The sequence below is a fragment of the Pseudoalteromonas sp. MEBiC 03485 genome, from assembly GCF_004195145.1.
GTDB lineage: Bacteria > Pseudomonadota > Gammaproteobacteria > Enterobacterales > Alteromonadaceae > Pseudoalteromonas > Pseudoalteromonas apostichopi.
In genome coordinates, this window is the sequence record NZ_SGBT01000001.1 from 1,466,595 (window position 1) to 1,524,265 (window position 57,671).

The 57,671-nt window shown below is 41.4% G+C and carries 50 protein-coding genes (2 of these 50 cut by a window edge); 28 read left to right on the top strand and 22 right to left on the bottom strand.

The genetic code is table 11. The features are described 5' to 3' along the window. The 6 genes from EVU92_RS06795 to EVU92_RS06820 all read right to left on the bottom strand — a co-directional run. Positions 1-341 carry the beginning of a methyl-accepting chemotaxis protein gene (locus EVU92_RS06795; protein ID WP_130052241.1) on the bottom strand. Its footprint begins 877 nt before the window's first position, so the window shows 341 of its 1,218 coding nt (coding positions 1-341); it begins with the start codon at positions 339-341; the stop codon falls past the left edge of the window. 84 nt (positions 342-425) lie between these two features. Further along, positions 426-1,124, bottom strand: a complete 699-nt coding sequence (locus tag EVU92_RS06800; protein WP_130050566.1) for a glycerophosphodiester phosphodiesterase family protein — start codon at positions 1,122-1,124, stop codon at positions 426-428. Continuing rightward, entirely contained in the window at positions 1,121-1,987 is an 867-nt protein-coding gene (locus tag EVU92_RS06805) for a DMT family transporter (protein WP_130050567.1), read from the bottom strand. The genes EVU92_RS06800 and EVU92_RS06805 overlap by 4 nt, the downstream gene beginning before the upstream one ends. 87 nt (positions 1,988-2,074) lie before the next feature. After that, a complete protein-coding gene (locus EVU92_RS06810) occupies positions 2,075-3,601 on the bottom strand; it encodes a polyamine aminopropyltransferase (protein ID WP_205987923.1) in 1,527 nt (508 codons plus the stop codon). After that, on the bottom strand, positions 3,591-4,409 hold the full coding sequence (locus EVU92_RS06815) for a hypothetical protein (RefSeq protein WP_130050568.1): 819 nt from the start codon (positions 4,407-4,409) through the stop codon (positions 3,591-3,593). Before EVU92_RS06815 ends, EVU92_RS06810 begins: the two co-directional genes overlap by 11 nt. 20 nt (positions 4,410-4,429) lie before the next feature. Then, on the bottom strand, positions 4,430-5,278 hold the full coding sequence (locus EVU92_RS06820; protein ID WP_130050569.1) for a DUF350 domain-containing protein: 849 nt from the start codon (positions 5,276-5,278) through the stop codon (positions 4,430-4,432). A 181-nt stretch (positions 5,279-5,459) separates the two neighbouring features. Between EVU92_RS06820 and rnr the strand changes: the two genes are divergently transcribed. Then, positions 5,460-7,940 carry a ribonuclease R gene (gene rnr / locus EVU92_RS06825; RefSeq protein WP_130050570.1) on the top strand — a complete coding sequence of 827 codons (2,481 nt, stop codon included), beginning with the start codon at positions 5,460-5,462 and terminating at the stop codon, positions 7,938-7,940. Further along, positions 7,937-8,683: a 23S rRNA (guanosine(2251)-2'-O)-methyltransferase RlmB gene (rlmB, locus tag EVU92_RS06830; RefSeq protein WP_054561023.1), complete on the top strand. Its 747-nt coding sequence runs from the start codon at positions 7,937-7,939 to the stop codon at positions 8,681-8,683. Before rnr ends, rlmB begins: the two co-directional genes overlap by 4 nt. Before the next feature lie 64 nt (positions 8,684-8,747). Here the strand turns inward: rlmB and EVU92_RS06835 are convergent, their stop codons facing one another. Further along, complete coding sequence (locus tag EVU92_RS06835) at positions 8,748-9,674, bottom strand: manganese-dependent inorganic pyrophosphatase (protein ID WP_130050571.1); 927 nt, start codon at positions 9,672-9,674, stop codon at positions 8,748-8,750. Between the two features lie 151 nt (positions 9,675-9,825). Between EVU92_RS06835 and EVU92_RS06840 the strand changes: the two genes are divergently transcribed. The 5 genes from EVU92_RS06840 to EVU92_RS06860 all read left to right on the top strand — a co-directional run bounded on the left by EVU92_RS06840 (position 9,826) and on the right by EVU92_RS06860 (position 16,972). Beyond that, a complete protein-coding gene (locus EVU92_RS06840) occupies positions 9,826-10,317 on the top strand; it encodes a hypothetical protein (protein ID WP_205987924.1) in 492 nt (163 codons plus the stop codon). Positions 10,318-10,328: 11 nt separating this feature from the next. After that, positions 10,329-11,138 (top strand): bifunctional DNA-formamidopyrimidine glycosylase/DNA-(apurinic or apyrimidinic site) lyase, encoded by an 810-nt coding sequence (gene mutM / locus EVU92_RS06845; RefSeq protein WP_130050573.1) that lies wholly within the window; start codon positions 10,329-10,331, stop codon positions 11,136-11,138. Positions 11,139-11,212: 74 nt separating this feature from the next. Further along, a complete protein-coding gene (locus EVU92_RS06850; RefSeq protein WP_130050574.1) occupies positions 11,213-12,439 on the top strand; it encodes an efflux RND transporter periplasmic adaptor subunit in 1,227 nt (408 codons plus the stop codon). Positions 12,440-12,441: 2 nt separating this feature from the next. Next, complete coding sequence (locus tag EVU92_RS06855; protein WP_130050575.1) at positions 12,442-15,582, top strand: efflux RND transporter permease subunit; 3,141 nt, start codon at positions 12,442-12,444, stop codon at positions 15,580-15,582. Beyond that, positions 15,575-16,972: an efflux transporter outer membrane subunit gene (locus EVU92_RS06860; protein WP_130050576.1), complete on the top strand. Its 1,398-nt coding sequence runs from the start codon at positions 15,575-15,577 to the stop codon at positions 16,970-16,972. The genes EVU92_RS06855 and EVU92_RS06860 overlap by 8 nt, the downstream gene beginning before the upstream one ends. A 34-nt stretch (positions 16,973-17,006) precedes the next feature. Here the strand turns inward: EVU92_RS06860 and EVU92_RS06865 are convergent, their stop codons facing one another. Genes EVU92_RS06865 through EVU92_RS06880 form a run of 4 tightly spaced genes read right to left on the bottom strand, consistent with a single transcriptional unit; the run spans position 17,007 to position 20,565 of the window. Further along, the gene (locus tag EVU92_RS06865; protein ID WP_130050577.1) at positions 17,007-17,495 is read right to left on the bottom strand and encodes a DUF3299 domain-containing protein; all 489 of its coding nucleotides are present in this window, start codon (positions 17,493-17,495) and stop codon (positions 17,007-17,009) included. 8 nt (positions 17,496-17,503) lie between these two features. Next, a complete protein-coding gene (locus EVU92_RS06870) occupies positions 17,504-18,790 on the bottom strand; it encodes an ABC transporter permease (RefSeq protein ID WP_130050578.1) in 1,287 nt (428 codons plus the stop codon). Beyond that, positions 18,777-19,475: an ABC transporter ATP-binding protein gene (locus tag EVU92_RS06875; protein ID WP_130050579.1), complete on the bottom strand. Its 699-nt coding sequence runs from the start codon at positions 19,473-19,475 to the stop codon at positions 18,777-18,779. Before EVU92_RS06875 ends, EVU92_RS06870 begins: the two co-directional genes overlap by 14 nt. Positions 19,476-19,491: 16 nt before the next feature. After that, positions 19,492-20,565 (bottom strand): CDP-glycerol glycerophosphotransferase family protein, encoded by a 1,074-nt coding sequence (locus EVU92_RS06880; RefSeq protein ID WP_205987925.1) that lies wholly within the window; start codon positions 20,563-20,565, stop codon positions 19,492-19,494. 217 nt (positions 20,566-20,782) lie between these two features. Between EVU92_RS06880 and EVU92_RS06885 the strand changes: the two genes are divergently transcribed. From EVU92_RS06885 to EVU92_RS06925, 9 genes are all read left to right on the top strand, one after another. After that, complete coding sequence (locus EVU92_RS06885) at positions 20,783-21,889, top strand: phosphoribosylaminoimidazolesuccinocarboxamide synthase (RefSeq protein ID WP_130050580.1); 1,107 nt, start codon at positions 20,783-20,785, stop codon at positions 21,887-21,889. Positions 21,890-22,054: 165 nt separating this feature from the next. Further along, a complete protein-coding gene (locus tag EVU92_RS06890) occupies positions 22,055-22,705 on the top strand; it encodes a methylamine utilization protein (RefSeq protein ID WP_240701301.1) in 651 nt (216 codons plus the stop codon). After that, positions 22,695-25,010 carry an EAL domain-containing protein gene (locus EVU92_RS06895; RefSeq protein ID WP_130050581.1) on the top strand — a complete coding sequence of 772 codons (2,316 nt, stop codon included), beginning with the start codon at positions 22,695-22,697 and terminating at the stop codon, positions 25,008-25,010. The genes EVU92_RS06890 and EVU92_RS06895 overlap by 11 nt, the downstream gene beginning before the upstream one ends. After that, positions 24,997-25,830, top strand: a complete 834-nt coding sequence (locus EVU92_RS06900) for a DUF3034 family protein (RefSeq protein WP_130050582.1) — start codon at positions 24,997-24,999, stop codon at positions 25,828-25,830. Before EVU92_RS06895 ends, EVU92_RS06900 begins: the two co-directional genes overlap by 14 nt. 2 nt (positions 25,831-25,832) lie before the next feature. Then, on the top strand, positions 25,833-26,249 hold the full coding sequence (locus EVU92_RS06905; protein ID WP_130052245.1) for a group 1 truncated hemoglobin: 417 nt from the start codon (positions 25,833-25,835) through the stop codon (positions 26,247-26,249). An 84-nt stretch (positions 26,250-26,333) separates the two neighbouring features. After that, positions 26,334-27,401, top strand: coding sequence for a CDP-glycerol glycerophosphotransferase family protein (locus tag EVU92_RS06910; RefSeq protein WP_130050583.1), 1,068 nt, complete (start codon positions 26,334-26,336; stop codon positions 27,399-27,401). Continuing rightward, positions 27,398-27,805: an adenylyltransferase/cytidyltransferase family protein gene (locus EVU92_RS06915; RefSeq protein ID WP_130050584.1), complete on the top strand. Its 408-nt coding sequence runs from the start codon at positions 27,398-27,400 to the stop codon at positions 27,803-27,805. The genes EVU92_RS06910 and EVU92_RS06915 overlap by 4 nt, the downstream gene beginning before the upstream one ends. A gap of 144 nt (positions 27,806-27,949) precedes the next feature. Further along, on the top strand, positions 27,950-29,020 hold the full coding sequence (locus EVU92_RS06920; protein WP_240701302.1) for a capsular biosynthesis protein: 1,071 nt from the start codon (positions 27,950-27,952) through the stop codon (positions 29,018-29,020). Further along, positions 29,020-29,859 carry a sulfurtransferase gene (locus EVU92_RS06925; protein ID WP_130050586.1) on the top strand — a complete coding sequence of 280 codons (840 nt, stop codon included), beginning with the start codon at positions 29,020-29,022 and terminating at the stop codon, positions 29,857-29,859. The genes EVU92_RS06920 and EVU92_RS06925 overlap by 1 nt, the downstream gene beginning before the upstream one ends. Here the strand turns inward: EVU92_RS06925 and EVU92_RS06930 are convergent. The 3 genes from EVU92_RS06930 to EVU92_RS06940 form a co-directional block, all read right to left on the bottom strand. After that, a complete protein-coding gene (locus EVU92_RS06930; protein ID WP_130050587.1) occupies positions 29,834-31,369 on the bottom strand; it encodes a sulfotransferase in 1,536 nt (511 codons plus the stop codon). The two genes, EVU92_RS06925 and EVU92_RS06930, sit on opposite strands and share 26 nt — an antisense overlap. A 56-nt stretch (positions 31,370-31,425) precedes the next feature. Then, the gene (locus EVU92_RS06935; protein WP_130050588.1) at positions 31,426-33,858 is read right to left on the bottom strand and encodes a TonB-dependent receptor; all 2,433 of its coding nucleotides are present in this window, start codon (positions 33,856-33,858) and stop codon (positions 31,426-31,428) included. A 181-nt stretch (positions 33,859-34,039) separates the two neighbouring features. Beyond that, on the bottom strand, positions 34,040-34,396 hold the full coding sequence (locus EVU92_RS06940) for a DUF5522 domain-containing protein (RefSeq protein ID WP_130050589.1): 357 nt from the start codon (positions 34,394-34,396) through the stop codon (positions 34,040-34,042). A 42-nt stretch (positions 34,397-34,438) separates the two neighbouring features. Between EVU92_RS06940 and EVU92_RS06945 the strand changes: the two genes are divergently transcribed. After that, complete coding sequence (locus tag EVU92_RS06945) at positions 34,439-34,759, top strand: hypothetical protein (protein WP_130050590.1); 321 nt, start codon at positions 34,439-34,441, stop codon at positions 34,757-34,759. 46 nt (positions 34,760-34,805) lie between these two features. On the opposite strand, the gene EVU92_RS06950 is transcribed toward EVU92_RS06945, so the two are convergent. Further along, positions 34,806-35,774, bottom strand: a complete 969-nt coding sequence (locus tag EVU92_RS06950) for a class 1 fructose-bisphosphatase (RefSeq protein ID WP_130050591.1) — start codon at positions 35,772-35,774, stop codon at positions 34,806-34,808. Positions 35,775-36,219: 445 nt separating this feature from the next. Next, positions 36,220-37,539 (bottom strand): S41 family peptidase, encoded by a 1,320-nt coding sequence (locus EVU92_RS06955; protein WP_130050592.1) that lies wholly within the window; start codon positions 37,537-37,539, stop codon positions 36,220-36,222. A 410-nt stretch (positions 37,540-37,949) separates the two neighbouring features. Here EVU92_RS06955 and EVU92_RS06960 point away from each other — a divergent pair, with 410 nt between their 5' ends. After that, positions 37,950-40,379: a zinc-dependent metalloprotease gene (locus tag EVU92_RS06960; RefSeq protein ID WP_130050593.1), complete on the top strand. Its 2,430-nt coding sequence runs from the start codon at positions 37,950-37,952 to the stop codon at positions 40,377-40,379. Positions 40,380-40,484: 105 nt separating this feature from the next. Beyond that, positions 40,485-41,267 (top strand): YggN family protein, encoded by a 783-nt coding sequence (locus EVU92_RS06965; RefSeq protein ID WP_063702994.1) that lies wholly within the window; start codon positions 40,485-40,487, stop codon positions 41,265-41,267. A gap of 63 nt (positions 41,268-41,330) precedes the next feature. On the opposite strand, the gene EVU92_RS06970 is transcribed toward EVU92_RS06965, so the two are convergent. Both EVU92_RS06970 and rsuA read right to left on the bottom strand, forming a co-directional pair. Then, the gene (locus EVU92_RS06970) at positions 41,331-42,905 is read right to left on the bottom strand and encodes a methyl-accepting chemotaxis protein (RefSeq protein ID WP_130052246.1); all 1,575 of its coding nucleotides are present in this window, start codon (positions 42,903-42,905) and stop codon (positions 41,331-41,333) included. Positions 42,906-43,059: 154 nt separating this feature from the next. Continuing rightward, a complete protein-coding gene (gene rsuA / locus EVU92_RS06975; protein WP_130050594.1) occupies positions 43,060-43,758 on the bottom strand; it encodes a 16S rRNA pseudouridine(516) synthase RsuA in 699 nt (232 codons plus the stop codon). A gap of 58 nt (positions 43,759-43,816) precedes the next feature. Between rsuA and zapE the strand changes: the two genes are divergently transcribed. Then, positions 43,817-44,929: a cell division protein ZapE gene (zapE, locus tag EVU92_RS06980; RefSeq protein ID WP_130050595.1), complete on the top strand. Its 1,113-nt coding sequence runs from the start codon at positions 43,817-43,819 to the stop codon at positions 44,927-44,929. 60 nt (positions 44,930-44,989) lie between these two features. On the opposite strand, the gene EVU92_RS06985 is transcribed toward zapE, so the two are convergent. Next, positions 44,990-48,010, bottom strand: a complete 3,021-nt coding sequence (locus EVU92_RS06985; RefSeq protein WP_130050596.1) for a TonB-dependent receptor — start codon at positions 48,008-48,010, stop codon at positions 44,990-44,992. A gap of 330 nt (positions 48,011-48,340) precedes the next feature. Between EVU92_RS06985 and EVU92_RS06990 the strand changes: the two genes are divergently transcribed. Continuing rightward, the gene (locus EVU92_RS06990) at positions 48,341-50,470 is read left to right on the top strand and encodes a winged helix-turn-helix domain-containing protein (protein WP_130050597.1); all 2,130 of its coding nucleotides are present in this window, start codon (positions 48,341-48,343) and stop codon (positions 50,468-50,470) included. A gap of 1 nt (position 50,471) precedes the next feature. Here EVU92_RS06990 and EVU92_RS06995 read toward each other — a convergent pair whose 3' ends face one another. Both EVU92_RS06995 and EVU92_RS07000 read right to left on the bottom strand, forming a co-directional pair. Then, complete coding sequence (locus EVU92_RS06995) at positions 50,472-50,801, bottom strand: 5-carboxymethyl-2-hydroxymuconate Delta-isomerase (protein ID WP_130050598.1); 330 nt, start codon at positions 50,799-50,801, stop codon at positions 50,472-50,474. A gap of 10 nt (positions 50,802-50,811) precedes the next feature. Beyond that, complete coding sequence (locus EVU92_RS07000; RefSeq protein ID WP_130050599.1) at positions 50,812-51,399, bottom strand: outer membrane beta-barrel protein; 588 nt, start codon at positions 51,397-51,399, stop codon at positions 50,812-50,814. Between the two features lie 103 nt (positions 51,400-51,502). On the opposite strand from EVU92_RS07000, the gene EVU92_RS07005 reads away from it, so the two are divergent. The 6 genes from EVU92_RS07005 to EVU92_RS07030 all read left to right on the top strand — a co-directional run bounded on the left by EVU92_RS07005 (position 51,503) and on the right by EVU92_RS07030 (position 56,442). After that, positions 51,503-51,973 carry a CreA family protein gene (locus EVU92_RS07005; RefSeq protein ID WP_130050600.1) on the top strand — a complete coding sequence of 157 codons (471 nt, stop codon included), beginning with the start codon at positions 51,503-51,505 and terminating at the stop codon, positions 51,971-51,973. Between the two features lie 3 nt (positions 51,974-51,976). Continuing rightward, positions 51,977-52,759 carry a hypothetical protein gene (locus EVU92_RS07010; protein ID WP_130050601.1) on the top strand — a complete coding sequence of 261 codons (783 nt, stop codon included), beginning with the start codon at positions 51,977-51,979 and terminating at the stop codon, positions 52,757-52,759. Positions 52,760-52,765: 6 nt separating this feature from the next. Beyond that, positions 52,766-53,386: a LysE family transporter gene (locus EVU92_RS07015; protein WP_130050602.1), complete on the top strand. Its 621-nt coding sequence runs from the start codon at positions 52,766-52,768 to the stop codon at positions 53,384-53,386. Between the two features lie 7 nt (positions 53,387-53,393). Next, entirely contained in the window at positions 53,394-53,909 is a 516-nt protein-coding gene (locus tag EVU92_RS07020) for a gamma-glutamylcyclotransferase family protein (RefSeq protein WP_130050603.1), read from the top strand. Continuing rightward, positions 53,906-55,453: a serine hydrolase gene (locus tag EVU92_RS07025; RefSeq protein ID WP_130050604.1), complete on the top strand. Its 1,548-nt coding sequence runs from the start codon at positions 53,906-53,908 to the stop codon at positions 55,451-55,453. The genes EVU92_RS07020 and EVU92_RS07025 overlap by 4 nt, the downstream gene beginning before the upstream one ends. A gap of 68 nt (positions 55,454-55,521) precedes the next feature. Further along, positions 55,522-56,442 (top strand): histone deacetylase family protein, encoded by a 921-nt coding sequence (locus EVU92_RS07030; protein WP_130050605.1) that lies wholly within the window; start codon positions 55,522-55,524, stop codon positions 56,440-56,442. Here EVU92_RS07030 and EVU92_RS07035 read toward each other — a convergent pair. Further along, positions 56,439-56,732: a hypothetical protein gene (locus tag EVU92_RS07035; protein ID WP_130050606.1), complete on the bottom strand. Its 294-nt coding sequence runs from the start codon at positions 56,730-56,732 to the stop codon at positions 56,439-56,441. The two genes, EVU92_RS07030 and EVU92_RS07035, sit on opposite strands and share 4 nt — an antisense overlap. A gap of 78 nt (positions 56,733-56,810) precedes the next feature. Here EVU92_RS07035 and EVU92_RS07040 point away from each other — a divergent pair, with 78 nt between their 5' ends. Continuing rightward, positions 56,811-57,671, top strand: partial view of an EAL domain-containing protein gene (locus EVU92_RS07040; RefSeq protein ID WP_130050607.1) — the 5' portion only. 1,644 nt of this gene lie beyond the right edge of the window; 861 of the gene's 2,505 nt are visible here — the first part of the coding sequence; the start codon lies at positions 56,811-56,813; its stop codon lies beyond the right edge, outside the window.

Here is a 57,671-nt window from a genome sequence, read left to right on the forward strand (position 1 = left end):
CTTAAATCACGAAATTCATCGTAGGTAAAATGCGGTAGCTTGGCAGATAAATCAGCATCATGGCGATTGATTTGCTCAAGTGTATCGCGCATGGCCTGCACCGGTCGTACAATCAAAAAGCGCATGTAGAAAATAGTAAAAATAAAACTCGCAACGATAATGAGCGCCATCAACCAAAACAGCCCCATACTCGCTTGTTGTTCTGAAAGACTGCTGTATAACCAGATCAAAGTAATCGCTTGAAACGTAAACACAAAACCTAAATTACCGACAATCTTACGTGTAAGGGTGTAAAAGAATGTTTGTTCGATAAAATTGTAAATGCGCATATAGCTACTCATTAAGGTGGTGTGTTGATTCATTTTGGCGTAATTTTTTATTATTCAATGTCACATAATTCAACAGTATAGCTTAGTTTTGTTGAGTTACAGTGACTGTAGTGTCATTTGTGTATGACATGGAAAATTAGTAAAAATACCATCTACGCCATACTCTAGCATTAATTCGATATCTTCTACTTTATCGACCGTGTAAGCATAAACTTGAAGGCCGCGTTGTTTTGCATCAGCAACAAATTCATGGTTTATAAAGTTTTTATCTACATGAATGCTATAGGCATGGAGTTTTTGCGCAAACTCGCTGTAATTAATAGGAATAGAAGCGGTGAGTGCGCCAATCTTTACCCAAGGCAGTTTTTGCTTTAGCCACATCAGTTGGTGATGATCGAACGAAGAGACTAACAGGTTATCCCTAGAAATTTTCCCGGTACTGACATTTGACTCAATAAGCTCAACAAACTTGTCTAACGAAAAAGTATGTTTGAGCTCTAGATTAAGTAGGGTTTTATCACCAACCCAATCGATTGCTTGCTGTAAAGTCGGCACACATTCGCCATTTCCTGCATCGTATTGCTGAATTTGCTCTTTTGAGCAGGCGTTTACTTTACCGCGACCTGAGGTTGTGCGATCAAGCCAAGTGTCATGAATAATCATGTAATCATCAAGGCAGCTTTGCACATCAATTTCGATACCATCTACTGCCAAGTCTACAGCGGCGATAATGGCGCTCTGGGTATTTTCTGGGTAGGTACCACTGGCACCTCTGTGAGCGAAAACTTTCATCATTGCTTATACCTGCGAGTCACTGACCATGTTTCATAAAAAGCGGCACTAATCACCAGTGCGCCGCCAATAAGAGTGCTAATTGAAGGTTGCTCATGCAAAATCAAAAAAGCGAAAAACGTACCGTATAGAGGTTGCAAACACGATATCAAACCAGCGGTTGAAGCTGATAAGTTTTTTAAACTTGCTGCAAACAGTGAATGCGGTGCTGCTGTAAAAATAACCCCTACAGTAATTAATAACAGCCAATTAATTGTATCAACTTGTAATGGCGGCACTTCTACAAAGGCGCATAACATAATGCAGGCGATCCACGTTTGATAAAGCATGGTTTGTGGGCCACCATATTGACTAAAATAACGCTTGTGAACGATATTCCTAAAAGCAAAAAAGAACGCTGATAATATACCAATTGCAATTCCTAAGGTTACATCATTGCCTAAGCTGGCATCAGGAATAAGTAAATAAATACCCAGCATCACCACCAAGGCGCTAAAAATATCCTTGAGCTGCGGTTTGCTGCCATGAAAAAAAGGCTCTAAAAACACCGTGATAACAGGGTAAGTAAAAAAGGCAATCATACCGACAGCAATACCTGCCAATTGCATGCCTGCAAAGTAGGTGAGCCAATGAATTCCGACAGTTACACCAAGTAATAAGGCTATAAGATAATCACGACGAGAGTGAAGCTTGATGGCTTTCTTTTGCAATGCGAGTAAGACCAGTAGCGCACAGCCTGCAATTGCTGTTCGGTAAACGGTAATATCTAATGCACTCAGGCTAACCAGCTTGGCGAATAATGCAGTACCACCAAATAGGAGTACTGCAATGTGTAAGTACATTAGGCTTTGTTTGTGCGCCTGCATTACAAACCTTATTATTGTTGTTATTAACTCTCTTTTTAACGGTAATCCTTTACTTTGTAAACTCCCCAAATGGGCTAATCCATTCGTTTAGTTCCAATATTTCCAACCTTGTAAGTAATAGTGCAGCACATTTGGCTCATCAAGTGTCGATACTTTTTCATTGCTAGCGCTAATGTCTGGAGTAAAAATAAACAGTTGTGCGTCATTTTCAGGGCGGTAATAGCGGGTGTTAACAGGCAATACTTGGTGGTTGCTACACATTAAGTTGCAAGCCATAACAAAGCCCCATTCACCAAAAGAAGGCACATTCAAGTGATAAGGCAAGGTATGAGCAAAGCCTGCAGCACTGAGCGTGTTGTTGATAGACCAAAATGCCTGTTTCGCAAAAAATGGACTGGTAGCTTGGGTTACCACAATACCGTTATTTAGCATTCGTGTTTTTACCAGTTGATAAAACTGCTGGCTATAAAGCCGTGCTAAATTGATTGCTTTTGGATCCGGTAAATCAATAAAAATAATATCGAACAGCTGTTCGCTTTGCTCAATAAAGACATAGGCATCTTGATGAATAACAGTCACTTTAGGGTCACTGAGTGAGTGCTTGTTAAGTGTTGTGAGGTTGTGATTAGTTTGCGCAAGCCTAGCGACTGCTGGGTCTAAATCGACGAGGGTAATAGACTCTACTTGCGGGTATTTCAAAAGTTCTCTCGCTGCTAAGCCATCGCCACCGCCTAAAATGAGAATACGTTTGGCATTACCATGGCGCACCATAGCGGGATGAATAAGCGCTTCGTGATAGCGATACTCATCAATCGATGAAAACTGTAAGCCACCGTTTAAATAAAGCCGAATATCATTTTTATGACGAGTCAGTACAATTTGTTGGTAGGGCGTTTGTTCTGAGTGTACAACACGGTCATCGTAGATTTGGCTTTGCCAAAGATGGGTGAGCTGTTTACTGGCAAATAAACAAAGCACCAATATTGAGCTAACTAAAACAAGAGTGAGCCTCAGTACTTTTCGACGGTTTGGGCTGATATGGTCGATAAAGTACCACAGCAATAATAGCGCAATACTCATATTCATTAAGCCAAAGCTTAGGGCTGTTTTAAAAACCCCAAGCCAAGGTAAAAATAAAAAAGGAAACAGTAACGTCGCGAGTAGTGCACCAAAGTAGTCAATAGATAACACGTTGGCGAGGTTTGCTTTTAGCGCATAATGTTTTTCCATTAGGCGACTTAAAAGCGGAATTTCTAAGCCAATCAAAACCCCTATTAACGTGGTGAGTAAAATACTAATTGCTTGCAGTGGTAAGCCAAACGCATAACAGAAATACAGTAATGGCACACTCAAGCCGCCAAGTAGTGCAAGCAGTAGCTCAAAACCAATAAAATACACCAGCAATGGCTTATCAGGCACAAAACGCGAAAAATAAGAGCCAACTCCCATTGCCGCCATATAGACGCCAATTGTCAGAGAAAATTGGGTGATGCTATCACCCAAAAAGTAGGCACCGGTAGTTGCAATCAGTAGCTCATAGATAATAGAGCAAAGGCCAGCAACAAAAATACTAAACAGTAAAATGTGGCTTTCGCGAATTGATTTATTTACCACCTGGGCCGCCTCGTGAACGGAAACCTGCACTACCAATACTTTGTTCACGTAATTGTTTATCAACGCTTATTGTGAGGTGGTGATAGGAGTAAACTTGCCAATCTTGCTCTTTGTCACCTTTGCCATATGCCAAGAAAGAAAAGAAGAGCACGGGTGCTAAAAACAGTAAGACAATAGGCCAAACTGAGATACGTGATTCCATTGCTTTTATAGCTTCAGGATTTAACTTATTGATTGGCTTATAAGTGATATCAGTTCCTTCACGCTTTGCCTCTAAACGATGCAGCATTACAAACAGCGCTACACCACCAATAAAACCAGAAATCCATAACAGCGGTAGCATGAAATTGCTGTTACCTTTGATTGGGATAATACGAAATGTATAGCTGAAATGTTCGGCACGTTTATTTGGGCCGAAAGTACTGCTGACGTAGGCGCTATATTGTCCCTTTTTAGGGAAGTGAACATCGTGGTGAGTATAGTCACGGTACTCAGTCCATTTACCATCTGAATCGTGTCCGGTTTCAGCCCAAAGTTCATCAGAGTAACTAAATAAATAGTGACCATCAGGGTCAAAAATTTCGATATCAATGGCTTTCCATGAGTTTAAAGGCAGTCTGCCTTTTATTTCTAAGCGCATCATTTGGCCATCTTCTGGCACTGTAAATAGGTAGGCTTTGTCTTGTCCGTCGTAGTCTTTAAAGTTGCCATATTGGCCACTAATAAGTGGCGCTTGTAGATCTGCACGTATCACTAAGCAAACAACAAGTGTGATAGCGGCAATTATAAAAAGCTTATAGATGTTCATCCATTACTCCATAAATAAGCTTAAATAGCGATAGTGATGATAACAGCTACACAGATTGCAATGCTGCTTTCAATAACCGCAACAGCGGTGTTTTTGTCGTGCATTGCTTGGTCGAGCGAAATTTTGCTAAAGATAATTTTATCAACGAGGTAACGCACAATTGGTAAAATCAAGAAGCCAAATAATGCGTCAATAAAGAATAAGCTTAAGCTCTGTTGCCAAGTATGAAAGCCACCAATGAGCGCATGACACAAGATAATAGCTAACGCCAACATGGTGCCAGAAAAGCTAAGTGCAACGGCTTTGTTGCCTTTTTCGAGCTGTTCATGAAGATTAAAAGCAGTGAGGTGATCATAGCCTTTGGCAAAAATGATCAGCATTAGTTGCCCTAAAAAGTAAAACACAATGGCCGATAACCAGGTGCCTTCTCCGGTTAATGCGCCACCAATAATCAGTGCCGCGGCCATATAGTTTGCCGCTTGTACTAGGCCTACAGCCTCGTTTTGTTGGTTAATTAATTGCTCTTGGTTACAGAACAAACGCAGCAGTAATTTGTCATTTAAAATACGTGAGCAAGTCAGCAGCACCATACCTAATACGCTGTAGAGTGATACATTCATTAAATCACTTAGCAAACCTTGGCTAGGTCCAGCTAAAACAAAGCCATAAATAATGGTAATTGCCCCTAAGTAGCCGCCAATAGATAAACCTAAAGCACTGTTGGCATTATCGGTTAACTGGCTGGTGGTGTTATAAGGGGTCGCTAAATTATACGATAGCTTTGCAAGGGCGATGATTGCAATGAACAGACCTATGTAGGCGCTGTTATAGGCCATAGTTGATAGGTAGTGGGTTAAGTTAATATCCATATAATTTTGTTAGCTTGTTGTTATTTTCCGAAAATATTAACACAGAGTGTTTATTGCAAAGAATATCAAAGCGTCATTTTTGGTAGAATTAATCAATTTCTTAAAAGTTTCATAGCTTTTGCCTGTCTCATTGTTAGGTTATGGGTTAAAATAACAACATAACCAACTAACAAGATAGTGAATGTCAAAACAGGATCCCAATCTCAGTCGAGAACAAGAAAAGTACGAAAACCCCGTCCCTAGCCGTGAGTTTATACTTACTCACTTAGAATCTCGCGCCAAACCAGCAAACTTCACGCAACTTTGTGATGAATTACAAGTGAATGATACAGAGCGTCAAATTGCGTTTAAACGTCGTTTACGTGCTATGGAGCGCGATGGTCAACTGTATTTCAATAAGTTTAAATGCTACGCGTTGATAGATGAATCAGGCCTTGTTAAAGGCAAGGTCATTGGTCATCGTGACGGATTCGGCTTTTTAGAAGTTGAAGGTGAGAGTAAAGATTGGTTTATCGCAAAGCACCAAATGAATATGGTGTTGCACGGTGACATTGTGCTTGCTAAAGGCAATCGTAAAGGCTCAAGTGGTAAATGCGATGCACGTATCATTAAGGTACTGACCAATGAACGGGCCCCGATTGTTGGTCGCTATTTTGTTGAGCATGGTATTGCAGTTGTTGTGGCTGAAGACCCACGCATAACGCAAGATATTATGATACTACCTGGTAGTGAAAATGGCGCGCGCCACAACCAAATGGTGCAGGTGCAAATTACCCAAAACCCAAGCCGACATATGAATGCGGTAGGCAAAGTCACTGAGGTACTGGGTGAGCACTTAGCACCGGGTATGGAAATTGAAGTTGCACTACGCAATCACGATATTCCCCACGTTTGGCCAGAAGCGGTTGAAAAGCAAGTTGCTCATTTAGGTGAGTTTGTTGATGAACAAGCAAAGCAAGGTCGCGTTGATTTACGTGACTTACCGCTAGTTACAATCGACGGTGAAGATGCCCGTGACTTTGATGATGCCGTTTACTGTGAGCGCAAACCATCGGGTGGTTGGCGTTTATGGGTAGCTATTGCCGATGTGTCGCATTACGTAGGTATGAATACGCCTCTGAATAAAGAAGCGATTGAACGTGGTAACTCAGTTTATTTCCCTGAGCAAGTTATTCCGATGCTGCCAAAAGTGCTATCGAATGGCTTGTGCTCATTGAACCCAGAAGTTGACCGTTTATGTATGGTTGCTGAGATGACGGTGTCAGAAGCGGGTAAGTTGTCTGGGTATAAATTTTACGAAGCGGTGATGAATTCACACGCTCGTTTTACTTACACTAAAGTGAATGCGATTTTACAAGGCGATGAAAAGCTGCGTGAAGAGTACGCCCAAATGGTGCCACATTTAACTGACTTACAGCAAATGTACATGGCACTTAAAGCTGCTCGCCAAGACCGTGGTGCGATTGAGTTTGAAACCTTAGAAACGCGCTTTGTGTTTAATGCACATCGTAAGATCGAATCAATTGTGCCTGTGGTTCGTAATGATGCACACAAACTTATCGAAGAGTGCATGATTTTAGCGAACGTATCAGCAGCACGTTTATTAGAAAAGCACGAGGCGAGTGCGCTTTATCGTGTGCATGATGAGCCTGATGCTGAAAAGCTTGGCTTTTTCAGAAACTTTTTATCAGAGCTTGGCATCGAAAGTGCGATTTCTGATGAACCAACACCAAAAGAAATCACCCAAGTGTTGGCAAAACTAGGCGACCGCCCAGAAGCTGAGCTTATTCAAACCATGTTGCTACGCTCGATGAAGCAAGCGGTTTATCAGCCTGATAATATTGGCCACTTTGGTTTAGCTTTACCGGCCTATGCGCACTTTACATCGCCTATCCGTCGTTACCCTGATTTGGTAGTACACCGTGCAATCAAAGCAGTGCTTAAAGCACAAGGTCAGCAAACATCCGGTGAATATGCATACACTGATGACGAAGTTGATATTTTAGGTGAGCAGTGTTCAACCACTGAACGCCGTGCAGATGATGCAACTCGCGAAGTAGCTGATTGGCTCAAATGTGAATATATGCAAGACCATGTTGGTGACGAATTTGGTGGGGTGATCTCATCGGTGACTAACTTTGGTTTATTTGTGCGCTTAGACGACTTACAAATTGACGGTATGATCCATGTAACCAATTTAGGTAATGAATACTTCCACTACGATGGTGCTAAGCATTGCTTAATTGGTGAACAAACACACAGCGTTTTTCGATTAGGCGATAAAGTAACGGTTCAGGTTTCATCTGTAAGTCTTGATGAGCGACGCATAAATTTAGTGTTAGCCGGTGAAGCGCAACAAGACCGTTATGCGCGTCGTCGTAGTGCATCGTCAAAACCAAGTGTTCGTGCACAGCTTAAAGCAGGTAAAATTCCTGGTAAAAAAGCACAATCTAGCCGCCCTGAGGCAAAATCAGGCGACAAAGAGAACGAAAAACGTGGCAAGTCTTCTCCTTCTTCTAAAGGGCGAAAAAAGCCCAATAGTAAACAAGCTGATGCTGTAAAAGCTGGCAAGAAGAAGAGTAAGAAAAAAGCCACCAAAAAGGCAAAAAGACCGGGTAAGAATGCCCGCAAACAAAGTAGCCGAGGAGCAAACAATACGTGAGTAATGAATTAATTTTTGGTTTTCACTCAGTTGAAGCAATATTAGCAAAAGAGCCTGAGCGCTTTTTAGAAATATACGCTTTAAAAGGGCGTGAAGATAAACGTTTAAACCCGGTTATTGACCAAGCACGTAAATTCGGTATTTCTGTACAATTTATGCAGCGTAAAGCGCTTGATAACAAAGCAAATGGTGAGCAGCACCAAGGCATTATTGCCAATGTAAAAGCGGCGCGTATGTATAACGAAAAAGATCTTGATGAGATCATAGCCCGTGAAGAAACGCCTTTCTTATTGGTGCTTGATGGCATTACTGATCCGCATAATTTAGGTGCATGTTTACGTAGTGCTGATGCTGCTGGCGTACACGCGATCATCGTTCCTAAAGATAAATCTGCAAAACTCAACGGCACAGCGCGTAAAGTAGCGTGCGGTGCAGCCGAAACAGTGCCATTGGTACAAGTCACTAATCTTGCGCGTACGTTACGTGAAATTAAAGACGCAGGTGTCTGGGTTGTTGGCACTGCCGGTGAAACTGATACTGAGTTATTCGATGCAAATCTAACAGGGCCAATGGCTGTTGTTATGGGGGCAGAAGGTGATGGTATGCGCCGCCTTACTCGTGAGCATTGTGATCTATTAGTTAAAATCCCAATGGCTGGTTCGGTATCTAGTTTAAATGTGTCAGTTGCGACCGGTATTTGTTTATTTGAAGTGTTACGTCAGCGTAATGCAACGCAAATCTAACTACCGCGAAAATTTTAGACACAAAAAAAGCCGATGATACATCGGCTTTTTTGTATCTAATAGTTTAGATTTTTGCGAAAGCGCCTTGTAGTGGTGGTACTACTTGCTTCTTACGGCTTAATACGCCATCTAACCAAACGCGACCATCTTCTGATTTAGCATCATAGGCAGCTTCGATTACTGATACGTCATCAGACGAAATTAGCATTTCTGAGCCTTCTTTCATGATATCAGTTAACAGTAGTAATACTGAGTGTCGACCGCCTTCTTCTTTAAGCTTTGCGATGTCAGCTTCAAGGTCTGCTTTGATTTCATCAAATACAGCAAGGTCGATAACTTCTAGCTGGCCAATACCTACTAGCTTACCGTTCATGTTGAAGTCTTTAAAGTCACGCATAACTAAATCACGTGCTGGAGTGCCTTCAACAGCTGATTTAACCTTGAACATTTCCATGCCAAGCTCTTTGAAATCTTCGATGCCAGCGATTTCAGCAAGTGCTTCAACACACTTGATGTCTGCCGTTGTACATGTTGGTGATTTAAAGATCACAGTGTCGCTTAAGATAGCGCATAACATGATGCCAGCGATATCTTTTGGAATTTCTACGTTGTAGAAGTCATACATCATTTTGATGATAGTGTTTGAACAACCAACTGGGCGGATCCAACACTCAAGTGGTGTTGACGATGTTAAGTCGCCTAGTTTGTGGTGATCAACAACACCCACAACACGTGCTTCATCGATGTCATCAGGTGCTTGTGTTTTTTCTGTGTGGTCAACAATATAAACGTCTTCGCCTGCATAGCTAAGTTTTAGCTCAGGTGCTTCGAAACCGAATTTATCTAGAATAAATTGTGTTTCAGGCGATACTTCACCTAAACGCGTCGGGATCGCAGGTTCATTGATCTGGTTTTTTAAGTAAGCAAGCGCAATTGCACCGCAAATTGAATCTGAATCAGGGATCTTATGACCCACTACATACATTGACATTGACGGAACTCCTTTAAATTTGGCGGATATTTTAGCAAAGTATCGACAGATTGATACATAACAGACATGAAATTTTGTTGATCAATTACAACTGCCAATTAATGCCCTTTTTGGTTACACTTTAAGATATTGAAAACTGAGGAAGATACTGATGCGCTTGAGCCGAAAAGCATGGAATAATGTGGTGATTATTTCGATGCTATTGATGATTTTTTTCTTCAATGGCCTCCATAAAAAGCTCAATACACAGCCTGCTGAAGAAGGAGTTCAAGCATTACTCCCACAGCAAAGCTTTATTTTGGCAATGGCCTTTCCTGAATTAAAAATTGAGCGTATCGGCACCTCTTGGCGTAGCCAGTCACTACAAGAAATCACTTGGCAAGGCGATGAACAGCAGCTCGAGCAACTTGTTGAGCTGTGGCAGCATCAGCAACTAACTATTGCCAGTCTTCCTGTTAGTAAAATTTCACAGACGTCGGCTGATTATGTTGCTTCAGTGTGGTTAGCCGGGGAGCAGTTGCCTGCAGTGTACCAATTGTACAATATAGATCAGCAATACTATTTATTAGATAAGCGATTACAACGGGTATTTGAGCTTGAACAAGCTGATGCAGCTAAGTTATTTCCGTTATATCCGTTTTAAGAGAGTCACAGATGCCTGAATTACCAGAAGTTGAAGTTAGCCGTTTGGGAATAACGCCGCATGTGCTTAACCAAACAGTGACCAAAGTAAATATTCATAACGCCAGTATGCGTTGGCCAGTGCCTGATGATGTATATCAATTACAAGGACTTAAAGTTACTTCAGTGGAGCGCAGAGCAAAATATTTATTACTTGGTTGTGAGCTAGGTAGTGTAATTTTGCACTTAGGTATGTCGGGTAATTTACGTGTTGTGGGTGCTGATGAACCATTAAAAAAACACGATCATATTGAATTTATTTTAGCCTCCGGTAAAGCATTAAGGCTGAACGACGCGCGTCGATTTGGCGCTTGCTTATGGCAAGCGCCAGGTGAATGCCATACTTTGCTGACCAAGCTCGGACCAGAGCCGCTAACAGATGAGTTTACTGCAAAGCGTGTTTACGAGCAGTCTAGAAATAAAAAAGTACCTATTAAACAGTTTGTTATGGATAACGCTGTGGTGGTTGGCGTGGGTAATATCTATGCCAATGAGTCGTTATTTAAGGCTGGAATTCATCCTAAACGAGAAGCTGGCAAGGTGTCTTTAAAGCGTTATCAGCAATTAGTGCCTATTATTAAAGAAACACTTGCTGCAGCTATAACGCAAGGCGGCACAACGTTAAAAGATTTTGCCCAAAGTGATGGTAAGCCTGGTTATTTTGCCCAGCAATTGCTGGTTTATGGTCGTAAGGGTGAGCCATGTGTAAATTGTAAAGAACCATTAAAAGAAATTAGATTAGGGCAAAGAAGCACAGTGTATTGTTCTAATTGTCAAAAATAACAATGAACCCTTCATCTATGTAGTATTGCAACAGGTAGCAAGATAGAGACAGGCTTAAGGAATGAGAAGGTTGTATGCTATTAAACAAATACGTCATAGGATGTGTGTACTTGGCGGCACTGGTAGGTTGCTCTAAAGAACAACCTCAAGTTATCGTTGAAGAAGTGGTCACTGCTGAGGTTAAGCAGTTTGATGTGCCTCTGTATGGGAATTACGTGGCACGCACAGATGCTTCGCTTGATGTTGAAGTGCGAGCGAGGATTACTGGTTTTGTGCAAAGCGTTGAGTTTGTTGAAGGTAGCTGGGTAAACGAAGGTGATTTACTCTATACCATAGATGATAGGCCTTACCGGGCTAAGCTTAATCGCGTTAAAGCTGCACTACAAAAAGACCAAGCGGCGCTTGCTAAAGCAAAGCGAGATGTTACCCGTCTAAAACCCCTTTACGAGCAAGACGCAGCAAGCCAACTCGACTATGACAATGCAATTTCTATTCAAGAGCAAGCGCAAGCGTCATTATCAGCAACCCAAGCTGAACTTGAAGAAACTAAGCTCGATTTAGAATATACCCGTATTACGGCACCAATTAGCGGCATGGTTGGCAGCTCTGAAGCCGATCTCGGTGCTTTGGTCGGCAGTAATGGTATTTCACTCCTTACCACCATTCAGCAAATAGACCCTATTTTCGTTAATTTTAATATGTCGGCACTTGATTACTTGAATGCCAAGCGGCGCATGACCAGCATGATGGAGCAGCTACAAGCCGAGCAAAAGGGCAAGGCGCTAGAAGGCTTTGTACGTATTTCTTTGCCTGATGGCAGCGAGTATCGATATTGGGGCGATGTAAGTTTTACCGACCCTAAAATTAGCCCGAAAACGGGCACCTTTAAAGTAAGAGCAAAGCTGCCGAACCCTAATAGTGAACTATTACCTGGGCAATATACAAAAGCGCGTATCAAATTATCTGAGCTTACAGATGCGATTGTGGTTCCAGAGGAAGCCACACAAGTTGAGCAAGGTGGTATTTATGTGATGGTGGTACTTGATTCAGGTGAGATAGAGCGGCGCTTTATTGTTGTTGAGCATTATGGTGAACAGGGAATTGTTGCCAGTGGTGGCTTGAGTGCGGGTGAGCAAGTGGTGGTGAAAGGTTTGCATCGCATTCGCCATGGCCAGCAAGTTAAAGCTATTCCTTTAGAAGAGTTTGAAAAACGCCAAATAACGCCTAACACTGACAATATTCCACTGGCGCCAGATAAACCAAACAAACAAGATGATGAAAAAAATCAGCAGGGAGCTTAACTATGTTTTCGCACTTTTTTATCAAGCGCCCAGTGTTTGCTATCGTTATTTCGTTAGTTATTTTACTGACAGGTTTGGTCTCGCTTTTTACCCTACCGATTGATCAATACCCAGATATTGCTCCACCGTCGGTTAAAGTGTCTGCTTCATTCCCTGGCGCAACGGCAGAGACAGCATCTGAGTCGGTAGCCATTCCTCTTGAGCAAGAATTAAATGGCACACCGAATATGTTGTATATGGAGTCAAAGGCAACTAACTCTGGCAGCGTTGGAATTACACTCACCTTTGATGTTGGCACCGACCCAGATCTCGCCCTTGTTGATGTACAAAACACCGCAAGCCAAGCTGGCAGTAATTTACCGGTTGATGTGCAAACTGAAGGGGTGAATGTCTCTAATGAAAGTTCGGTTGAGCTATTGAAACTGGCACTGACCTCTGATGACCCTCGCTATGACGAAATCTATTTGAGTAACTACGCTAGCATCAATGTTGAGGCGGCTTTAAAGCGTGTTCCGGGGGTTGGAAAAGTGCGTAACACCGGCTCGCGTTCGTATGCTATGCGGGTCTGGTTAAAGCCTGATATTTTAGCGGGCTACGAGTTAACTGTGAACGATGTGACCGCAGCAATCAAAGCACAAAATAAAGAGGCCGCTGCAGGGGAGATTGGCGCTCAGCCAATGAGCGATGCAATTAAGCTTAACTTTCCGGTACGAGCACAAGGCCGGCTTAATAAGGTTGATGAATTTAATAATATTATGCTGCGAGTTAACAGTGATGGCTCGATGATCCGTTTGCGAGATGTCGCAAGGGTTGAGCTAGCTTCCTCTGCGTATACTTTAAATTCAAAACTAAATGAACAGCCAGCAACTATTTTGCAGGTTTATATGTTGCCCGGCTCCAATGCATTAGCTGTAACAGAGCGTGTTAAAGCCGAAATGGATCGCTTGAGCGCGGCTTTTCCTAAGGGCGTGAAGTGGCAATTATTTTATGATGCCTCTGAGTTTATCAAACTGTCGATTAATGAGGTGATCAATACTCTTATTCAAGCTTTGATCTTAGTGATCTTGGTGGTTTATTTATTTTTGCAAAACTGGCGAACTACCTTGATACCAGCTTTAGCTGTGCCTGTATCTATAATTGGTACTTTTATCGCCCTTGCTGCATTTGGTTTTACTATTAATAATGTCAGTTTATTGGCCATGGTCTTGGCGATAGGCATAGTCGTTGATGATGCTATTGTGGTGGTCGAAAGTGTTGAGCGGTTGATCAATGAGCAAAATATGGATGTTGTTGCTGCGACTAAGCAAGCGATGACAGAGCTTTCAGGGGCAATTGTTGCAACTTCCTTAGTACTTGCCGCGGTGTTTGTACCTGTGTCGTTTTTAGCAGGTATTACAGGCATCATGTATCGAGAGTTTGCGATTTCAATTACGGTTGCGGTGCTTATTTCAACCTTAGTTGCTTTAACCTTGAGCCCCGCTTTATGTGCGGTTTTCTTAAAACCTAGCTCCCCCTCAAACAATAAGATATTTGTTAAGTTTAATACCTGGCTTGAAAGTGTGGGTAAAAAATATACATGGCTTGTTAAGGTATGCTCAAAAAAAGCAAAACGTAGTTATATTGGTTTTTTTATTATGGTAGGAGGCTGCTATTTTGTGTTTAGCCAACTACCTAGCAGCTTTATGCCGCAAGAAGATCAAGGGCGCTTTTTTGTTGATATTACTTTGCCAGATGCGGCAACGGTTTCACGTACTAATGAGGTAATAAGTAAAGCAAACCAATTTGTTATGAACCATGCTGGGGTTGCTTATTCATTCACGTTAGCAGGGGAAAACCGCCGTGCTGGGAGTGCGCAATCACATGGTCAAATGGAAGTCATTTTACAGCCATGGCAAGTGCGTGCAGAACAAGGTTTTAGTGTTACAAGTGTGATGAATGATATTCGCAAACAACTGTATGCTATCCCTGATGCGGAGTTTAATGTGTTTCAACCCTCAGCAGTTGCAGGGCTTGGTTCCGGATCTGGTGTAGAGTTCGCATTACAAGAAAAAACGGGTGGCAACTTAACTAGTTTGGTTGAATCGCTAGAGGTACTGCTCGCTAACTTAAATAACCGTCCTGAAGTTGCTAAAGCAAGTAGCTCATTGCGCGGCTCAGTACCTCAGCTGTTTTTAGAGCTAGATAGAGAAAAAGCCATGGCATTAGAAGTGCCGATTGCGGATGTCTACAGTACCATGAAAGTACTCACAGGTTCTTCAACCATCAACGATTTTAACTTATTTGGCCGGGTTTATCGGGTTAAAGTCCAAGCCGAAGATGAATTCAGAGCACGCCCTGAAAACCTCAATGAATTTTATGTGCGTTCAAAGAATGGCGCTATGGTGCCATCAAATGTGCTTGCTAAACTTAATTTAACAACCGGTCCTTCTGCGATAAACCGTTTTAATATGTTTACTAGTGCGATGGTGAATGTATCGCCTGCTGAGGGTTATGCATCGGGTGATGTAATTAACGTGATCAAAGAAGAAATGGCAAAGCTACCACCTAACTTTGGTTATGAATGGACCGGTTTAACCTATCAAGAAATTCGCTCATCGGGTCAGCTTGGTATCGCGATAACTCTTGCTATCGTGTTTGTATTTTTATTTTTAGCAGCGCTCTATGAAAGTTGGAGCTTGCCGTTTGCTGTACTACTAATAAGCCCCATTGCCATGTTAGGGGCCTCTGTATTGACCTTAATGACGGGGCACGAAAATAACTTATTTTTTCAAGTTGCCTTTATTGCTTTGATAGGCCTTGCTGCTAAGAACTCTATATTGATTGTTGAAGTAGCAAACCAGCTTTATCAAGAAGGCATGAATGCCACTGATGCCGCGATAGAAGCGGCCCGTTCACGGTTTCGACCTATTTTAATGACCGCAGCCTCTTTTGTACTTGGTGTTTTGCCTTTAGTACTAGCATCTGGCCCCGGAGCAGTTGGTCGGCAGTCGGTATCTATGCCTATTTTAGGAGGTATGTTATTAGCAAGCTCTATCGGCATCGTTTTAGTGCCACTGTTTTTTATTACCGCAGCACGCTTTGTAAAAAAACAGCAAACACCACCGGCCTATAAAGCATTAGTAAAGGAGCAAGTTGATGCATAAACTGTTGCCATTGCTTTGTTTCGCTTGCATTCAAGGTTGTGCTGTAGGGCCTGATTTTGAAGTACCTGAACATAGTGAAGTTGTTAATTTTATGGGGATAACAGCTACGCCTCAGTCGGAGGCTTTAGCAGGCTGGAAGCAAATTTATAGCGACCCTCATTTGCAAAAGCTGATTAGCCAAGCGCTGATCAATAATCAAGATATGTTAATTGCACAATCGAAAATTATTGAAGCGCGTGCTCGGTATCGGATTGCTGATGCAGCCTTATGGCCTGATGTGAATGTAGGTCTCACCTCAGAGCGAGAAGAAGAGCTTAATAGCAGTCCAGAAAACACGTTTGATTTAAAAGGTTACTTAAGCTGGGAGCTAGATTTATTTGGCAGCAACCGACGCGCAAGCGAAGCCGCACTGGCAAATTATTATAGCCAAGAACAAGCTAGAACTGCGTTGCAGTTAGCCTTGATTGCTGATGTAGCGCAGCAGTTTTTTGCCCTCAAAGAAGTTGAAGAGCAATTAAAGATCAGCCTGAGTACAATTAAACTTCGCGAGAAAGAGCTTGAAATTGCGCGTATTCGCAAAAAGGGCGGCATTATTTCTGGGCTAGAGCAGCGCCAAGCTGAAGTTGAACTTGAATCAGCGAAGGTTAAAATCCCACCTTTGCAGCATAATGAAAGGCGCATTACTAATCAGTTGAAGTTCCTAATTGGTGATGCCAATGCCGATGTGCAAGGTGGCAATGAGTTATCTGTGCAAACCCTTCCTAAGCAACTACCAACAGGGTTACCTAGCGAGCTTCTAAAACGCAGGCCAGATGTGCAGCAAGCAATGTATCAATGGCAAGCGGCAATGGCTGAGATTGGTGTCGCAAAAGCAGCGTTATTTCCAAAACTTAATTTGTATGCTGAACTTGGCAGTGAAAGTACTGATTTTAGTGATTTGCTCGCCAGTAATTCGCAGGTTTGGCTGTTAGGTTCAGAGTTGTTAATGCCAATATTCAATATGGGACGCAATCAGGCAAATTTAACGGTAGCGGAACAGCGGGCATACCAGGCCAGTATTAAATATCAAAAAACAGTGCTGGTGGCACTGCAAGAAGTGAGCAATCAGCTATCTAATTATCAGTCGGCAGAGCAAAGCTATGATGCGCAACGGAGTTTGGTGCTCAGTAGTCAAGATTACTATCGATTAGCACGTCTTAGGTATAGCAATGGTGTTGCCAGTTCCCTTGATTTAATGGATGCGCAGCGTCAGTTATTTTCGGCAGAAATCGCCTTATCACAAGCGAAAAATGATCGCTTACAAAGCTTAGCAACCCTCTATAAAGCTCTTGGTGGCGGATGGTATGAATTGAGCGATCAGGAATTAGAAAAAGAAAAGGTGGTTGATTAATTTAAAGAGCATGCTAGAGCATGCTCTTTAAAGTTTATAACTCAAATGGTGCTACACCCACCGCTTTCATCTTGTAGCCAACTTGAGCAATGTCACCAGACCAAGTTTCTGTGCTGATAACACCTGTCACTACAATCGCATCGTATAGGCTCTCGATTGGTACACCGCCTTTGATGGTGACATGCACAATTTGATTTGGCGGTGGCGGCGGTACATGAATACATGCACCGAAATAAGGTACGAGTAAAAATTCAGTGATCACTTCGCTGTCACCTTCAAGTGGTACAACAAAGCCTGGTAAACTCACTGATTTACCATCAAGTTCTTTAACTACTGGCGCATCAAGGTCAGGTTGAACCCAGTTTTGCTCGCTACCTTCATGGTTTGCTTGTGCTTGAGTGTCGATTTGTACATGACCTTTTGGAATTAAATCTTCCCAGAAGATTTCTTTTGGAGCGCCAGCATTAGCAGCTACACACACGAATAATGCGACTAAAGCGACGAATTTTCGAAAAAACGGCATAACATTCCTTAAATTTTAATACTCATGCCATCAGCAAGAGAGTAGAAATACGCGCGGGTTGCAGGAATTAACCCAACAATAAAGCCTGCGACCATTATCGCAGCTAATAACATGAGTTCATAGGATGACAATAAAGCTATATTTAGGCTTATTCCGGCATGACTTTGCAAGTAATCTGCGCCGAGCAACATTAAGGCATAGAACAAAGCGGTGCCAACAACACAGCCGAGCCCTGTTATGAGTAAAGACTCGACACTGATCAAAGTGAAAATATGCCATGGTCTGGCCCCTACAGAGCGCAAAATAGCAAGCTCCCTGCGGCGTTGATTAAGGCTAGAAAGGAGACTCGTTAACATGCCAAGTAAACTGATCAGTACCACCACAATAGAAAATAACAGCAAGATTTTTTCCACGATAGAAAGCATTTCCCATAGTTCACGCAGGGTAACACCTGGCATGATGGCAAGCAGTGCTTCATCTTTGTATTGGTTGATATTACGACGCACTTGTAAGGTATAAAGCGGTGAATCAAAGCCAAGTAAAAAAGCGGTTATTTGTTTTGGTGTACCAACGAGATCAACATCATCATGATGGTCGTGGTCGTGGTCGTGGTCGTGGTCGTCTGTAGCAGTTAGGGCTGGTTCATGCTGATGCGAATGGCTGCCATGAATTACGTCAATTGCAGCTAGCGGAATATGCAATGTTTTATCAACAGGTGTACCTGTTGGCTTTAGAATACCGACCACTTTAAATGGATTATCGTCATGATTATGAAAGCTAGTATTGCCCATACCATGAGCAATCACCACTTCATCGCCTAGCTGATAACCTAAGGTATTGGCAACCTCTGCACCTAATACCACTTCAAACAAATGATTAAATGCATGACCTTGTGAAAAGCTTAGCTGCTGCTTTTTAGCAAAGCGATAGTGCTCAAAATAGTCTTTATTTGTTCCAAGTACAGCAAGACCTTTATGGCTGTCGCCTAGCGATATAGGAATAGCCCATTTAACACCACGTTGTTCAGTGATGTATTGGTAACTTTTCCAGCTCACGCCATTGTTAGCATGACCAATACGAAACACCGAAGATAGCAACAGTTGAATGTCACCGGTACGAGCACCGACAATTAAATCAGTGCCCGAAATTGTATTACTGAAGCTACTTTTAGCATCAACTCGAACGCGCTCAATCGACATTAGTAACATTACGCTAATGGCTATTGTAAATAATGTGAGTAGAGCGCTGGCCTTACGGTTTAATAAACTTTTTACGGCGAGTTTAACGAGTAGCATGTGTACCTCCTTGTAAATCGACAAGGCTGATACTACGGCTAAATAGTGTTTGTAGAGTTTCATCATGGCTAACAAACACCAGCGTGCTGTTAGCCGCACTTGCTTGCTCAAATAACAACTTTACAAAAGCTTGGCGATTTTGCGTGTCGAGTGCTGAAGTTGGTTCATCTGCAATGATAATTTCAGGGCTGCCAATAAAGGCTCGTGCTGCGGCAACTCTTTGCTGCTGACCAATACTAAGCTCAGCCACGGCTTGATGTTGCAGGGTATCGTTTAGTCCTAGAGCGCTGAGTAAGCGGCTTGCCTCTGCTGTTATTGTTGTACTATTTTCTAATGCTTTTTTTTGCCTTTGCTTTGAAAACTGGCACCCCAAGGTCACATTTTCAATAGGCGATAAATAAGGGAGTAAATTAAAGTTTTGAAAAATGTAGCCTATATGATCGGCACGAAAACGGTCTCGTTTACTATTATTAAATTGGTTTATCGCTTTACCGAGGAGTTCGATACTCCCTTGTGTTGGCACTGTAACACCAGCGAGCAGTGATAATAAAGTTGATTTACCACAGCCACTCGGGCCGTGAAGAAAAACATGTTCGCCTTGATCAATATGTAATTCAGTAATATTGATCGTTGGCTCAGGTTGTTTTGTGTGCCACTTGAATAGCACGTTTGCAAGCGTGATCATAACGACCTATCAATTGTTACCATCGCCAGTAATTTAAATTTCTACGCATTTTAAAGTTACGAATAAAATTACGTGGTTTTGGCTTAAGTGCTGGATTGCTCAATAGTAATTCATTGCTTGCAGCAAGTACACGTTGACTCGATAAGCCGTCCTGATACGGGTGTAACTGTTGGCAAAAGTGTTCAATTTTAGCCATTAATTCAGGTGGTCGTGTGAAAGCATAATCAATTGCCTCAGTTAGCTTATCGGCATCAGTGATATCTATAAGGTGTTCTCCAGGTGCTTGGTTACAAAAAGTCACGACAGGTTTTCTTTGTAAGATAAACATGAGCAATATAGAGGAAGTATCACACAGCATGACATCCGCCGCTTGCAACAGCGGTAATACATTATCTGTCTCTACAAAGGTTAGATTTTCGTTTTGTAGAGCCTTGTATTTATCAACAAGCTCGCTTGGCATTTTTGGGTGGAATTGCATTAAAATTCGCCACTTACCTTGCTCACTGTATGCTTTAATTTGTTCGTATAATTTAGGTGCAAGAGAAAGGTTTCTAGAAAAAGTTGAACAAATTAAAAGAGTTTGCCTTTTATCGCCTTCATCTACGTATGGATTGTTTTCTATTTTTGAAAATAATGGATCTAGAGTAGGCCAACCTGTTTCTTTAGTTAAAAAGAAACCATGCTTTTCAGCTAGTTCCTCAAATCTAGAAGTTGTATTAGGGCCTTGTGTACAATATAGGTCAAAGCAGCCTCTAATATTAAAATGATCTTCGTACCCTTTTCTATTTAGTTTTCCAGAGTTAAACCCATGAAAGACAGCTACTTTTTTTCCGGGTATAAAGTTAGGGATGACATTTCCTGGGATGTATGAAATATTCGGCTGCCACTGGATGACATCTTCTATAGTTTCTAAACTAGATTCATCTGGATGCAAGAAATGCTTATTTACTTCATCACCCTCTAAAAACCACTTAACCTCACCGCCACGCGCTAAAATCTCCCGTTGTAATGGGCGCAAAATCGCGTACGAATAGTTTTGCGAAATATACATTAAGTATTTTTTTTCTTTTGTAGCTGCTAAGTAATCCAAGAAAACCTCCTATTGCGAGGCAATATTATAACGAAATATTGTTTATGACAGCAAAATTGCAGAATAATTAAGTTTTTATTGTATTTGGTGCGGTCAATTGTAAGTAGATAATCGGGCAATGATTGAGCTTTCAAGGCGTCTAGATTATTATAGGCGGCCATAACCCCAATCCCATACATGTGCTCACAAGAGCATGCCAAATACTTTCGGAGATAGCATGACTAGCTATAAAGTTTTAGACGTAAACGATGATTTACCGATCCGTACTAAAGGTGCAGTACACAGCGGTAAAGTGCGTTCAGTTTATTGGTTAACTGATGAAGACAGCGCTCGTTTAATTAATGAAAAAGGTTATCAAGTTCCAAAAGGAACTGAGCTAGCTATTATGGTTATTTCTGACCGTATTTCTGCGTTTGATTGTATTTGGCAAGGTGAAAACGGTTTAAATGGTGTGCCAGGTAAAGGCATTGCATTAAACTCAGTGGCATCTCATTGGTTTAAGTTATTTGATAAAGCAGGTCTTGCTGGTAATCATATCGTTGATATTCCTCATCCTTATGTATGGATTGTACGTAAAGCAAGCACTGTAAAAGTAGAAGCTATTGCGCGCCAATATATTACTGGCAGCATGTGGCGTGATTATGCAAAAGGCACCCGTAATTTCTGCGGTATTGATTTACCAGAGGGCTTAGCTGCGAATCAAAAGCTAGATGAAGTGTTAATCACGCCATCAACGAAAGGCATTATCACAGGTGTTGCTGACATTCCTGAAGTAGATGATGTGAACATTACCCGTGAAAACATCACGAATAACTTAGCTGTTTTTAACTTTAAGTCTGAAGATGATGTTGCTAAATATGAGCAATTACTTGTTGAAGGCTTCAAGCTGATTAGTGATGAACTTGCACAGCTAGACCAAATCTTTGTCGATACTAAATTTGAATTTGGTTATGTTGAAGACATTGATGGTTCAGATAAGCTTATCTACATTGATGAAGTGGGCACGCCTGATTCATCACGTATTTGGGATGGCCCAGCTTACCGTGACGGTAAAATCATTGAAAACTCAAAAGAGGGTTTCCGCCAGTTATTAATTAATAACGTGCCAGACAGCGATGTGTTATTAAATAAAGACCGTATGGGCGAGCGTGAGCAGCTTGCTAAAGACTACACCTTGCCAGAATCAGTGATGCTTGAAGTGTCTGATACCTACGTTGGTATTGCGAGTAAAATTATTGGGCAAAAAATCACTATTCCAAGCGATCCACGAAGTGAAGTCATCGCTATATTAGATAACGATTACGGCTTAATTAAGCACGATTAATTGCTGTTTTTAACTTAGTTATGCTCTAAGTTAATATTATTAAAGCCAAGTTGGTTTTCTAGTAAAACTGCTTGGCTTTTTTCTTGCTTTTCATACCTTCTCTCATTAACTTAAGCTAAGATTAATCTATACTTATTAGCAAACTAAGCTAAGCAAGGTTCAATTATGACGTTTTTTGCGCACTGTGCTCGCACGGTATGTTCTTTTGTATTTATGTGCTGCGCTGCGAATGTATTTGCAGCGGATATTTCATTTACCGTTCGAGATCAATTTGGTGAGCCTTTAGCCGATGCTGTAATTGAATTACAAGGTAATAAAAATTTAGCGCACACGCAGTTGCCTGTCGCAGTGATGGATCAGGTTAATAAGCAGTTTTCACCTAATGTATTGGTAATACAGCAAGGTCAGTCTGTTGATTTTCCTAATAGTGATAATATTCGCCATCATGTTTATTCTTTTTCAAGCGCTAAACCTTTCAATATTAAGCTATATGCTGACCGTCCAGAAAAACCAGAGTTATTTGATAACGCCGGGGTGGTAGTCCTAGGCTGTAATATTCACGATTCTATGGTGGGTTATATCTATGTAGCAAATGGCGCTAATACACTAAAAACAGCACAAGATGGCAAAGTACAATTAAAAGATATTTCAGTTCCAACGAATATAACGATTTGGCACCCAAACCAAGCAAGTGAAATTAATAAAAAATTATCAGTCACTGTAACTGAACAAGCAGCTGATATTACAATTGAAACAAATGCACCTGCACCGCGTAATACGTTTGGTGAGATGTTTAAGGCAGATAATGATACATAGTTTAAGAGGGCGGATCATAGCCTTATGCGTAAGCCTCGTTTTATTAACTAGTTTAGTCAGTTTAGCGAGCTCTTGGTGGTCGACTAATCGGTTTAATGACCAAAAGTTACGTGAAGATATTAATGTCGCTGAAAATGTTTTTAAGCAATATTTAAGTGCTAAAGAAAGCCTGCTATTAACGGCTGCAAAGGTACTCACAGCAGACTTTGGTTTTAAACAAGCTATTGCTACCCAAGATGCTGATACCATTAGCAGTGTATTGAATAACCACAGTCGTCGAATAAATGCTGATTTGATGTTGCTCATTGATTTATCTGGGCAATTGGTCTCTGCAAATACTGAATTTAACCATACACCTGATGAGTTTTCTGCACTGATGAATGAATTGCTCATTAATGCAGAGCAATCTAATTTTATTGTTCTTGATCAAACCCTATACCAAGTTATCTTATTGCCGGTACGTGCGCCTCGTACTGTTGCCTACAGTTTAGTGGGCTTTGAAATTAATGACCTTGTTGCTGCAGAGCTAAAAAACCTTACCACAATGGATGTGAGTTTTATTGGTGAAGATGATGGTGTTGTAGAGACCTCACTAACCAAGCAACCTCAAACTAATTCAGTATTAGCGCATTTTAATAACGAGACAACGCAACGTATTTTTGGTGAAAAGCCGGTTTATAGAAATCGACTGGTTGAACTGCCATCCTTGCCCGGGCACATAGTCTCAGTGCTGTTAAGTGCTGATTTAACCCAGAGTTATCGTGAGTTTGAACAGCTATTTTTCACCATTATTGTGCTTGCTGCGATTACGGTTGTGATAGGCGTATTGACCAGTGGGATTTTGGCTAAAAACCTCACGACACCGCTTTCAAAGCTAACCTTACTTGCTCAGCAATTTGCTCGTGGCAATTATAAAGCTGAATTTGTAGGTAAAAAGCAAAGCAGCGAAATCACCACGTTAGTCGATGCCTTTAACAACATGGGTAACGACATCAAAGAGCGTGAACAGCAAATAAGTTTTCAAGCTAGCCATGATTCATTAACTGGCTTTTATACCCGTTCTGCGATGTTAGAAAACATGGAGAACTTGTTTGCTGAAGGCGCTGAATACACACTCGTTGCCATAGATATAAGAGGTCTTCGTCATATCAATGATAAATTAGGCCCGCGTATTGGTGATGATTGTTTAAAAGCAGTTGCTGAGCGTATTGGTGAATACTCGGCACATCATAATGGTGAGAATGCTCGGATTGGCGGCGATGAATTTTTAACCTTACTTCCTGCAGATGAAACTAAGCAGTTTAAAGATGCAGTAATGAAGCTTGTTGCTCAGTTACAGGCTGGCTACTTAATTCAAGGCTTAAATATTACTTTACGCTTTAGTGTTGGGGTGGTGCATTGCCTTTCACAAAATGTCAGCCCTGAGGATTTAATGCGTCGCTCGTTAATTGCTGTTGATACCGCATCTTGCGAGCATAAAACTATTCATTATTATCAAGAAGGTGAAGACGAAGAGCACCTTGAGCGCCTTGCAATAATCGATGAACTTAAACAAGCCCTCGTTGATGATGATGGCCAGCTTTTCATGACCTATCAACCAAAACTAAATATTAAAACCAATTGTATTGATAAAGTAGAGTCGTTAATTCGTTGGCAGCGTAAAGATGGTCAGTGGGTTTCGCCTGAGCTGTTTATTGATTTAGCAGAACAATCAGGGGTGATTGTTGAGCTAACTTCTTGGGTTGTAAAAACAGTGGTTTCTCAAGTTGCTGCATGGCAACAGCAAGGTGTTACCATGCAGGCTGCAATTAATGTCTCTGCACAAGATATTGCATACCCTAGCTTTTACTCTCACCTTGCTAAACAACTTGAGAAACATGATGTTAATGGGCGTTTAATTACGATTGAGCTCACAGAGCGAGATATGATAGAGAACGAAGATCAAGGCATTAAGGCACTCGAAAACCTCAAAACCTTGGGTGTTAAAATCTCGTTGGATGACTATGGTGTAGGGCAAACATCTCTCGGGCGCTTAAAGTCATTACCGATTGATGAGCTAAAGCTTGATAAGTGTTTTATTTTGCAATTAGATCAGTCACGACAAGATCAATACATAGTGCAATCTACAGTTACTCTAGGTCACCAGCTGGGTTTTTCGGTTGTAGCGGAAGGCGTTGAGAACAAAGAGTCACTGGATATTTTAGTGCAAAATAAATGCGATTATGCACAAGGCTATTACTTAAGTAGACCACTAAAATCAGAGCAGTTTTTGCAGTGGTTAGAGGTGTACAATGAAGCGTCTTAATTGGTTGTTTGGGTTAATTTGCCTTGCTTTTGCAAGTTCAGGGCTCGCAGCATCGGGTAAATTATTAGCAACGCCTGGTGTCTCCCAGGTTGAAGGTAGTGCGGGTGGTGGTATTGTTCCTTGGGCGCAGCTTGCAGGCTATGCAAGTGATGATGAAATAGCTATAAATGGCTTTTGTAGTCGCGCTGATGTGAGTGATTACAGCTTAGATGTTTGTGGCGCGCAACTAAATATTTATGATCGCGTTGAATTTAGTTACGCAGAGCAACGCTTCGAAGTTCCCGCATTAAATACCGATATCGAACAGTCAATTACAGGGGCAAAAGTACGCTTATACGGCGATATCGTTTACAGTAAATGGCCGCAGTTGAGCTTGGGTGTACAACATAAATCACTGGATGACGGCAGTATCGCTAACCTATTAGGCGCAGAAGACACCAGTGGTACTGATATTTATCTAGCTGCTAGTAAATTACATTTAGGAGCGCTTGTTGGGTATAACTGGTTTTGGAATACCACTTTTCGTTATAGCGATGCTAATCAACTAGGTTTGTTAGGTTTTGGCGGCCCTGATAGCGATAAAGAGTTGTTATTTGAAGCGTCTACCGCGGTGTTTTTAACCCATCAAATAGCCGTTGGTGTTGAGTATCGGGAAAAGTCTAATAATCTTGGCTTAGGGGAGCAAGATTGGCAGGATGTGTTTGTTGCTTGGTTTCCCAATAAGTATGTTAGTGTCACCGCTGCTTGGTTAGACTTAGGAAGTATTGCTGGGGCTAAGGATCAAACAGGTTGGTATCTTTCTGTTACAGGGTATTGGTAATGATGAAAACATTTTTTACGTTTGTATTTGCCGTGATGTTAGTCGGCTGTGCAAGTAGCAACAACGGCACCTTATACCAGCAACTAAATGGCGAACAAGGGATCGAAAAACTAGTTGATAGTTTTATCAATCAAATAGGCCGTGACGAACAAATTTTAGCTTATTTTAAACAAACCAATGTTGCGCATTTTCGCCAAGGCTTTATCACTCATTTGTGCAGTGTCACCGATGGCCCTTGTGAATACGAAGGCGATAATATGGTTGATATTCACACCGGAATGAATATTTCTAAAAAAGACTTTAACCGTGTGGTAGAGCTTTTAATCAATGCGATGGATGAACAACACGTTTCGCAAACGGTACAAAATAAAATCCTTAGCAGACTTGCGCCACTTCGCCCTGAGGTAATTAATATCTAGCTAGAACAAACTTTAATTGTGGGCTGAAACAGAAATGTAATTTATGTACAATAGCTATTGGTTGAAGTTATTAAGTTGTAAATAATGCAGTTATATTTTGATGTTCAACATCTATATTACATTCCACAGTATTTGCCTGTTTTAAAGGAGTTGAAGGAAAAAGGCCACAAAGTTTCAATGGTTTTCTATAAAGAACAAGATGAGTGTAGTCGTGCTGTATGTTGTGATTTTATAGACAAAAATGCAATAGTTGCAAAGTGGTTAACAAACACGAGTGAAACTTTTGACTTTTATCAGAACTCTGATGCAGATTGGGTTGTATTTGGTAATACGTTTGCAGATGCTGAGAATTTAAATAAAAAGACTGTACTGATGCAGCATGGAATTGGCCCAAAGCAGTGTTATTACGACGTATCAAACAACAAGATGACAGTGCGGTTTGTTGAAGGTGAACACCGACTTCAACGTTTAAAAACGCTTTATCCTGAAGGTAACTTTATTGATAGTGGCTATGCAAAATTAGACACTATTTTTAATCAGACTCTAGGTACTATTAACCTCAAAAATCTGGGCCTAGATCCAACAAAGAAAACCTTGCTGTATGCACCTACTTTTTATCCAAGTTCTTTAGAATGTTTTAGCGATGATTTTCCTGAGCACTTTAATGAATTTAATATTATCGTTAAGCCTCATTTCTTTAGTTTATTTAAGAAAAAATATAAAAAACAACGCCTAAAGCTTGAGAAGTGGGCTAGCGCTAAGAATGTTTACCTTGCTAATGAGTTCGATTTTGACCTTACTCCTTTTTTAGAAATTGCTGATATAATGATTTCTGATGCATCGTCAGCCATTTTTGAATTTGCAGCATTAGAAAAACCTGTTATCTGGTGTGATTTTTACAAGCTGCGTTGGTCATACAGAGGTATTTTTTCTTATAGATTGAAAGCTCGATTGGATGAAGATATCAAATACTTCAATGAGTTATGTGCGCGTGCTGAAAGTTATAAAGAGTTAAAGCAGTTATTAAGTTCAAGTTTTAATGAATCTGCCGAATTTAAAGAAAAAAGAAAAGAAATAGTTTATAAACTGGCAGGTCTTACGGATGGTCACTCTGCTAAGAGAATTGTTTCTTATTTAGAGGAACATCAATGAAACGGGTAATTACTTTTGGCACGTTTGATATTTTTCATGTGGGACATATCAATATTTTAGAGCGAGCTAAAGCACTGGGAGATTATTTGATAGTTGGTGTATCTTCTGATGAACTAAACTTCTCAAAGAAAGGTCGAAAGCCTGTATACAGTGAAGCTGATAGGCTGAAAATTATTAGTTCTTTAAAGTGTGTTGACGAAGTATTTGTAGAGCACTCTCTAGAATTGAAAGGTGAGTACATAAAAGACCATCAAGCCCATTTGCTCGTTATGGGGGATGATTGGGCTGGTCGGTTTGATCAATTTAAGCAAATTTGTGATGTGATTTATTTAGAGCGTACTCCCTCTATCTCTACAACAGAAATAATAGAAGTTGTAAGGCAGCCTTCAAACTGTCATTTATAATTAATAAAATAGCTGTATGCGCTTAAGTTCAATCTAAACTAAGATCAGTATATGGCTTTTTTATTTATCTCTCGCAATAATGTGCACGCCCGCTATTACAAAAAATTAATTAGGAAACTCCCCTTAAATTGTAAAGTGCACTGTATGGGCTTCCCCAGGTTAACTGCTTTAAAATACTTTAGCAAAGCGATTAAAATTGATTTTAGTAAAATAATTTCGGAACAACTACTACGTAAGCAAGCCCGAAATGATCTTTGGTGTAACCCATTACTTATCAAAGCTTACTCTAAAGTGATGCAGTTTGTAGAGCAATGTCGGTACGCTAAGTATTATGATTTATTAAAGTCAGAATCCCCTCAAGCTTTAGTTATTTGGAATGGTAATAAACTACCGAATGTTACTGTTTGTATAGCTGCGAAATCACTAGGAGTGACTACCTATTTTTATGAAAATGGGTTATTGCCCGGAACAACAAGTTTAGACCCTCAAGGTATTAACTTTGCGGCTTCTGTACCGCGAGATAGTCAATTCTATTTAAATTTTGATCCACAAGGGAAGTTGCCATTTTCTGCGCCTGATTTAATCCCTAGAGCGAATCACAAAAAGCGCTGCAAATTTGACGCAGTTGAGTTACCAAAAAAATACTTATTTGTGCCATTTCAAGTTCCACACGATACACAAATAGCTTGTTACTCACCTTGGCTTAAGTCAATGGAAGAGTATTACGATGCTGTTGTTTCAGCCGTAAAAAAGTTAAATGATCCAGAACTTAAAGTTGTTTTTAAAGAACATCCTTCATGGCATAAGCACTATGAACACTTGTACGATAAAGATGATGTTGCCGTTTTTGCCAACGGAAATTGTACTCGAGAACTTATCAATAACGCTGAAGCCGTGATCACTATTAACTCGACCGTTGGCTTAGAATCTTTATTACTTGATAAAAAAGTGCTTACCTTAGGGCTTGCTTGTTACAACATTGATGAGCTTGTACTACACGCAAGTGATCAAGCTACTTTGATTAAGTGCTTAGAAAAACTACAAAATGGCTGGCAGTCCAACAGTATTCTGAGAGATAAATTTTTTACCTACTTAAAGCATGTGTATTGCTTGCCCGGTGTTTGGAAAGAATGTACAACTGAGCATGTTGAAGCGGTTGAAAAGCGCTTAACTCAACAAGATACATTCGCTCAGCTATCGCAAAAGGAAAGCTAATGAAGAACATAGTCTCGCCAGAATGGCTTAACGAGCATTTAAGCCATGATAATTTGATCATTTTTGATGCTGGAATGGTACGCCCTGGTTTACCGGGAGAATACGCACCTAAAGCTATGCTGCCTAATGCACAGCGTTTTGATTTCAAAAAGACGCTGGCAGATAACAGCAATCCTGTACCAAGTATGATGTGCAGTAGCGAGCAGTTCACAGAACATATGCAGCGTGCTGGAGTTAATCAAGACTCACTGATTGTGATTTATGAAGACCAAGGTTTATTCAGTTCAGCGCGTGCGTGGTGGATGTTTAAAGCAATGGGCTTTGATAACGTAAAGGTTTTAAGTGGTGGTTTAGCTAAGTGGCAGGCACTTGGCTTTGCAACACAAGCCAGCTATTCAGCTGCTTCTGGTCAAGGCAACTTTGTTGCAAGCCCTCGTGTTAATTACTTTATCAGTGCTGAGCAAGTACTTAACTCACTTGATGAGCAAAGCACACTAACACTCGATGCTCGCCCTTATGAGCGATTTACAGGTGAACAGGCCGAGCCGCGTGAAGGCATGCGTAGTGGTCATATTCCAAATAGTCGCAGTCTATCACTTGCAAGTGTACTAAATAACGGTGAGCTAAAACCGCTTAGCGAGTTGCAGATATTATTTGATCAACATATTGCAGCGCATCATACTCAGTTGCAATTTAGCTGTGGTTCAGGTGTAACAGCTTGTGCAATTGCATTGTGCGCCGATGAATGTGGTTACTCTAACTTACGTGTTTACGATGGCTCATGGAGTGAGTGGGGCGCTCGTCACGAGTTACCTATTGAAACAGGTCCGCATCAATAAATTCAGCGTAATTTTGCCAGCTGCCGATACTGTTTTTATTCAGTGGCTGGCGAATTTGCTTTTTGCTCGCCGTAGCTGAAGCCGCATTGTTTTTATAAAAAGTTAGGCAGTTTTCCTGCCAGCTTAAATCACAAAAAGTATAGAGCTTCTGTGTTTGCTTAACCGGCTCTGCCACTAATTGCTCATAGCTTTGTAAAAAAACGTTTTCAGGATACTTGTTGGCAAAGTGACTGACTAATGCCGAGTAATCTTGATGGAATGAGGCAATATCTTCAAGAGTAAAACTGTAGTGATGAAACACACTTTGCGGACTATACATCTGCCTAAAATTGGCGATACTGCAATCGTGCCAGTCTCGCTGCATACAAACAATTTTAGCATTAGGAAATGCCGCTAATATAAAATCAATATAGTAAAAGTTAAATGGCTGTTTATCACAGCTTCTAAGGCCATCACTGAGCAGCTGGGCTCTTTGTTGATAGTTAGCAAGTACTGTCTTTATCGCTTCAGATTCATATGCCTTATCAAGCATTTCGCTATCAATCACTCGAGCCGATTGCGTGGCGTGTTGTATCAATTGCGCTATATCGTTTAATTCTCCAATCCCTTGCAGCTGTGAACTTTGATTAAGGATTTTTTCAACTAAAGTTGTGCCAGAGCGGGGCATGCCAACAACAAAAACGGGTGAGAACTCAGAGTCACTACTTTCAAGCACTTGCTGTGTACTTTGAGTAATGAGCTTTTGACAAAAATAGCGATGTTGCGTGGCTTGATAATTAAGTTTATAGGCTATGGCTTGCTTACTTAGTACAAAGTATTTAAATGCATTTTTGTAGTCATTAAGGTGCTCATAATTAAGAGCAAGACTATGAAAATACACTTGTTGATCAATAATGCTTTTTTCTTTATTCGCCAAGGTTTGTAGTTTCTGGATATGTAGCTTCGACTCTACATCAGTATTTAGTTCAGCCTGTGAGTAATGAGCTTGATAAAAGTTAGGTTGCTGGGTAGTAAGTTGCTGTAGCAAACTTTTTGCTTCATCAAACAGTCCGTGAATTTTATATGATACCGCCAAATTATAGCTAATTTGTGGGTTATATTTATTGCGTTGGTAAGCCGACTTTTGAAAGCTAAAGGCGTCTTCATAATGCCCTAAACGGTTAGCAATATTGGCTAGTGTATCAAAGTCAGCGGCACTAAAGTCAGCTGTTTGCAAAGCGTCTTGATAATGCACAGCCGCATTACTTACTTTACCTAACAGTACATACAGCTTGGCAAGTGCTAAATGATATATCGGCAAAGGCGCTAAATTAAGCGCTTTTTCAAGCAGCTTAATGGCTTTGTTGATATCGCCCGCTGCAGTGTTGACTTCGCTCAGTAAAAAGTAACAAACGTGGTCTTCAGGATTTTGCTTTAGGCGCTGCACAAGTAGATGATGTGCATCATGTAGTTGCTTGTTGGCTAACAACTGTTGGATATTAGCGCGAAGCGCTTGTTGGGTATTTAGCATGAGATTATCTTAAAAGCCTTGCCTAAAAGCGGCAAGGCTTTTATTCGAGTATTTAATTACAGTTCAAAGTTGTAGCTAAACTTCATACCGATTGTACGAGGTGCGGTGGTGTAGTGACCATAAACACGCTGTAGCTCAGGTAGCTCTTTGTTAAGCTCAGCATATTGCGACATACCAGCCCAAGACTTATCACGACGTACAGAAGTGAACGCGTACTTATCGAATAAGTTGTCTACGTAAAGGGTTGCAGACCACATATCGCCAGTAATTTTGGCAGATAAGTTACTTAGTGCATAACCTGGTAATACTTCGCCATCTGCTTTTAAGCCTACTTTGGTGATCACATCGCTTTGTGCTGTGATACCGTAGTTTACGCTTAATAGTTTATCACCTAGGATATCTTGCTCGTAACGAAGACCAAAAGAGAATTGATGCTCAGGAGCACCCGGTAAACGGTCGCCTTTAGCGCCATCATAGTAGCTTTGGTACTGCGCTAAGTCGTCACCTAATACGCCAAATAAGTAAGGTGCATCTTCGGTTAATTCGGCTTTTGCATATGCGTATGTTGCATAAGCTGCCCAGTTATCACCAATCATTGCGCGAGTAGAAAGTTCGACACCTTTAGAATTAGCAGAGCCTGCATTCGAAGTAATTAACTCTTGGCCATTTACTGTACTGCTACCAACTTGCGCATCTTTCCAATCAACATTAAATAGCGCTGCATTGAAATGTAGGCGGTTACGTAACCATGATGACTTAAAGCCTAGCTCGTAGTTGACCGTTGTATCTGGTTTGTAATCTTCTTCGTTTGGCAGGGCACAAACAATTTGTTGCTCAGGTAATACATCAGGGCAAGGAGCAATACCGTTACCACCACCAATACGGAAACCTTCACTCACAGTAAAGTAAGCAAGCACACCATTATCGAATGTGTAATTAGCATTAAACTTAAATAAGTTACCGCTATCGCTTGCGCTTACATTTTCCATAACAAGATTATCTAGTGAATCAAAGTCACCAGAATAAAGCGGGGTTGCAGAGCCTGATGTTGTTGATACATCGTATTCATAAAAACGAGCGCCAACAGTGACATCAAGCTGATCTGTGATGCTGTAGCCAATTTCACCAAAAAGTGCTTTTTCAGTGGTTTCGCTATCAGAAATTAGAATGTACTCAAGGTCTTGTTCAACATTTGGAATACCGCCACCCCAGTACTCAGTCAGACCCGGCGTGTACTCACGATCATCTGAGTGACTTTCTACTTTGTTATAGAAGCCGCCTACAATCCAGTTAAAAGCGCTACTGCTATTTGAAACTAAACGAAGCTCTTGCGTAAAGGTATCGCGATCTGAGGTGTCGTGCGTGTAGCCAACAAAAGAAGGGAAGTCGGCATACCCTGACCAAATATCGTAAAGAAGATCAGTTTGATCGCGCTGACCAGATTGCTCATAGCTAGACCAACCAGATGCAGATACCAGCTCAGCAAAACCAAGATCTGCTTTTACTTCTAAGCTTAATAAATCGTTTTCTTCTTCACCGGGTTCAAGCACACGAGCTACATTTTCGTACTTTCCAGGGATACCTTGTAGTGCACTGCTATCTGCAAGTGAGCCGTATTGAGACGTCGAATTACCGCCATTTTCTTGCTTTTGATAGAAGTAGTTTAGCGTTGCATCAACATCTTCGGTTGCAAGCCAGCGTAGTGATAAACGTGCTGTGGTGATTTGCTCATCGTTAACATCGCTTACGCTTTTTAAGTTGGCATTTACATCGCTGCTGTCTGAAAAATCAGGGTTCGGGTTTGATACGCCAGGTTCTAGAACCACGTGAGTGTAGTCAATGTAACCTGGGTTATCGTAATAATTTAAGCTAGCACGAAGGGCTAGTTTTTCTTCAATTAGCGGAGTATTGAATACCACGCCAAACTCACCGCCTGTACCGTCACTTTCGTTGATGCTAAATACATCGCCTGTTACTTTACCTTCGGTGATATCAAGCTCAGGTTGTTTTAATAAATAACGGATTGCACCACCTAAAGTACCAGCTCCGTATAGTGTACCTTGTGGGCCAATTAACACTTCAACACGGTCAACATCAGTCAAACGTAAATCAATGCTAAGTGGAATTTCACCAACATAAGTTGCCACTGTGCCACTGTCAGAAATACGGTCAGAGGTATTTGTGTTCAGTCCACGAACGATAATAGGAGAACCTTCACGACCACCTTGATCAGAAATTGTTAAACCGGGTACCCAACGAGCGACATCTTCAAGATCACCAATGTTTTGGTCGCTAATTACATCGCCATTTAGGGCTGTGATATTAAGCGGTGCATCTTGCACAGAACCTGCACGTCGTGTTGCAGTGATTTGGATAGTTTCAATTGATTTATCAACTTCGATAGCATCTTCAGCAGCAAACGCCATATTGCTATTAATTAAAACCGCAGAAATTGCACTTGCAAGTAGAGCAGGCTTAAAGGTGTTCATGATAGATTCCGAGTTAGTTACAGTAAATTTATGCTCAAAAAATAGACGTTACTAGTAATTTAAGCTTAAAAATTGATGATTTAGTGAATTTATATCCAATTATAATGTATTTTTATTCTCATCGTCCATGCGTTATTTGCAATTAAATGCAAAATAATTGAATAAATAATCTGTTTAGGTGTTAGCTATCGGAATAAGGGCAGTTCGTACAACCATTACTACAGCAATGGCCGCGCTTTAAAAAGAACCAGCGGCTAAATACCATGTAATTGTTTTGCATAGTGTAATCGAGGTTTTCTATTAAGTTACCCTGAGTAAAATAAGGCTTAGCAAAGGCAAGCTGCTGTTCAAGAGGCTTTTGGTAAAGTTCTGATAAAAATGAATTTATTTTATTTATAGTACAGTCTCGGCATAAACATTCTGTTGCGGTCTCATCGAGTGGTAAAATGTTGGGTAGCTCATTACACCAACAGGCATTAATATTGTCGGCTTGGCAGTTAAGGGTTGCTTTGCATCGTGAGCATGTAAGGGTTGTCATTAATTAAAAGGTGCTTTGAGATTGAAAAGGTAAGCATAGCAAATGGATAAATTAGACGCATTAGGAGAGTTTGCTCGTTTTGGTGATAATCGATTTGAGGCAATTTCAGTTATTACAAGCACTCCTGACATCCAAGATGATGTGTATATTCTAACGCAAGAAGTGTTCTGTCAGGTTCTACAGCGTGCTATTAACGGCGAAATAGATATTGATGAATTAGAACTTTGGGCGAACGTACTAGAGTCACGACAAGACATAGACGAAAGTGCCGTAGAAGGGGCTATTTACGCTTTAAGCAATAACGAGCAAATGGGTGAATTGAGTAAAAGTACGCTAAAGAAGCTATTAGAAGTGATGAAATAGCTTCTTTTAGCCCTAAGCTTATTTAGCTTAAGGCATTTGCTTATTGCTATTTATGGTAGTTTAAACAGGTTTCAACTTCGTTTTTCGAACCTAAGATCACCGCCACACGTTGGTGGATTGCATCAGGTTGAATATCCATGATGCGCTCAGTACCAGTAGAGGCTATACCGCCAGCTTGTTCGATTAACATTGCCATTGGGTTTGCTTCGTATAATAAACGTAATTTGTTAGGTTTATTTGGATCTTTCGTGTCGGTTGGGTAAGTAAAAATACCACCACGACATAATACACGGTGCACATCACCCACCATTGCAGCAATCCAGCGCATGTTGAAGTTACGACCACGCGGGCCTGTGTCACCAGCAATTAAGTCATTGATGTAATTTTGCATCGCTGGCTGCCAATGACGTTGGTTTGAAGCATTGATAGCAAATTCGCTAGTATCTTCAGGTACTTTTGCAAAGTCTTCTGTTAATAAGAAGGTACCGTGAGTTTTATCTAAGGTGAAAAAGCGTGTACCTTTGCCTGTTGTTAATGCTAGCACCGTTGATGGGCCATATAACACGTAACCAGCCGCTACTTGGTTTTTACCCGGTTGCATAAAGATACTTGGGTCGGCCGGATCTGCACCTTCAGGCGCCGCCATAATTGAGAAAATCGTACCAACGAGTGAGTTGATATCTGTATTTGATGAACCATCAAGTGGGTCGAATGCAACAATGTAGTTGGCATTAGGGTTACCCGCAACGGTGAAGTCTTCTTCTTCAGAGGCAATGGCTTTTACGTAGCCCGATTCTAATAAAATATCTTTTAAAAGTTGGTTAGTTAGAACGTCGAGTTTTTTCTGTGTTTCACCCTGAATGTTTTCGTCTAGGGTTGAGCCTAATACGCCAGATAGGGCGCCTTGACCAACACGAAATGAAATCTCTTTACATGCCGCAAGTACCGTTCTGATCAATGAGATCAGTTCACGAGGGCAACCATCTTCTAACAATACCGGTGGGAGTCTACGCATTCTATTTTCCTGATAACGTTGTAGCCAGACATTTTTAGTGTGAGAGAGAATGTCTTAGCAAGCGCTGAATTTCGTCTTAAATAGCTGATTTTTCTTGGCGGTACTTTATACTGCTTAATACCTATACAGTATTTAAAACGCGAATAACAAAGATAAGATTATGCAAAAAATACCATTACTACGATATCTGCTCTTAGCTGTGCTACTTACTATGATAACTCAAGCACACGCAGCAATTAAGTCTATAAATGATTTTACTGAAAAAATGACTCATTTTTCAGGCTATTTTTCAAATTGGACCAAGTGAAGAACGCCTGACAGTTAACTTCGAATTAGTAATTTTTATACGAAGCTCGGGGTAGTTACTTTGTTTAGCAGCGCACTTAGAACTCCCACCGCCGGCTATCTTCTCTTACCAGATTGGACGGGAGTTATTGCGAAATTATTAAAATGTTTCAGCTAGCACTTGTGTCACTGTTGACAATTGTTGAGATGGTTCTGTAATAATATTGGGAACTGTTGGTTGTCCTTCCAGTCGCTGTCCATTAGGGAGGTAATAATCGGCAACAGGTAATTGAAGTATCCAGCCATCACCAACACATTGCCTGATTGATGTTAGCATCGCCCCAGCAGTATTTTGTCCAACTAATATGGCTTTATTATGATATTGCATTACGGCCGCAAATGCTTCTGCGGCACTGCCAGTTTTGTTGCTTGTTAATATAAAAACTTTTCCATCAAAATCAGACTCGGTTTCCTTAGTTTGAACAGAAATAATGGCATGATCAGCCACTAGTTGATTGAATTGCTCAATACTAATATCTGAGTCTGCCACCTTAGAACGATTAGTTTCCTGTTGGCTGGGTGGTGCAGAGTGTTCATGCCACCATTTTCCCGAAACAAAATAACCACCTTGAAGACTCTTGGCACTGAATGCTTCGGCTAATTTCATAGCTGATAGATCACCGCCAGACGCCTGTGTTAAATCAATGATCACATTTTTAATTGCAGGTTCCTGCTTGAGCATTGTTTTTATTTCACTGCCAACATGAAATTGCTCAAAAAAATGCTTCACTGATACTAAAAGGGTATGTTCAGTAAGCCGCTCAAGAGTAATTCCAGTTGATTGGGGGAGTGGAGTTTGACACTGATCAAAGCGAGATAAGCTAATATGACTTACAGGGAGCTCCCGTGATAACACAAAAGCATGTGCCAACAGCGCCACATCGTCTTTTGAACGATTTATGCTTTCTTTTAATTCATTTAGGTAATTGGTAAACCATGTTTCATTAAGGTCCTTTGGGTGGTAGTAGGTCCGTACCAAAGTGTCTTTAATGTTGTCGTATAATTGGTTGTAATGAATAGCCTCAGCTGGCTTACCTGTTGCTGAGATGGTTGCCACCGTTTTATCATTTTTAACCAGCTTAATACCTTCTTCTTCCTGCTTGATTGAATCTAGTGAGTCAAACAAAAAGTAACTTCCGTTGTTTTGGCTTGACATATCTAGGTAGATCAACTCTCCAGATGAATTAAATGTTGTTGTAACCGATAGCAGCCAAGCTTTCCAGAGACCTATAGCCTGCTGTAAAAGACCTTTCTCTGAGACCAATATATTGTGAGCTTGATAGCCGTTGAATCGATAATCGCCATAGTCTGTTTTTGCTATGTATTGAGCGCCTTCCATTGTCGTGCCCACATTGGTGTTTACACAAGCAACGAGAAGCATATTAAAAAACAAAATCACCACCAAAATTCCTTTTTTCATCTTTCCTCCTAATCAGGCAGTTGGTTAGCCTCAATGAGCTCAAGCTTTTCAAGCTAATTGTATTCTGTCAGTCCCAAATCTTGGGGCGAAAATAAAGGTCCATGCTACTGAAAATATTGATAAAATCATTGTGTTAGACGAATGAATTTTAAATTATTTAATCTCACTGAAAAGAAGCCATCATGAAACTCGACAAAAGCAAAATTTGACCTATTAAAGCGGTAAAATAGGCCTTTGGTGACGTTAAATTAGGCTTTTCATTTATTCTCAAGTCGTTGTTATTCCTAGTGGGTGAGAGAATATCTTAGCAAGCGCTGAATTTCGTCTTAAATAGCTGATTTTTCTGGGCGGTACTTTATACTGCTTAATACCTATACAGTATTTAAAACGCGAATAACAAAGATAAGATTATGCAAAAAATACCATTACTACGATATCTGCTCTTAGCTGTGCTACTTACTATGATAACTCAAGCACACGCAGCAATTAAGTCTATAAATGATTTTACAGAAAAAATGACTCATTTTTCTGGCTATTTTTCATTTTACTACGATACAGAAAACGGCAAATTGTATCTTGAGGTGGATAAACTCGAGCAGCAATTTTTATTACAACAAAGCTTACCTTATGGTGTCGGTTCAAACGATATTGGCTTAGATCGCGGTCAGCTAGGTGATACTCACTTAGTTCAGTTTGAACGTTTTGGCGATAAGGTGATGTTAAGAGCCATAAATACTTATTACCGTGCTAACACTAATAACCTTGCGGAACAACAAAGTATTAAAGAGGCATTTGCATCAAGTATCTTAGCAGGGTTTAGTGTTGTTGCTCAGTCAGAAACCGCCGTATTAGTGGATTACACACCTTATTTATTAAGCGATGTTCATGGTGTGAGCCGTCGTTTATCGGCAACTGGGCAGGGAAGTTTTAACTTAGATAGCAACCGCAGTGCGGTTTATTTAGCACGCTCAAAAGCATTTGAAAAAAATACTGAATTAGAAGCAGTACTTACTTTTCAAGGTAATAAGCCTGGTAAGTATGTTCGCCAAGTAAGTGCAGACCCTTACGCGCTAACGGTGCATATGCATCATTCATTAATTGAACTGCCTGATGATAACTACACCCCGCGTAAGTTCCACCCTCAAGCAGGTTTCTGGAGTATTGAACATAAAGACTATGCGGCTGCGCTGGGTGAGTCTATGTATGTGCGTTACATCCCTCGCCATCGTTTAGCGAAAAAAGATCCAAGCCTACCAATCAGCGAACCCGTTGAGCCGATAGTTTATTATTTAGATCCGGGCGTACCTGAGCCAGTTAAATCAGCATTACTTGATGGTGCTAAATGGTGGAATGATGCATTTAACGCAGCAGGCTACAAGAATGCTTTTATAGTTAAAGTGCTACCAGATGATGCCGACCCTATGGATGTACGCTACAACGTGATCCAATGGGTGCACCGTGCAACGCGTGGTTGGTCGTATGGTAGCTCTGTGATTGACCCGCGGACAGGCGAAATTATAAAAGGCCATGTGACTCTGGGTTCATTACGTGTTCGTCAAGACATCTTAATTGCAGAAGCATTAGCTGCACCTTATTTTGAAGGGAATGAAGTGGCTAAGCGCTTACAAGCAATGGCACTTGATCGTATTCGTCAGTTAAGTGCTCATGAAGTGGGTCATACTTTAGGTATTTCTCATAACTTTGCAGCCTCAGTGGCAGATAGAGCCTCTGTGATGGATTATCCACACCCGCTACTTAGCTTTAATGAACAAGGTAAGTTAGATGTTAGCCGAGGCTATGCTTCTGGTATGGGCGTTTGGGATACCCAAGTTGTTAAATACGGTTATAGCGATTTCACAAATCAAGATGAAGCACAGCAATTGGCCGCAATTTTAGCTGAGAATAAAAACAAAGGGCTGGAGTTTATCTCAGACAGTGATGCCCGCGCTCAAGGTGGTGCTCATCCAACAGGGCATTTATGGGATAATGGTCGTTCACCAAGTGATGAGCTAATGCGAGTACTTGATGTTCGTAAGCAAGCGCTGACTAACTTTGGTATAGAAAACATCAAAACAGGCACTGCTTTGTCGCAATTAGAAGAAATGCTGGTGCCGCTTTATCTATTCCATCGCTATCAAGTTGAAGCTGCTGTTAAGCTAATTGCTGGCGTGAATTACGAATACGAAGTGCGTGATGGCTCACAACCTAAAGGGGCACAGGTTGTTGCAAAGCAAACACAACAAGCTGCAGTGGATGCTATGCTTGCGACATTAAAAGCTGAGAACCTTGTTTTACCTGAGTCGGTATTAGCGCTTATTCCACCAAAAGCCTATGGTGAATCAAAATCACGGGAGAGCATTGTTGGTCGTACAGGACTAACGCTTGATGCGATGGCACTGCCAGAGGTTGCAGCTGCACATAGTTTGAGCCTACTTTTTAATAGCCAACGCATTAACCGTTTAGCGCAGCAACAAGCACGAAGTGATGCATTTTATGGTTTAGATGCACTATTAGCACAAACTTATCAGCAAATTTTCGAACAACAGGTTGCTTCAGGGATGGCTGGTAAAATTAGCCAACGTGTGCAGCTTTTAACAGCGAAACAATTTGCTGACTTAGTTGCAAGCAATGAAGTGGCACCCGAAGTACAAGCTCAATTGCGTTATTACTTAGCTAAACTCGCAAAGAGTTACCAGCAAGAATCAATGCTAGGCAGTGCATCCGTTGGGAACAGTGCATTTAAGCAATATTTAAGTGAGCAAATCAGTCTCTTTTTAGAAAGCGGTGAATGGCCTGCAAACTTTAAAGTGTTGCCAATGCCACCGGGCTCACCAATTTAATCCATTTTTACTTCAAAGCGCCTAGCATAGCTAGGCGTTTTACTTGCATAAAATTGGATATTTGCTAATCTAGCGGCCTTCCTTTTTTGTCTTTTTGAGGTGTATATGGCGTTCTTTTCTCGCTCGTTGTTAGCAGCGGCCATTACATTCTCTAGCTTTTCCAGCTACGCAACCTTAGAAAAAAAACAATGTGATGTAGAGCTAAGCCATGGCTTAATCATTACCGATGATGTCATTCGTATTGTTGATAAGGGTCAAACTCGCGTGCAAATTAACAACGATAACCAATTGTTTATACGAGGTTATTGGGTTGATTTAAGTCCCGAAGAAAGCAAAGTCGTTGAGCAGTTCAGCCGAGGGATCAGACAAACCGTCCCTGAACTTGTTGACCTGGCAACAGATGGTGTAAACCTTGGCTTAAGTGCCATCGAGCAAGTTGTTGAGGGCATGTCAGACAAAGAGCCTGAAGTGCTAAAAACTCAGCTGCAATATGTTGAACGTGCATTAATGGATAAATTTAAGCGTGGTGATGACTTTTTCTTTATTGCCCCGCAGTCGCTGTCGAAAATCGATGATTTTTTTACCAAAGAAATCAGCCAAAAAATTCACTCTGCAGTTCACGGTTCACTTGGCGCTATTTTAGTCTCGCTAGGGGATGCTTTTAAGTCGCGCGAAGGTAACATCGAAGACCGTATCAATGATATGGGGCAGCGTATGGATATCATCTCAAAAGAAATTGATAAATCACTGCAAAAGAAAGCAGAGCAGTTAGAGATGAAGGCATCTGAGTACTGTGAGTGTTTGAACTCGTTAGATGTCACTGAATCACGCTTACAACAAATGGTGCCTGGTATGGCCGATTTTGATTTGGTGCAAATAAAGTCTTAGTGCAAATTTTATAACGAGAAAGCCCAGCAGTTGCTGGGCTTTCTCGTTTTAAGTTAGCGAAGGTTAACTGAATTTAGCGGTTTCAGTTTCTAAATCGTTAGTAAGGCCTTTGATCAAATCGGTTGCTGTATGAGCCTGATTAGATACATCAGCCGTTTGTGAAGCCGTGTCTGAGATAGTTACGATGCGTTTGGCTGTGTCTTCACCGGCATCTAGTTGCTCTTTTGCAGCAATAGCTATCTGATGGCTCATTTGTGCTATGGCGCTGAGTGAGCTTGCTACCCGTTTTAGCTCGTCATTCGCTTTTTTCGACTTTTCAACGGTTTGTTCGCTGGTTGTCATACTTAGGGACACTGATGATTTGGCATCTTGGGTTGCTGCTTGCAGTTTGCCAATCATATTACGAATTTCTTCTGTGCTGGTTTGCGTGCGCTGGGCAAGTCCGCGCACTTCATCAGCAACTACAGCAAAGCCTCGCCCTTGCTCACCAGCACGGGCGGCTTCTATCGCAGCATTAAGCGCAAGCAAGTTGGTTTGCTCGGCAATACCTTGAATAACACTGAGTACATTTGCGATGTTATTTACCTCATCATCGAGTACTTGAATATTATTACCAGCGCTGTCAATTTGCTGCTCTAAAAGCGCGATGGTGTCAGCAGCCTCGCTGGTTAAGTGACTTGCACTTTGACCTTGCTGCTCAGCTTCTTGCACTGAGTAGGCTGCTTGTTCGGCATGTTCAACAACCGTTTGCGCTGAGGCTGTTAACTCGGTAATTGCAGAAGCAACCATTTGAGTTTCTTCATTAAGGCTACGAGTCAGTTTATCGAGTTCAACAGAGCGAGATTCGTTATCGACACTTTGATTCTTTAAGCTATCTGTAACGCCTTTAATGCCGCCAACAACGCCACGTAAACCTTGCTGCATGTAATGCATGGCAGCAATAATGCTCTCTGGAGGAGCATCTTGGCGAATATGTGAGTTTAAGTTGCCGCGAGAGACGTTTTTAACAATACCAATTACTTCATCAATTTCGCCGCCTAAGGCATTAGTCAGCGATGAACCAAAGCGAGCAATAGCAAAAGTCAGCGCAATGGCAATAAGCATGGAAAGGCCCAGCAACCACTTAGCGGTATTCCAATAACGTTCATCAACTTCTTTAGCGCTAATGCCAGTACCAACATACCAGCCAAACAGCGGTGTTTTTTGTACTACAGAGGTTAAATCTACCGTTTCACCATCACGCACTGAATCCCAATGATAGGTGATAATTTTATTGGTTGTGTTACCCACTAAATTTTCGACCATACGGCCGATGCTGTTGCCACTGGCGTCTTTAAAATCATTAAAGCTGGTGCCATGCAGCTCAGGGTCGTGTGGGGTAGCGACAAAATTTAAGTTGTTGTCGACGACGTACACGTATTCTGAGTCGTGGTATTTATTTTCGCGCAGCACCTGAATAGCAAGTTTCTTTGCTTGTGCTTCTTTGAGTTGGTTGTTTTTAACCATCAACTCAAATTGCTCAACAATATTGGTAGTGCTTTTCATGAGCTGGTTGATACGCGCGATGTTGTCGCTTTCGCTAGCATGGCGTAAAGACTGTAAGCCAAGTAAAGCTATCGCAGATAACGCAATAAACATAGCGATAGCAAATAAGGTGATTTTTGTTTTTAAAGCTAGTCCTGATAACACAGTCAGCCTCCTTTATTATTTCCCCTGTTAACTTTTACCACGTTTGTCTGGTTTTATTAAGGAAAAATGACAGCGTTATCATGACTTTTGCTCAAGTACCTATTTAGAGCTTGAGTTCGGCTTCTGTAAGAGCACGATATTCACCGCTTGCAAGGCTTTCATCGAGGGTGATATCCGCTATTTTTTCACGATGTAATTCAACAACTTTATTGCCTACAGCGGCAAGCATTCGTTTAACTTGATGGTATTTACCTTCGCAAATTGAAAGGCGTAAACTATAGCTTGCAAGTTTTTCAACAATAGCAGGGCGGGTTAGCTCTTTTTCGTTGTGCAATTGCACCCCTTGCTCTAACGCTGTAATTGCTTCTTCATCAATAGGCTCTTGAGTTTCAACTAAATACGTTTTGAACTTGTTATGCTTTGGGGCTGTAATTTTGTGTGACCAGTCGCCGTCATTAGTAATGATCACTAAACCTGTAGTATCGATATCTAACCGACCTGCAACATGAAAGTCGCTCATGTTTGGTTCATCAAGTAAATCGAATACAGTCGGGTGAAGGTCATCTTTATTAGCACACACATAGCCCGCTGGCTTATTAAGCATGTAGTAGCGCTTGCCTAAAAAGACCAGCGGCTCGCCTTGCCAGCGAATATCATCATCTTGTGTTACAGACAAATCGAATGAGGTGATCACCTCACCATTAACAGTGGCGTATTTGCGTTTAATACCTGCTCTGGTCTTGCTGCGAGGTAACTCGGCAATATGGCTGATAAATTTATCTAAACGGCATGGAAATTTCATTGGGATCACATTTTTAGTCGGCTACAATGGCGGCGAGTATAGCGGATACTAGTTACCTATGACAGTACAGCAAGGACAAATATTACAGTATTACCAAGCGCAAATAGCCAAAGGTGATTTGCAAGAAGACCGTGCCCAGCGCACAGCGATTAATGCTCTTGATAATCTAGCCACAGAACTGGCTGCGCCAAGACATTGGTGGCAAAGCGCAAAGCCAATAAAAGGGGTCTATTTATATGGCCCAGTAGGACGTGGTAAATCCATGTTGATGGACGTGTTTTTCAAGTTGGTCAATATTGAAGCTAAGCAGCGTTTGCACTTTCATCATTTTATGAAGCAAGTGCATGAGCGCCTAACCCAGCTGCAAGGGCAAAAAAATCCTCTAAAGGTGATTGCTAAAGAGTGGGCAGAGCACATTCGCTTGATTTGTTTCGATGAGTTTTTTGTCTCTGATATTGGTGATGCTATGATCTTGGGTGGTTTATTCAAAGCCCTGTTTGAGCAGCAAGTCGTGTTAGTCGCGACCTCAAACTGCCAACCTGAGCAGTTATATCGCAACGGTTTACAGCGAGCACGATTTTTACCCACTATCGATTTATTAAATGAGCATTGCCATGTTTTAAGTGTTGAAGGCGATACAGATCATCGCTTTCGCTTTGGCAAACAAACCGAACATTATTTTATTAATAACAAAGATGCCCTAACAGAGCGCTTTTTAAAACAAGAGCAAGCAGTGCAAAGGCAAACAATGATAGAGGTTTGCCATCGTAAGCTTAGTTGTGTAATGCAAGCTCAAGACGCCATTATGTTTGATTTTATGACGCTTTGCTCAGGACCCAGAAGCACGGCGGATTATATTTATTTGGCAGAGCAGTTTCAGCGCGTTTATTTAGTCAATGTGCCAGTAATGGGGCGCGGGGCAACGGGCAAGCAAATTGTGCATGGCATTGAAGATAGTTATCAGCGAGAAAAGCAAGATTTACAAGAACACTTTTTAGATGATGAAGCTCGGCGCTTTATTGCTTTGGTTGATGAGTTTTATGATCGCAGCCGATTACTGGTGATTTCGGCCGAGGTGGGTATTAGCGATTTATATCAAGGGCAAAAACTGGCATTTGAATATGCGCGAACTGAATCTCGATTAGTTGAGATGCAAAGCTGGAAAAGATAAAAGGCGCAATAAAAATGCGCCTTTGATTTCAGCCTAGCTGGGGATCTTCATATGAAACGGTTAAAAGCTATATTGAGCACCTACATACACGTAGCGACCTGCACCACCGCCGTATGCGCTATAGTAGTTACCACGGCCATATGGATAAAAGTCACCTTTATTATCAAACACGTTATTCACACCACCGAATACGCGCAGTTGGCTCTGTTCACCAAGTGATAGAGTGTAAGACGCTGAAAGGCTGTGTTTTAAGAACGAACCATAATCTTGGTAGGCAAGTTTTTCTGGGTTACTGATACAAGTATCTTCACCAGCCTCACAGCGGGCATCGTTTTCAGTAAGATACTCATTGTAATCTTCTTCAAGACTCTGGCTTGCTTTAAACGAGCCTAGGTAATTTGTACGCCAACGAATACGCAAGTTATCGTTACGCCATGTAAGTGACATTGATGCTTTATCTTTGCTGCTGCCGTAACCTGCGTAATGGCTAGTCACTAAGCTGCCATCAAGGCCTTGATAAGTTTGCGAGTTTTCAATTACATGGTTGTAATCTAGTTTAAACGACAACTGACCTAGGTTATCTAAGTCTAGTTTGTACTGTGCAACCACATCGTAACCACGTGCAGTTAGCTCATCGAGGTTATATTGACGCTGTAGAATTTTGATAATGTTACCTTCGCTATTACGGGTAATGTCATTACAAAATACGTTGTCTTCACCCCATGCAGCTTCTGAGTTGTAGCACTCACGCATGATGTTTTCATTACTGATCTGCGAAATCGCATCAACAATGGCAATATCGTAGTAATCAACGGCAAGATTAAAGTTTTCTATAAAGGCAGGAGCCACTGTCACACCAAATGTATAAGTATCAGCGGTTTCTTCTTTTAGATTTTCGTTACCAGCCCCTGGAGAATAGCTGTTGTTCTCATCGCTGAATTCAAAGTTTGGATCAGCAGCAAGTTGTGTTGCTAAAGTTGGCTCTTTACGGCAGTTATCGTGACCTGGTTTAGTTGATGTTGCTGTTAAACCGTCACAAATATCATCATAGCTGTCGTAATCGCCACGTGCTGGTGACATAAGTTCAGTGATCGTTGGTGCACGTTGAGCGCGAGCGTAGTTTGCTCTAAATGCATAGCCTTCGATTGGTTCCCAAAATACACCTAGCTTGTAGCTGGCAACGGTGTTGACGTTTTCCATGCTGTAGTTAGCTAAACGTAATGAAGTTTCTGCACTTAAATTTTTTGCTAAAGGAGCATCTTTTAACAGCGGGATCGCAAGTTCTGCAAAAGCTTCATAGACTTCAACTTCGCCATAAAAATTTGGTACATAGTTGAAGGTAATACCACCAGCTTTCATGTCGTCGCTGGTTGATAAGTCTTGGCTATCTTTACGATATTCGCCACCAAATACAGCGGATACAGAGCCTGCTGGTAATTCAAATAAATCACCGGCTACGTAGCCGACCACGCCATATTGTTTTATTTCGGTATCAATAATAGGGTTGGTGCGGATCCAAGCAGCCATCTCTTCGGTGATAGAGCCTTCACCAAATAAGTTAATTGGCACACAGCCTTCAGCGCGAGCTGCTTCATCAATACATTGAATGGTGCCATCTGCTAACTGTTCAGCTTGCAAGGCTTGATTAAGTTTTACGGTATTTAATTCATTACTGCGGATTTGGTGCTGGGTAAAACGACCATAACTTGCTGATAGATCCCAGTCCCACTCGTCGTTAAATAACGTGCCTTGAAGACCTGCCCAACTACGAATAGTTTTACGGGTATTATCTGTGCTGATATTACCGACTTCGCTAAAGCGGCGATCCCAATAAATGCGATCTTTATATGGGTTGGCATCGAGAATTTCTTGCGGCACATATGGGTTGTCGATTGGGATATAGCCCGGTGCTACATCTGCAAGAGGCTCGCCAGTGGTAGGGTCATAACGCGGTACATAGGCACCTTCGTATTCATCTTCAGGCGACTTATTGTTAAACGAGCCACTTTCACTGTATTGAACTTGTGCGTAAAACATCACATCGTCAGTTAAGTCATAATCAATTTTAACTGCTGCAGATACGTTATCGCTTGGTACATCAAGCATCACGTATTGATTTGAATTCACACCGTAAATTTCTTCGTTGCCTTTCCAGTCATCACGTAGGGTTTGACCGTCATACCAAAACTGAGTGTCGTTGTTATTATTTTCTAAGAACACACCGCCCGGAATACCATCGCTTTTGCTAACCCAATCAGCTTGTGTGATGTCACGCATACATTGATCGCCATCTGCTGTTTGCATTACATTACACATGCGATCTGGGTCGTAATCGTAACTATCTTCAATTTGTGCGCGTTTACGATCGTAAAAAGTCATACCGAAATCACGGTCCCAGTTGGCACTGAAATAGGCGTAACCGCGATCTTTAGCAAATGAGGTGCCGTAGTTTAAATCAAGGGTAAATTCTTTACCGCCGCCATCGGTGGTTTCACCTGTATTCGCTTTAAAGTCAAAGCCTTCTTTTTTTGATTGGGTGATAATATTTACCACACCCGCTACAGCATCGGCACCATAGGTTGCAGATGCACCGCCACTGATTATTTCAACACGCTCAACCATGCCGCTCGGAATGGTATTTAAGCTTACATAGTTGCCGCTGTAGCTATTTGAAACAACACGGCGACCATCAATCAGTGTTAGTGTACGATTAGCACCTAAATCTCGTAGTTGTACTGTAGATAACCCTGTTGCTGATACACTTGATTGGCTGGTGGTGTTACCTATGCTCTCACTAAGAGCAGGCATATTATCAACAAGAATATCTGATAAGTTGGTTAAACCTGTATCGGCAATGGCTTCACGGTCCATTGTGACCAGTGGTGTTGGAATTGAAAAACTATCGCGTTTAATACGTGAACCTGTTACAACAATTTTTTCAGGTTCTTCAGTTTGTTCATTAGCTGCTGGAGTGGTGTTGGCAGGGCGGGCAATCTCAGCCTCATTGGCAAATGCATGCTGGCTAAAACCACTGGCAACAGCAAGTGCAATAGCACAAGGTTTGGTTAGTAGATTTCTCACAGGCGTTCCTAGTTGTTTTATTTTTAGTTTTTAGAACCAGAGTGATGCTCTTTTTAAGGGCAGTTAAAATTTACAGTGAGCAACACTCTGGTTGGTCGGTATTGACGTAAAAATTTTTATAGGAATGTGAACTTAACTACAATCTTAGGTGGCTCGTTTATGTCTCTATTTTACATCTATTGAATATCTATTTATTTAAAATCAGTGGCTTAAGAAGTGGTCATTGTTAACTGTTTTGCAACGTTAAAGCTGGTGAAAGAACCACTTTTACGATAAATTGATAGGGCTTTATACTGCTGTACTTCTAAAATGGGGTTTTATTTAGAGTAAATGGAAACATCTAATCGCGTTTATCAGCTGGGCTCATGTATTGTTAACCCACTCGAAAATAAACTGATCTGCAATGGTAGTGAACAACTTTTGCAGCCTAAGTTTATTGAGTTGTTAGCCTGCTTAGTGGCGCGTTACCCCGAACCAATCACGCGTGAAGAGCTCATCAATCATGTATGGGAAGGCAATTTTTATGTCGGTGAAAAAGCCTTAACGAATGCTATTTGGCATTTACGAAAAGCATTTAAAGAGCTCGACCCAGAACAAACTTACATAGAGACATTACGAAAAACTGGCTATCGCGTTTTGTTAAAGCCTCAGCCAATAGATACAGCTGATAAAGATAAACCTGGTCCCTTAAGTATCACTGCTGCGCAGATTCGCCAGCTGTTCGTAGCTTTATGTGTAATTAGCCTAGCAGTGATGTATTGGCTGTTTTCTTCGCCTTCAGAACAAACAAATTCAAGCTTTGTGCTACCGCTCAATAGCATCGAAAGTGTTACGGCAAGCCCTGGTCGTGAGATTTACCCTTCAATTTCAGATGATCAGCATTATTTAGTGTATTCGTGGCGTCAGCTTGGTAAACCAAATAACCTATATTTACGCGATTTACATTTTCCTGAGCATCCTGCTAAGCAATTAACAGACTCACCCTATACTGAAGGCCGCTCTGTGTTTAGCCCAGATGCAAACACGTTGTACTATTACCGAATGGCGTCAGATGTCTGTGAAATTGTAAAGCTGTCTTTGGTTAATGCTACCAGTGTTGTATTAGGGGAGTGCAGTAATAAATATGCCCCAGATCTTGATATCAGTAGTGATGGTAAAACCTTGGCTTACATTGCTGATCACACCAGTAAGTCAGGTGATTATGTAACTCGTATTAAGCTGCTCGATTTACAGGCAAAACAAACAAGTGAAACGGTTATTCCTTGCAATAATGACTGCGAAACTGTGTATGAGTCGGTATCGTTTTCGCCAAGTGCTCAGCGAGTTGTGGTTACTCGTACTGTTAAAAACAACCAAAAAGCGCTGTTTTTAATTGATGTAAAGACAGGGCAAAGCCAACGCTTAACTCATGACTTTGTTGATATTCATGGTGTGGATTGGCATCCATCTAAAGAGCAATTGGCGTTTAGCGCAGTTGAAGGCGGCAAACGTTATGGCTATTTTTACGATATTAATGATCAAACCCTAATTAACACGCAAATCGCTGGTATGAGCTCGCCTAATTACAGTAGCGATGGCAGTGTTTATTATCATCAATGGGATTTAGATAAAGTGATCACGCGTTTGAAAATAGACGAGCAAGTAGCCAGCTCACCGTTTTCTATGCTGTCGACCAACTTTAGTTCGCTATTTCCTGAATATACTCAGCAGCAAGATAAACTGCTGTATGTGTCGAATGAATCGGGCAGTTCGCAGCTTTGGATTGTAAACCCCGATAGCAGCTCGCGAAAGCAGCTTACTGACTTTGCACATAATACTGGGGAAATTCGTGATCCAACTTGGTCAGCCGATGGACGCTATATTTTGTTTTCTTTGTACGATAATGGCAGCACCCGCTTGTATTTTTATGATTTCAAAGTAGAGCAAAGCCAACAAATCAAGCTGCCATTTAGTCATGCTGTTAAACCCAAGTTTAGTGCTGACAGTCAGGGGATTTTGGTGTCTGATGGCGACTACCTATACCGTTATGACTTAACAGGAAGAAGCCTAGGTAAAGCCGTTGATGTACCAGCGCAGTTCGGCGTTGAAACACAAGCGGGTGATATTTTATTTACTAATTCACGCCATGCTATTTGGATTAAACACCATGAGACGGGTGTTGAAGAAATGCTTGTGAATGATATTAAATTGGCGCGCAATTATGCATGGTTGCTGGTGGCAAAAAATGCTTACCATGATGGGCGTATTTATTATTATAAAGAACGCTTAGGTGATTACCGCATAAGCTACTATGACTTAGCGAGTAAGCAGCACCATGATTTAATTGCTTTACCTGAGCGAGCTTATAGCCGCTCATCGGGTCTGACCTACATACCCAATGAGCGTTGGTTGGTTTACACCGCATACCTATCGCCAGAGACAGAAATCAAGCGCTTACCTGCAGCCTATTTACCTAAGTGAGTTAACACTTACGATAGATATCAGCATCCATATCGTAAATATTAACGCTTAAACTATACGAGCGGCGGCAGTATGTTTTTAAGCAACTTAGCAATTGCTCACTGAGCATTTGCTTTTGCTCTATGGTTCTGCCTGCCATGATTGATGCGCCGATGTGAATAAAGCCATCTTTGCCTTCACCTAATTCGTAATGCTGATAAGCAATTGCACGAGTCTTTATGGTCGAAAGCTCAAATAAGCCAGAGTCAAAAACGGCTTGGTGAACTTTTTCAACTAACACTTGTGGCAGAATTGGCAAGTCTTCTGAGTGTTCTATAACAATGTGCGGCATAGGGTTTTCCTTAAAAGCGGTAACTAAAACCGATGTTTGTCTGAAATTGGTTTAACACATCACCATCAAAGTGCCATAGACATTGATTGTCTTCTGATGTTGGCAATGTGCACGATACATTGCTTGCATTATTTACAATAGTTGCCAGCCAGCGAGTTTCAACATAAACCCGAGCTTGTTCAGTAAATAAATAATCAGCGCCAGCATAAAGGCCCGAGGTAAAAAATGTATCAGAATCGGCAAAGTCAGTGCTGACGTAGTTTGCGCCAATTTGGGCGCCAACAAAACCAACCACACGGTCAGCCAATGGCACTTCTACGGCACTTTGAAATAGCAGATATTGCATCTCGACTTGCTTGTTGGTTTGGTCTTTCATATCAAGTTCGGTTGCTGAATAAAAGAACCCGTAACGAGCATTATCAATGGTTCTATCAAGACTGACAGTAAAATGGCTGTCATCCTCAAGCTCAATTTTAAGGTCTTCTTCGGTTTGCACCGAGTTAGTAAAGTTTTTGCCAAAACCAGCGCTAATAGAGTAGCCAGCATGAGCTGTACTACTTAAGAACATGAAACACAGTAAACCAAACGATTTTTTCATTGTTTAGATGCTCGTTGTTGAAGATATTTTGAGATAGTATTGAAACATAGCAAGCAAATCGTTGTAAACGGACAACTATCGCTTTTTAATAAGGAACACTAGGATGAAGTTACTAAAATTAGCTGCTTTGACTGCGCCACTAGTTTTGTTGAGCGGTTGCTCGGATGATGCTGCTTCGGTAAGTTTAGGGTTATTCACTACCAAAGATATTAAAGTGGTATCACAACAAGATCCGCTGATCAGCGGTGTTACTTGCCACATTAGTCATATTGAAGCGAATCTTGATTTTGCTGATCCTTCAGATATGTCTATTGCCTGTCGTCAAACAGGGCCGATTACGGCTGAACAATTACAGCAAATTGACCGCAGTAAATCGGGTGAAGTGGTATTTAAGTCATCGAAAAGTATTTTGTTTAAATCGTTAAAAGTGCGTCGAATTTATGATGCACCTACACGCACTCTTTTGTATTTGTCTTATTCAACCAAAGAGTCAAGTGGCAGCCATCATCACGCTTTATCTACCGTGCCCCTTTACAACACGGATGCATGGCAATGGGCACAAACACAAGAGTAATTTATGTTAGCGTTATTTAAATCAGCCCCGTTAATTGATGAGCAAGAGCAGCAATGGTTAATTGATACCTTTTTATGGGCGGTTGAGCATTTTGATAGTGATTATTTTTTAAAGCATACCCAAGTTATTTTACCCAACGTACAATTTTTTCCAGATAGGGTGTCGAGCGTCAGTGAAATGGCTGAAAAGGTATTTAGTCGAGTTGTTGATTATGCGGGTATGAAGGCGTGGCCAATTAACTTAGTTGCGCCATCAGGGCTGACTCCACAGGTGTTTCCGCACTTTGAATTTCAAGACAATTTACGCGGTAGCGAGGCAAGTTTAATCGTACCGGCAAATCACTCGGTGAATATCTCGTTTAACCCAAACCAAATAAATCAACCACAAGATTTAGTCGCAAGTTTTGCAGGAACCTTAGCCACTATTTTGATTCACCATGTGGGTGTATTACCTCCTGGCGGTAAAGAGTACTTACCACAAGCAAGTGATGCGTTAGCATGCTATTTAGGTTTTGGGGTAATGATGAGCAATACGGTATATCAATTTAAAGGTGGCTGTGGCTGCGGTTATAACCCCTATGCCAATCGCCAAGCGGCGCTGACTGAACCACAGACCCTGTTTATGCATGCGCTGGTTACGCACTTTAAAGGGGACAGTCAGTCGAAAAAGTTTTTAAAGCCCCATTTACGCAGCCAATATAAAAAAGCGCAAAAGCAAATTAACGCTTTGATTAGTAATAGTGCAAATCCTTTGCTGTTGGCTCTAGATGAACAAGCCGTAGGGTAATTTTTCGTGCAGTATTTAGATGAGTTTTTATTGATTGCTATTGCTCATTTTTTTGCAGTGGCAAGCCCAGGCCCTGACTTTGCGATCGTACTAAAACAAAGTATTCAACAAGGTCGTAAAAATGCGCTCTGGACAAGTGCCGGTGTGGGGGCGGCAATTCTGTTACATATTGCTTATTGTGTATTAGGTGTGGCGTTAATATTATCGCAGTCACCAAGCTTATTTATGGCTTTAAAATACGTTGCGGGGGCCTATCTGGCTTACTTAGGTGTACAAGCCTTACGCAGTGCAAAACCCAACGATAGTAAGCAGCAAACTCTTGCACCTGCTGAGCCTGAATCTGTGTATAAAGCATTTCGACGCGGCTTTTTTACTAATGCCCTTAATCCCAAAGCAACGCTGTTTTTTATGTCGCTGTTTACTCTTGTGATTAGTCCTGAAACACCCGTTTTAGTGCAAGCTGGATATGGTGTATATATGGCAATGGCAACTTGGTTGTGGTTTTCATTTTTATCATTGGTGTTATCAAAAACATCGGTGAGAGCATTTTTCTTAAAAAGCGGATATTGGTTTGATAGAGGCATTGGGGTGATCTTAATTGCCTTAGCTATTCGCGTTGTTGTGTGAGGTGAGTATGGCGCTGTATAACTTTTCATTTGGTTCAAATATGTCATCGAGTCGATTGCTGGCAAGGCTACCTGGAGCAAAACGGGTGGGCACAGCCATTTTAAAGGGTTATGAGCTGACTTTTGATATGGTCAGTACCGATGGTTCTGCAAAATGCAGCGTGCGTAAAACAGCGCAAGTAGATACCTTGGTATATGGTGTTGTTTACCAGCTTAACGAAGCGGAAAAGTCGATTCTTGATGATATCGAAGGGCCACGTTATGACTGTGTAGATATCACCGTTGAGCTAATTGATGGCGAGCAACTCGCTGCGCATTGTTATATTGCTAACACCCTTGATGAGTCTTTACTTCCATTCGACTGGTATCTTCAGCATGTTCATCGCGGAGCGCTTGAAGCAGGTGTACCAAATCATTACAGTGAAGCAATACTCGCAAGACAAAGTTGCGATGATCCAGATAAAACCCGAGCAGCGAAAGAGTTCGCTATTCACAACAATAAAAATCACCAAGGGATATTATGAAACTCCGTAAATTAGCCGTTGCAGCGGCATTGTTATCAAGCTGTTCGTTTTACAGCTATGCTGATATTGATACTAAGAAAATCGAAAAAGTGATCGAAACGTCGATGGCACGTTTTGATGTACCGGGTATGGCTGTGGCGATTGTTGAAAATGATAAAGTCGTGTTAGCAAAAGGTTTTGGTGTATCTCACCTTGATACCGGTAAAAAAGTAAATAAAGACACATTATTTGGTATTGCCTCAAACACCAAAGCATTTACCGCAGCAGCGTTAGCTAAATTGATTGATGAAGGCAAGCTAAGCTGGGATGACAAAGTCATTGATCATCTACCTGAGTTTCGCTTGTATGACCCTTATGTTACGCGTGAAATGACCATTCGCGATTTATTAAGCCACCGTAGCGGTTTGGGTTTAGGGCAAGGTGATTTAATGATTTGGCCAGATACCGACAAATCGATTGATGAGATCATCGCAGGCCTAAAATATTTGAAACCGGCAAGTAGTTTTCGCAGTAAATACGCGTATAACAACCTAATGTTTGTGACAGCAGGTGAGGTGGTTGCGCGTGTCTCTGGCATGAGCTGGAATGATTATATTGAGAAAAATATTCTTGAGCCTCTCGATATGAAAAACTCGCGAGCTGGTTTTTCACGTATCCCTAGTAGTAATAAAAACTGGGCTACGGGTCATATCCCAATGGATGGGCAACTACATCCATTTTTTGTTAACTACCTTGAAGACTTCCGTGGTGCAGGTGCGATTGCATCAAGCGTGAGTGATATGAGCCAATGGCTACGCACGCAGCTTGCACATGGCAAAATGCCAAATGGCGATCAGTTATTCACTGAAAAGCAGCAGCAACAAATGTGGCATCCACATATTACGTCAATGGCCTCAAAAAGAGCTTATGAAGCTTACCATCAGCAATTTAGAGGCTATGGTTTAGGCTGGAGTATTGAAGACTTCCACGGCATTAAAAAGTTAGGCCATGGTGGTGGTATCTTAGGTATGGTGTCTCAAGTGACATTATTACCAGAGAAAAACCTCGGTATTGTGATTCTTAGTAACCAGCAAGCATTTAGTGCGTTATCTGCAGTAACTTATGAAGTGTTAGAAGATGCATTAGATCTTGAAGATAAAGACTGGGTTGAAGATCTTGCGAAAAAGCATTTTGAAGGTAAAAAAGAAGCTTACGCAAATGCAAAACCAGATACACCGGCCGATTATCAACCGAAACTACCAAACATCAACTACACAGGTACACTGCATGATAACTGGTATGGTGATGTGGTCATCGAAGAGTTAAATGGTCAGCTACGTATTGATTTTACTCATACAAAGCGCTTAAAAGGTCAACTTGAGCATTACACTGGCAATACCTTTATTGTTAAGTGGGATGAAAAGTTACTTGAAGCTGATGCTTACATAGAGTTTCAAATGAGCCCAGAAAACAGAGTGAGTGGTGCGAAAATGCGCGCTGTATCAACGGCGGTCACTGACTTTAGTTTTGACTTTAGAAATTTAGATTTACGCGCTAAAAAGTAAACCAAAGTCGCAAAGCCACCATTCGGTGGCTTTGTTATACTGGGGGAAAATAATCCAAGGAGCGTATTATGAGAACGGCAGTTATCTCACATCCATTTTGTCGTAAACATAAAATGATTGAGGATCACCCAGAATGTCCCGCGCGTTTAGATGTGATCACCGACCGTTTGCTAGCAAGCGGTGTTGATATTGCAATTACTCATTTACAAGCTCCAAAAGCTACCCGCGACGATTTTTTACGTGCTCATGATGAGTCTTTGGTCAGCCATGTAGAACAAACAATTCCTAATGACGGGCTTGCTGAATTAGACGGCGATACCTGGCTGTGTCCAGACTCAATGAAAGCGATTGAGCGTGCCGTTGGCGCCGGGTTATTAGCCGTTGATGAGATCCTTGCTGATAAGCTAGATGCAGCTTTTTGCTCGGTTAGACCGCCGGGCCATCATGCAAACCGCAGCTCCTCTGCAGGGTTTTGCGTTTTTAATAATCTAGCCATTGCCGTGAAATATGCGCAAAGCAAAGGTGTAAAACGCATCGCTATTCTAGACTTCGATGTTCACCATGGAAACGGCACTCAAGATATCTTTATAGATGATGATAATGTGTTGTTTTGCTCTTTGTTTCAACACCCATTTTATCCTAATACTGCGGTTGAAAATAACGCGACTTTAGTGAACTCACCGCTGCCAATTGCCAGTGATGGTAATGACTTGAAAGCTGTGTACCTTGAGCAATGGCTGCCAAAACTCAATGAATTTAAGCCTGAACTATTGTTTATTAGTGCTGGGTTTGATGCTCACCTTGAAGATGACATGGCAAGCCTGAAGTTTGTTGAAGATGATTACGCATGGCTCACTACACAACTAGCTGAGTTTTGCCAACAGCAAGATTGTAAAGGGATTGTCTCTTACCTCGAAGGAGGTTATGCCTTATCAGCCCTTGGTCGAAGTGCTGTGGCGCATATTAAAGCGCTGGTGGATGCACCTTAATCTGCCAGCATAGCAAAGGCTTGCGATGGTGTAAGCCGAGAAACCTTACTTAAACAGCACACTCCTTCTTGTGCTAGATGCTCAGTCACTTTAGTCGCAAGCTCAGCGTCAGTGAAGGCTTTAACGCTCTCACCCTGCAAATTAACATACTGCCCTGTAGCTAAAAGCATAATAACTGCGAGTTGCTGCTCCTCACTCAAACCATAAACAAAGCTTTCAATATCGGCTTCATCTTCTACTAATGCTAATTCATTAGCTGAAAAAATAATCTTAGGAAATGATGAGTGCATTTATTGTCCTGTGTCAAAGTTGCCAATATTGAAATGATTATAATTGTCAATTCATGCAAGAACTAGGAAAGTCGACTTATGAATCAACCAAGACGACATCAAAAGGTCAGTGATGTCTTTTCGCATAAATTGGTATCATGTCCTGCGCATACGCCTTTGGTCGATGCGGTAAGGTTGATGCATGTTCACAATGTAACGGCTATTTTTATCCAACATGAACAGTCCGTGGTTGGGATTTGGACTGAAGCTGATTGTTTGAAAATTGATATCAGCAGCCCAGCTTACAAGAATCTTGCCATACATGAGGTGATGTCAGCACCTGTTATTACGGTGCCTAACCAATGTTCAGTCAGTGATGCAACGCTGCGTTTTCAACAACATGGTATTCGCCATTTATTAGTAATGGATAGTGAGAACCAACCTGCTGGTATGCTGAACCTTTCTGATATCGTTCATAACCAAGGTCTGGACCACTACCTACAGTTTAGGCCTATTCATGAGCAATACCGCACCGACCTTGAGGTCGTTGATGCGCAGACACCGATTGAAGAGGTTGTGCAGCTGATGCGAACTGGCAGGCTTGATAGTGTGCTGGTTTATAACCGAGAGCTTGAAGTACACGGTATTATTACTCAGCGCGACATTGTTGAATTGATAATCCAAACTGAGTGGCTAAATCCCTGTTGGCAGTATGCCAGTTATCCGTTAATTGAAATTGATTGTGAAAGTAGTTTATTTGATGCTTATCGCACTATGACAGAGCATAATGTTCGCCATTTGGTGGTCAAAGATGATGAGATCTGTGGGGTGATTTCATTTGCTGATTTGATCACAGAGATTGAATCGGCTTATTGTTGCGAGCTTGAGCGTGCTATTGAGCAGCGTGATCTTGCTTTGCAAAAGTCACAACGTAACCTATTTCTTGCAAATAAAATTATT

What these genes read in the sequence shown, in the direction of transcription:
- EVU92_RS06800 (WP_130050566.1), bottom strand. Translation starts at nt 1,124, where the DNA reads ATGATGAAAGTTTTCGCTCACAGAGGTGCCAGTGGTACCTACCCAGAA.
- EVU92_RS06805 (WP_130050567.1), bottom strand. Translation starts at nt 1,987, where the DNA reads ATGCAGGCGCACAAACAAAGCCTAATGTACTTACACATTGCAGTACTC.
- EVU92_RS06815 (WP_130050568.1), bottom strand. Translation starts at nt 4,409, where the DNA reads ATGAACATCTATAAGCTTTTTATAATTGCCGCTATCACACTTGTTGTT.
- EVU92_RS06820 (WP_130050569.1), bottom strand. Translation starts at nt 5,278, where the DNA reads ATGGATATTAACTTAACCCACTACCTATCAACTATGGCCTATAACAGC.
- rnr (WP_130050570.1), top strand. Translation starts at nt 5,460, where the DNA reads ATGTCAAAACAGGATCCCAATCTCAGTCGAGAACAAGAAAAGTACGAA.
- EVU92_RS06835 (WP_130050571.1), bottom strand. Translation starts at nt 9,674, where the DNA reads ATGTCAATGTATGTAGTGGGTCATAAGATCCCTGATTCAGATTCAATT.
- EVU92_RS06840 (WP_205987924.1), top strand. Translation starts at nt 9,826, where the DNA reads ATGCGCTTGAGCCGAAAAGCATGGAATAATGTGGTGATTATTTCGATG.
- mutM (WP_130050573.1), top strand. Translation starts at nt 10,329, where the DNA reads ATGCCTGAATTACCAGAAGTTGAAGTTAGCCGTTTGGGAATAACGCCG.
- EVU92_RS06850 (WP_130050574.1), top strand. Translation starts at nt 11,213, where the DNA reads ATGCTATTAAACAAATACGTCATAGGATGTGTGTACTTGGCGGCACTG.
- EVU92_RS06855 (WP_130050575.1), top strand. Translation starts at nt 12,442, where the DNA reads ATGTTTTCGCACTTTTTTATCAAGCGCCCAGTGTTTGCTATCGTTATT.
- EVU92_RS06860 (WP_130050576.1), top strand. Translation starts at nt 15,575, where the DNA reads ATGCATAAACTGTTGCCATTGCTTTGTTTCGCTTGCATTCAAGGTTGT.
- EVU92_RS06865 (WP_130050577.1), bottom strand. Translation starts at nt 17,495, where the DNA reads ATGCCGTTTTTTCGAAAATTCGTCGCTTTAGTCGCATTATTCGTGTGT.
- EVU92_RS06870 (WP_130050578.1), bottom strand. Translation starts at nt 18,790, where the DNA reads ATGCTACTCGTTAAACTCGCCGTAAAAAGTTTATTAAACCGTAAGGCC.
- EVU92_RS06875 (WP_130050579.1), bottom strand. Translation starts at nt 19,475, where the DNA reads ATGATCACGCTTGCAAACGTGCTATTCAAGTGGCACACAAAACAACCT.
- EVU92_RS06885 (WP_130050580.1), top strand. Translation starts at nt 20,783, where the DNA reads ATGACTAGCTATAAAGTTTTAGACGTAAACGATGATTTACCGATCCGT.
- EVU92_RS06890 (WP_240701301.1), top strand. Translation starts at nt 22,055, where the DNA reads ATGACGTTTTTTGCGCACTGTGCTCGCACGGTATGTTCTTTTGTATTT.
- EVU92_RS06895 (WP_130050581.1), top strand. Translation starts at nt 22,695, where the DNA reads ATGATACATAGTTTAAGAGGGCGGATCATAGCCTTATGCGTAAGCCTC.
- EVU92_RS06900 (WP_130050582.1), top strand. Translation starts at nt 24,997, where the DNA reads ATGAAGCGTCTTAATTGGTTGTTTGGGTTAATTTGCCTTGCTTTTGCA.
- EVU92_RS06905 (WP_130052245.1), top strand. Translation starts at nt 25,833, where the DNA reads ATGAAAACATTTTTTACGTTTGTATTTGCCGTGATGTTAGTCGGCTGT.
- EVU92_RS06910 (WP_130050583.1), top strand. Translation starts at nt 26,334, where the DNA reads ATGCAGTTATATTTTGATGTTCAACATCTATATTACATTCCACAGTAT.
- EVU92_RS06915 (WP_130050584.1), top strand. Translation starts at nt 27,398, where the DNA reads ATGAAACGGGTAATTACTTTTGGCACGTTTGATATTTTTCATGTGGGA.
- EVU92_RS06920 (WP_240701302.1), top strand. Translation starts at nt 27,950, where the DNA reads ATGGGCTTCCCCAGGTTAACTGCTTTAAAATACTTTAGCAAAGCGATT.
- EVU92_RS06925 (WP_130050586.1), top strand. Translation starts at nt 29,020, where the DNA reads ATGAAGAACATAGTCTCGCCAGAATGGCTTAACGAGCATTTAAGCCAT.
- EVU92_RS06930 (WP_130050587.1), bottom strand. Translation starts at nt 31,369, where the DNA reads ATGCTAAATACCCAACAAGCGCTTCGCGCTAATATCCAACAGTTGTTA.
- EVU92_RS06935 (WP_130050588.1), bottom strand. Translation starts at nt 33,858, where the DNA reads ATGAACACCTTTAAGCCTGCTCTACTTGCAAGTGCAATTTCTGCGGTT.
- EVU92_RS06940 (WP_130050589.1), bottom strand. Translation starts at nt 34,396, where the DNA reads ATGACAACCCTTACATGCTCACGATGCAAAGCAACCCTTAACTGCCAA.
- EVU92_RS06945 (WP_130050590.1), top strand. Translation starts at nt 34,439, where the DNA reads ATGGATAAATTAGACGCATTAGGAGAGTTTGCTCGTTTTGGTGATAAT.
- EVU92_RS06950 (WP_130050591.1), bottom strand. Translation starts at nt 35,774, where the DNA reads ATGCGTAGACTCCCACCGGTATTGTTAGAAGATGGTTGCCCTCGTGAA.
- EVU92_RS06955 (WP_130050592.1), bottom strand. Translation starts at nt 37,539, where the DNA reads ATGAAAAAAGGAATTTTGGTGGTGATTTTGTTTTTTAATATGCTTCTC.
- EVU92_RS06960 (WP_130050593.1), top strand. Translation starts at nt 37,950, where the DNA reads ATGCAAAAAATACCATTACTACGATATCTGCTCTTAGCTGTGCTACTT.
- EVU92_RS06965 (WP_063702994.1), top strand. Translation starts at nt 40,485, where the DNA reads ATGGCGTTCTTTTCTCGCTCGTTGTTAGCAGCGGCCATTACATTCTCT.
- EVU92_RS06970 (WP_130052246.1), bottom strand. Translation starts at nt 42,905, where the DNA reads ATGTTTATTGCGTTATCTGCGATAGCTTTACTTGGCTTACAGTCTTTA.
- rsuA (WP_130050594.1), bottom strand. Translation starts at nt 43,758, where the DNA reads ATGAAATTTCCATGCCGTTTAGATAAATTTATCAGCCATATTGCCGAG.
- zapE (WP_130050595.1), top strand. Translation starts at nt 43,817, where the DNA reads ATGACAGTACAGCAAGGACAAATATTACAGTATTACCAAGCGCAAATA.
- EVU92_RS06990 (WP_130050597.1), top strand. Translation starts at nt 48,341, where the DNA reads ATGGAAACATCTAATCGCGTTTATCAGCTGGGCTCATGTATTGTTAAC.
- EVU92_RS06995 (WP_130050598.1), bottom strand. Translation starts at nt 50,801, where the DNA reads ATGCCGCACATTGTTATAGAACACTCAGAAGACTTGCCAATTCTGCCA.
- EVU92_RS07000 (WP_130050599.1), bottom strand. Translation starts at nt 51,399, where the DNA reads ATGAAAAAATCGTTTGGTTTACTGTGTTTCATGTTCTTAAGTAGTACA.
- EVU92_RS07005 (WP_130050600.1), top strand. Translation starts at nt 51,503, where the DNA reads ATGAAGTTACTAAAATTAGCTGCTTTGACTGCGCCACTAGTTTTGTTG.
- EVU92_RS07010 (WP_130050601.1), top strand. Translation starts at nt 51,977, where the DNA reads ATGTTAGCGTTATTTAAATCAGCCCCGTTAATTGATGAGCAAGAGCAG.
- EVU92_RS07020 (WP_130050603.1), top strand. Translation starts at nt 53,394, where the DNA reads ATGGCGCTGTATAACTTTTCATTTGGTTCAAATATGTCATCGAGTCGA.
- EVU92_RS07025 (WP_130050604.1), top strand. Translation starts at nt 53,906, where the DNA reads ATGAAACTCCGTAAATTAGCCGTTGCAGCGGCATTGTTATCAAGCTGT.
- EVU92_RS07030 (WP_130050605.1), top strand. Translation starts at nt 55,522, where the DNA reads ATGAGAACGGCAGTTATCTCACATCCATTTTGTCGTAAACATAAAATG.
- EVU92_RS07035 (WP_130050606.1), bottom strand. Translation starts at nt 56,732, where the DNA reads ATGCACTCATCATTTCCTAAGATTATTTTTTCAGCTAATGAATTAGCA.